Here is a 47724-nt window from a genome sequence, read left to right as displayed (position 1 = left end):
CAAACAACCGAACTTGGTAAAGAACCGTATTGTGATTACTACCATCTTTTTGTTTTAAGCGGAAAGAGCTATGTTAGGTTCCACGTTTATGCTGCAAGTTTAAAGTAAAAAATCAGTTATATTTCAGACGACCTTTTAAAAACTAGTTACTGTCACCAAAGATTTGTAGAATACTCATGAACAAGTTAATGAAGTCGAGAACTAAATTAACGGAAGCTAGCAAGGCGATTGCACCAAGACTTTGTGAAGATGAGTTATTTTGGTAAATTCGTTTGATGTTTTGTGAATCAAAAGCAATGTAGAATAAGAAGATAATGATGATAGCTGCACTAGTCAACATCATCAATGGGGTACTCTTAAAGATCAAGAGGTTGATTGCTTCAACGACAATGATTGAAATTAAACCAATCATTAAAGTGCGGCTCCATTTTGTTAGGTCTCGTTTAGTGATGAAACCATAAAAGGCTGAAACGATGAAGACAGCTGAGGTAACGGTTAAAGCTTGGACAATACTTTTAGCAGAGTAGATGTAAAAGATTGGTACTCCGATAAATGATAGTGTGAACAAAAATCCTAAGTAACTTAAGAACGTTAGGAAATATGATCTGGTTGCGAAACGGCCACAGAGACTGATAAAGGCGATCGGAACACCGATCATTAAAATCATTGAAATGATACGGTGTTGAGCCATACCTTGGAATAGTGCCATTGAAAGTGCTTTGTTATTAGCAATTGCTTGTGCGCAAATCGTCCAGAAGGCAATTCCTAATCCCGTGTAAAGATAGACTAGGGATGTGAATCTTGCCAAACCAGCAGATTTAACTTTATCTATAGTTTGCATAATTATCCTCCTCAATTGATAACTACAATAATTGTATAATAGGATAACATTTTTTGTTAATTTAAGGAACCATGAAGGGGGGTGGAATTATGGGTGAGATACATGATTTACGTTGTGAGAAGTGTGGTTACGGTATTAAGACTTGGTTAGGAATAGGGATGATGTATTCGCCAGAAATGATTTTCGAAGGAACTGATCCATCATTAGTTGAGTTGGTCGATGATGAGCAGATTTCGACATCAGCTTTGGAATTAGTTAAAACTGGTGCTGAAATTAATGACCATTATGGTCATGCTTTATATGCTTGTACCAATGATTTTTATTTATTTAATAAATTCTATTTTAAAATTGATGAAATGGAACCGGAATATCCTTGTCCATACTGTGATAATACTTTGAAACGAATTACTTTTGCTAAAGGTCGGGCAGGTGTAACTAGATTGCAGTTTATCGATGATGAAAAATTTTGGCACTGTCCTAAATGTGGCAATGATTCAATGAATGAAGTATCGTTTAGTAACTGGGATTAGAAGGAGTTAATTGATGGATGATTTTACAGTTTATAATGAAGCAATTGATGAGTTGCCGATTGTTGTGGATATACCTCATAGTGGAACAGAGATTCCTTTAGCAGTTCAAAAAGAACTCATACCAGGGATCTTGTTGCCTAATGTTGATTGGTTTTTACAAGATCTGTATGACTTTGTACCACAACAAGGATTCACTACCTTAGAAAACAATTTACATCGCTATTTAGCCGATCCGAATCGAAATGCCAAGATGACCAAATTGGATGGAGATTACCGTCATGAAGTGGTTTATAGTCGGACAACCTTCGGCAAACCTATTTATCACAATGAATTATCTGAAACCGAGATTCAAGGTCGAATCGACAGCTTTTACAAGCCATATCATGACAAGTTACAGCAGTTGTTAAATCACAAGTTAGAGAAGTTTGAAAAAGTTTACCTGTTGGATCTGCATAGTTTTGCGGAATATCCACATGAGGAGAACGTCCAGGCAGCTGATGTTGTATTGGGAAATAAGACAGATACGACTTCAGATATGAAATTACGGGAGTTTTTGACAGCACGTTTTGAAGAAAAAGGTTATACCGTCTCAAATAATCATCCATTTTCCGGAGGCTATATCACGCAACATTACGGTCAGAATCCAAGAATTGAAGCAATTCAGATCGAGTTAGCATATCACATGTATATTGAGAATCGCTATTTTGGTGAGGAAGAGTTGTCAGGCGTTAATGTAGGAACTTTTACCACAGCTAAGAATAGTCTTCAGAGTATCTTTTTGTCATTATTTGATTATGTGAACTAAGAATCAGCCGGTTATTTAAATATTTGATATAACACTAAAAACACATTACATTATTGTTTAAGAATCTCAAGTAAAGGATTGACAATAATATAATGTGTTTTTTTGAATAAAATAACAATAAAACAGTTATCTAGTCTGGAGCAACAAGGCTGATTGGCTCAGCAGTAAAATTATTCTTAGCAATTTATTGCTTAGAATAAGGTCGAGCTTGGAGACGATGCGAACTTCATCGGCTTCAAGTCGACCTACTGCGTTCCAGCCAAATCAGCCTTGTTGTGGAAGACGGCATACTTGATGACCACTTAGGATTCCAAATAGACCGCTTAACCAGATAAGCTATACAGGCAAACTGCGATGTGGTGTAATACTTGTAACGAAAGGGTTGTTCGATGTGAAGATAAAATTAGACATTTCACCGCAGTATTTACAAAAAGAAGTTATCATCAAAGCTTCCGAGAATGATGGTGAAGTACAAGCAATTTTGAACAGTATTAAAGATGTTGAAAGTAAATTCAACCATCTCAACGGATATATCGGTGAAACAGTCTACTCACTCGAACTAAAGGGAATCCTTTTCTTTGAGACCAATGACCGGAATGTCTATGCTCATACGATCGACAATGCCTTTTTAATTCATTTTCGATTGTATGAGTTGGAAGAGAATTTACCGGATAACTTTTTGCGAGTTTCTAAGTCATCAATTTTAAACGTTGATGAAATTCTGTCACTCTCACGTTCAGTGACTGGAAATTTGGTTCAATTTAAAAATACCTATAAAAAGATCTATGTCTCACGTCGATTCTTGAAAGACTTGAAACTTAGATTGGAACAAAGGAAGTTTTGATTATGAGAAATAGAAATGGAATCTTTTGGGGCCTGTTCCTACTATTAAGTGCCGCAATCCTCGTGGTCAGTCAAATGCACTTGATCACTTATACATTTGGATTCTGGACAATTATTGTGACAATTATGTTAGTGGCTGTTCTGATTAAAAGTTTAGTTTATTTTGCAATACCGGGCACGGTCTTCTCGTTAGCCTTTTTAGCAATTTTATATGCTAAACCTTTAGGAATCACCGCTTTAGTACCATGGACAATTCTAGGTGCTGCTTTGTTGATCTCCATCGGATTGTCGATGATATTTCGTCCCTTGATAGCAAGACACCGTCCTTGGATGAATAAAAAATATTATCGTGGTTATAGCTGGCATCATGGGCGAAATTTTAACGGTAACGGCGATCCTGATGTGAAAACAGTCAATGATTCAGATGTCGACGTTTATGTCAAAATGGGCAGCAGTATCAGATATGTGAAGTCCGAAAATTTTAAAGAAGCCAATATTGATGTTTCCATGGGAGATGCCAAAGTTTATTTTGAAAATGTGACCGTAGAAGGGACCGCTGTGATCAACGTCAATGCCTCGTTAGGTGGAATTGAATTGTATATTCCCAAAACTTGGAATGTGGTCAAAGAGTTGGACAATAATATGGGAGGCGTTAGTGAAGTTGGGTTCTCTGATGTTACTGTTGATAGTCCTGTTGTTACGATACGAGGATTAGTTTCCTTGTCAGGATTGAAAATTAGTTATATTTAAAGAGTGGGACATAGCATGATCAGTTTAATAGACTTAAAATAAATAGACACGATAATCATGTTTTGGTTCTTTCTGATGTTTGGTTAAAAATTCCGTCTTCCATGACAAAGCCGATTTGGCTGGAACGCAGTAGGCCGACTTGAAGCCGATGAAATTCGCATCGTCCCCAAGCTCGACCTCATTCTAAGCAATAAATTGTTAAGAATAATTTTACTGCTGAGCCAATCGGCTTTGTTATTCCAGACTAGATAGCTGGTTGATTGTTATTTATTTGGATGTAGCCCACTTAATAACCGAACTTGAGTAAGAGCCATGTTTTGATTACTGTGTCTATTCGTTTTAAGTGGGAGAAGTTATATTTTGCCTCACGTTTTTGTCGTGCATTTTAAACCTATTCTTGCAAAAGAGTGCTTTATAGAAATAGTAACTAAGAGTATCATTCTATTTCTATAAAATGGCAGAATATTGAAATGGAAACAAAATATATGTTATCTATTTCAATAAAATGGATAAATATTAAAATAGAATCACCTTTTGCTATTTCTATTTCTTTAAAATGTTAAACTAATAGAATAAATAGGTAATATATTTTATCAGTTTTGGAGGAATAAAAGATGGAATTAAAACCACTATCAGTTTTGAAATATATGAGCAATACAAACGATAGTATTGATGTTTCAAAGGAATATGAGAATCGGCTTAATGGTGTGGCAACGTTTAAAACCAATTTATATCCTTATTTGACTGATAAATATGGGGAACAGCATGATAATTATCCAATCTTTTTTATAGAGACACGTGATTTATCTATACTTAGTGCTGATATTTATAAAAAATCTAGAAAAATAGAACAATTAAGTAATTCTTTACCAGGAATAGCTAAAAGTAGTTACGCAAATTCTTTGTTAACTAATGAAATTCAATTCAGTAATGAGATTGAAGGGGTCAAAACTAAAAGAGAAGAAATTGGAACGATTGTTGATGATTTACAGAATAATAATAATACTAATCAGAAAAGACTAGTTTCTACTGTACAAAAATATTTAGATATATTAAATATCAATAGACCTGAAATTAAGATAAATAGTTTTGATGACCTAAGAGTTATATATGATAGATTAACGGCAGGGGAAATAGACCTTGATAAATTGCCCGACGGTGAATACTTTAGGAATAGTCCAGTTCGCATAGGAACTTCATTAGAAACTGTACATACGCCACCTGCAAATGAGAAATTAATTGAGAACAAGTTATCAACATTGATAAGTTTTATGAATAATGAGAAAATACCACCCATAGAAAAGTCGTTAATTACACACTTTATGTTTGAAAATACTCATCCATTTAGTGATGGTAATGGCAGAATGGGTAGATACTTATTATCACAATATTTAGGTAAAAAAATAGATCCATTTACAGCTTTATCAATATCAGGTTCAATTCATGAGAATCAACAAAAATATTATAAAATATTTAAAGAAGCCGACAAATATGAGAATTATGGCGAATTAACATTTTTCATTCATGAAATGATGAGACTGATTTTAGATAGTCAAAATGAAGTATTAAACAGAATGAATCAATTGTTAGAAACTCTTAACGAATATAAAAATAATCTAAAAATAATTTTGAAAATTGAAGATGAACATGATACTGAATTTGAGATATTACTTATATTTGTTGAGTCTAAATTATTTAACATTGATTCATCGTTAGGTATTAAAGATACGGATTTAATAAATATGTTGTATAGGGAAGATACAAAGAAATATAAAAAAGTAAAAGTAAAAGGAATTATTAATAAATATGAAGAAAAAGGTATATTACAAAAAATTAATGGAAAACCTTTACAACATGAAATAATTATTTAAGAAATATAAAAAAAGTAGCATTTAGATGCTACTTTTTTATTTTGTCCTAAAACGACTAAATGTGACGTCTCGATTTTATAAAATAACTGTGACATCCGAAACTGAAAGAAGGTCGAAAATGCAAATAGATGACGATAAATCAAATCATGGTCAAAGTGATATTTTGATTGTACCTATTTTGACAACCGATCCAGGCAGTAAAGATTTGGAACAAATTATTATTAAAAACACTTCATATTTTTTTCTGGAACCAGATGAAATGACGTTTCTCAAACAGGCCACTCTAAAGGGTCAACAAGATTTATCGAAAGGGAAGTTTGTTATTGGTGTTTGGTCACGTTATCAGACTGAAACAGTTATTGCCAGTATTTATCAGATTGGTGATGATATTGAATATCTCGATAGTTTACCAGAATATAAAAATTGTCGTGTAGGGGATTTGGTAACTGGATTGCCAGCAGATTTTCAAGTAGCAGAGGGATTTTTTATTAAGTAGGGGGCATTATATGTTAGAGATAGAAAATTTAGTGAGTACGGAATCAACAATGGAAATAGATGGTGATCAACAGACTGCCAATCTCTTTTTATGTTTGTTGAAACCATGGAATGAATCACACGGGGATAATTCAAAAAATATTTTGGCACAAGAATTTGAAACAATGTTGAATCGAAAACTCAGTCCTAAGAATGAACAAATTTTGATTGCAGCGTTGGGAGAGTACCAACGAAATAGATTTGTTGCCAATAATGTGGAAACAAGTGAACCCACGAAACAAGATTTGGAAAGTTTCATGGATACTTGGGACAAATTTGGTAATGAATTTAATCTGATTGAACCAGTCAAAAATGAATATATAGAAGAATTGCATAATTTGCTGACAGATAAATATTCTGAAATTGAAAAATTGATTCAAGATAATAAATTACTTGAATCATTGGATGATTTATTAAGTCCTGATTTTAAGCAAGTTATTATGAGTGAAAAATTTCGATTAGTCGATAAAATTTCCAAAGCGATTATTGGTAATGAAACTGGGAATTATCAGAATAATTTAACCAATTATTTGAAACAAGTATTAGCTGATAAGTTAGCAAAGCAGATCAATGATGCCTTGAATCCAATTAATAATTTACCTTATTTTATGAATTATTATTGGCCAATGGTTTCTGATGTGAAGTTTGATGATGTGTCAGAAAAAACCAATTATTTGGAAACACTTTATCAAAGACAGGGTAAAGCAAGCCAACGAGCTTTTAATATAAAAAAGCAACTCAATCAAATTGAGTCATATAAGATTTGTAATTTGACAGGTTCACAAGGCATTGATAGCAGTGCTACTAAAAATATGAGTCATATTATTTTAGATAGAATTTATAACGAAACTGATGATGGACAATTAAAGTTTGTCTTCAATAGTTATAAATGTAATTGGGAAGATGGTTTGAAAGCTGATTTTAGACAGAGATTTAATGGTCTTTCTGATTTGGAATTGGATAAAAAATATCGTGAAGAGTGTGAACAATACTTTTACGAATTGATCCGACCAAGTGCTTCATTGTCAGCCAATAATTTACATCGGGTAGGTATTTCTGACGATGATTATCAAGCTATGCAAGCTTCAATTGGGATTAAATAAAAAGGGGATAATAATGAAAAAATATTGGGGAATTTTAGGCGCAACATTGGTCGCATTGACTTTGACTGGTTGTGGTAATCACTCGCAGGCTAAGTCTAGTGATAGTAAGAAAGTTACTACGCATAAGGTGGTTAAGGCTAGTCATAAAAAAAATACTAAATCTACAGGTAAGAAGCAACAAGCTACTACATCAAGCAGTAGTGCCACAAGTACCGAATTTTCTAATCAAAATTTTGTATCCAAATATGAGGATGCCATTTCAGGTATTTTCTTCAAGGGAAATCAATTTATCTGGGTTTATAACGAAATTACTAATGGGGATAGTTCGGAGTTAGTTTCAACTCAAGGTACATATTCATATGATTCTAAATCACAGATAGTGACTTTGAACGTGGCAAATCAATCGAAGACATATACTGGTAAAGCTACTCAGTTGTCACGCTACTATTATGAAAGTGTTGGCGCATCACCAGCTAATTCCAGTTTGCAGCTGAAATATAGTGCTGGAAATGAAGCTTCAATGACTCCACAAAATGGTAGTTTTGGAAGTAAGACACTTCAAAGCGTGCAATCCAATCAAGTTTTGAGTTATGACTACGCTGTAAGTAAGTATAGTGTTCAAAAGGTTGATTCTTCTATGCAAAAAGGACAAAACACGATCAATAGTGCTGAGGACCTTAAGAAATTTATGCTTGATCATGATTTGATAAACCCTTCATCAGATCATGTCAAAATAGAAGCCTATGACGGTGGTGGTCAATTTGACGAATTTCCAGTTTATGATCAAACGGATTACGACGACGCTATGGCTAGTAAAGATGGGATAGAACCTGAAAAGACAGTTAGTGCTAAATATTCAGTGGCCTTAGATACAGGTGCAACAAGTACAGTGTATTTCTTGGGTAATGATAATAATATTTATTATGAAATGCTTGGTACAAGGCCAGAAGTAGAATTGGCTCCGAATGTAGATTCTACTTATCATATGTATTACGGACAATAAATAGAAGAGCTGATTAGTTTGTAATTCTCAAAATCAGTAATTGAATATTTAAATAAAAAGGCAATGATTTCTCATTGCCCTTTTTGCTATATGTTAAAAGCGACAAATAATGACGTCTTCATTTCATATAATGAATTTGTAATTATATGGTAAATGTCGAAGGGGGATGCGTATGTTAAAGGTATCAAGAAATACTGAGTATGAGTTTGCAACAAAGATTAATAGGGATAAAAAAATCTAATTTAGTATTACAGATTTGGCAGTTGATCACGCCATAGTAAAAGAAACCATTTGAGTTCGAGATTATATTATTGCAGATTATTGATGAAATTGAATGGGAATAGAGATATCGCAAGTAAGGTGAGTCTTATTTTTATGAATTAACATATATGGGATGTGAATTAGCTGCTGATAATATTCATCCAGTTGGCAGTTCGGATGGAGCTTATTGGAAGTTGAAGGAATAAATTTAGTAGTGAAATAAATATTATTAAGTGAGGGAAAAGTAATGGATGAAAATAACATTTGGAAAAATGGAAGCTTTAATGGATTAAGTTTTGATGAAACGGTTAAAAAATATATTCAATATCAGCCTAAAGAGAATGCAACAGAAAAAAAAATTGAAGATTTTAAAGCAAATGATGATGGGAAAAATTTTTCATGGGTATTAGATTCTGATAGGGGATATTTAAATATAAATGACAGCAATAGAAGTATTGATTGGGGAATACCCAATCAAGTCATTGGCAATCCGGATACGGCAAATGTGTTTTTATGTTTATTAAATCCTAGAACCAGAAATGATACTTCAGAATGTAGTAATTTGAAAAAATATATTGATTTGGAAAATAAGAATAATGGGGAGTTTTTTAATTCAATTGACGAATATAAAACGCACATTATTAATGATAAAGAGAATATTTTGAATCAAGAGGCTCTAAGATTATCCGGAAGAAAATTGAAACCTAGCGAATACTTCGATGTATTAATTCCAAAAATCAAAGACTATATTGATGAACATATAAGACTGGGAACATATACAATCACTGAAACGAGTTGGGAAACCCTTGGAAAAAAATTTGTACTAACAGATGATTTTAAAATAATTATTAACCGTGAATTTAATGAAATGGTTAATAATAACGATAAAAATGTATTAATCGCAAAAACAGATAATAAAAATGAATTAATAAGTGATAAATTGAAATGTGCAATATCAGATGAAATTAAAAAATGGATTAATACTTATAATAGATTAAGGTCTAAAAAAACGTCTAAAAAAGTGTCCGAAAAATTATTGAATAAAAGATTAGAAGAAAAGTTAAAATCAAAAATTGAAGCTGAATTAGATCCCCTTAATGATGCATATTATTTTAAAGAATATTATTCAAGTTTATTAATGAAAAATACGTCTTTGAATAAGAGAGACTATTTAGATAGTATTTATAGTAATGGGAATAAATTTGAATTGCTTAAAATTTGTGATTTAGAATTGCTTCCATACAGAACAATTGACGAACATGGTATTAAATTTAATGATAACGCTAAATATAGGGATTTAATATCATCGCGGTATGTAGCATCTTTAATTATTAAGCGTATAAAAAAATACGAAATACAATATGATAGGTACGAATCTAAATTGAAAAAGTCTGATTTAGAAAAGTGTAAAGACAAAGAGCCAATAAAACCAATTTTTATTTTTAGATCATATAGCCATTGGGAGGAAACCATTAAGTATTGTTTGAAGCATGAGGGTAATGATATGAAACTAAATGAAGTTTATGAAACTCTTGAGGAAAATTATTTTTATAGATTTCCAAATGCAAAAGGGACCATTACCCCAGGTAATATAAAGAAAGTTAGATTGCCTCAAGATGAATTTACAGAAATAAGAAAGAAACTATAAATCTAATTCGTAAAGATCAATCAAATTGATTTTTGATAGGTCTTTTATTTAATTAAAGTTGAGATGACTATGTTATTTTCATTCTTTTCAACGATTGCCATATAGTGTCACCCCAATTTAATACAATAATTACATAATCAAAATCTGATTAAGATTAAATAGGGGATAAATATGAAAAAACATTGGGGTATTATCATAATAGCCTTAGCAGTTTTCACTTTAGCTGGTTGTGGCAATAATTCACAGAGTAAATCTAGTAATGCCAAGCATGTGACGACACATAAGGTGGACCCAACAAAGCCGAAGGTTAAAACGAGTACAGCTTTCTCTGGTCGTGTTTTTACAGGGGATTGGACTTTGAATATGTCGCCAATTATGTTTAAAGGTGACCAATTTATTTGGAAATATAATGTTCCAATTAAAATGGATTCAACGGATGATGATCCTAATGGGGGAATCTACGAGTTAGCTTCTTTGCAAGGTAATTACAGTTATAATCCCAAGACAAAGGTAATAACTCTACATGTCAACAAGCAGTCAAAAGGATACCTTGGAACAGACGAAGGATTGAATGAAAATAAATATCAATCAATTGCTAATGCTTCATTGCCAAGTCAAATTCATTTGCAATGCCAGGCTAAAGCTAGTAGCGGTCAGAAATATTTGAAGTTATTAGACAGTGGGCTCCATATAGATTCGCCAATGTTTGAAGGAAATTCTAGTGGCTTTACATATGAAAGCATGGTTCGTAAATATGGTGTTAATAATATCGGATCAATGATGCAAAAAGAAACAAGTGCAGAAACACAAGATTCTGATTCACAAAGTTCAGATTCACAAAACACGACTATTAACAGTGCCCAAGATTTCAGTAACTTTCTAAAGAAGTATGACATAACTTCTGATGACGAAATAGTTGCTAATGGGGACAGCAGTAAGGAATATAAGGGCTACTATATGGAAAACTATAGTGAAGCCTATGATAATCCAGGATCTGTTGAACCAGATGAGATGGTTCATGCTAAATATATGGTTACAATTCCTTCGTCAGAAGAAGAAATTTATATTTTTGGAACTAATGGTCGAATTTATTCGGGTAGATCTTCGTCACGTTCAGAAGTTCAAGTTGCCGTACCGTTAAACACTGAGTATAACAAAAGGCTTAATAATAACTAAAAAAACCGTTGATGAATTTTCATCAACGGTTTTTTGTAAGGGAAGGATCATTAAAATTTATAGCAAATGAATACCATTTTCATCACATTTTTCACGTAAATCTTCAGGCCAAACAGCAGCTTGAACTTCACCAACGTGAGCTTTACCAAGCAATAACATACATAGACGTGATTGTCCGATACCACCACCGATTGTGTATGGTAATTCACCAGCTAATAACATCTTATGGAATGGTAATGAAGCACGATCTTCAGCGTGAGCAATCTTTAATTGTTCTCTCATTGATTCTTCAGAAACACGGATACCCATACTTGAGATTTCCAAAGCGTGTTGTAAAGGTTCATACCAGAACAAGATATCACCATTTAGTTTCCAGTCATCGTAATCGGGAGCACGACCATCGTGACGTTTGCCACTCTTCATAGGTCCACCGATTTGCATTAAGAAGACACAGCCGAGTTCTTTACAGATAGCATCTTCACGTTCCTTAGGAGTCTTGTCAGGCCAGCGGTCTTCAAGTTCTTGAGTTGTGACAAAGTGAATTTCGTCAGGTAAATGATGAACAGCCTTAGGGAATTTGTACCAAACCTCGTGTTCCATATGTTTGATAACTTTGAAAATTTGTTTAACAGTAGCTTCGAGAGTTTCAGTTGTACGCTCGTCTTTAGCAATAATCTTTTCCCAATCCCATTGATCAACGTAGATTGAGTGAATGTTATCAAGATCTTCATCTTTTCTGATAGCGTTCATGTTAGTGTAAATACCTTCGTGCATGTCAAAGTCATAACGTTTCAAAGCTAGACGTTTCCATTTTGCAAGTGAGTGCACGATTTCAATTGTTTCACCGGGGATACCCTTCATTGAGAATGAAACAGGAGATTCGACACCGTTAAGGTTATCATTAAGACCAGTACCTTTTTCGACCATCATTGGTGCAGATAGACGGGATAAGTTTAGTTCTTTACCAAATTCATCTTGGAATGTTTCACGAATATATTGGATAGCTTTTTGTGTTTCTTTAACAGATAGTTTTGGGTCGTAGTCCTTAGGTATAATCAAGTCCATAATAATTTCCTCCAAAGTGTAAAATCAAGTTTAATACAAAATAAAAAAGTCTTTCATTCCAACTATTAATTAAATAATTAATAATTGGGACGAAAGACTTTTCGCGGTACCACCCAAGTTGCCTATCTAAAATAGGCCACCTCAATAAGAGCACTGACATGCTCCACCGATGGTAACGTACCGGTTAACGTCTGAACTTACTTTGACCGAAGTCATTTGAGCCAGAAACATAAGAAAGTGTTATTCGGATGATCCATTTACCAATTGGGTTCTCACCATTCCCAAATCACTGTTAGTGTGGAAAATCTTACTATTCTTTCTTTTCGTTTTTATCTTGTGACACTTATATTAGCATTATTTTTCGAAATGTAAATAATTAAATTTGAAAAAAATTAATTATTTAGATAGTTATTAAAATGAATCTAATGTAGAGAACTGATATTTCAAGTATTAAATTGTTTTTATAATTAAATATATTGACTTTTTATACTGAAGTATAAAAATGCTTTATTTCCTGGATTCCTTTAAAATTGTAAAAAAGGTTGGAGGAATAGGGAGATGAATAAAAAGAAGACGCTCATAATCGCAATTTTGATGAACATCATAATGGCTTTTTCAATGTTTAATATGGGGCATGAAATTAAGGCGGAGACAATGGGGCATGAAGATACTATGTCTAAAATCACTCCAGACAACTTAATGGATACAAATACAGTAACGCCATATCAAACGCCGACGGCTGATCCGGTAATTCTTTTATTTATCTGGCTAACTTCGGGATATAATCTTCAACCTGAAAATCAATATACATATGTGAATAATCCCAAAACCCTTTATACAGACTCAGGTAGATCGGTCATAGATGCACTATTAGGATTAGGATTATTGACTAGTCCAAGTTATACCTGGTATCAATCGACAGATGGTCAGACGTGGACGGAGATGACGCAGAAGACGAAAAATTTAACAGTGACTCCCAATAAAATAGGCACAGTTTATTATCAACAGGAGACACAGTGGAAGGGACTACTGGCAAAAACAACAACCATCTATTCGCAAGTAGCTTTTATTACAACTTTTCCGGAACCAATTAAAGCAACTCGCTTAGATGTTACGGCTGACATTAATTATTTGTACAATAATCAATCTAGTGCTGATACGACTTATGTAACGGGTACACCAACACCTTACAATGCGACGGGAAATATTACATGGAAGGTTGACAATACTAATTTGGCAACGGTTGATAGTAAAACTGGTTTAGTGACAGCAAACACTGAAAAAACAGCGGGTACAGTAAGAGTTACAGGAACAATGACAAATGCTGATAATACAAGCGTTAGTGGTTATGTAGATATTCGTATTGGTGGGGGATTGGATAATCAAACGGTTGATGAGGGGCAAGCAGCCACTTTTGAAATTCAAGGTGAATTTGATGAGGATCCAACGAAAGTAGTTTGGCATCGAATCGATGTTGGAGGCAAGGATACAATAGTTGAAAATATCAGTAGTGATCCACTTATTTATAAGACTGCCAAAACAGTTTATGCAACTGATAATGGAGTCAAATATTATGCGGTGATGACAGTAACAAGTGGGGAAAGTACAACGACTATGACAACTAATCAGGCATTACTGACGGTTAAAAAGAATACTGTCCCAGCCTTGATGCTAAGCAATACAATTTTTAATAACAGTCATAATGATCATAATGATGCCAATACGATAATTGGTGGTGTGAGTGAGAATGATAAGGTTAGTTATACAATTAATTTGAATGAACAAAATGTTAATTCGGTACTTGCTAAGGCCGAGCTGAAATTAAAATTACCGATAATGTCGAATGTTGATGCGGTCAAAGTTAATGACCAAGATTACCAAAGTTATCAGATAATTCCGAATGGGGAAGATACCCAGAGTGCTATCTTGGAAATTTACGATCTAGATTTCGTTGCTATGAAGAATATCAAAATAGAAGTTGATACAACCATAGGTGAAACTAGTCCGACACCATTTAATTCAACCGGTACATTAATTGGCCATGACAGTAAGGGAAACATCATTGGAACGTACAGTACGGGCGATACTTTAACGATAAATTTTGGTGATAATAAGATTGATTTGAAAGCTAATGATTGGAATTACGGCAAGATCAATTCTTATGGCGTACAATCTCTGCTGAATAGAGAAAAGATTGCTGGAAATCCCTTAGAAGTCAGTGATAATAGACGTAATAAAAAGGGATTGAAACTTTATTTAGCCCAAAATAATCCGTTTAAATCTGAAGGTAATATTCTAAATTCGAATTTAAGATATTACCATTCTGACGGAAGTTTTGATGTATTAAATAGAACAGGTACTCTCATTTCAGAGACAGCAGATGGACAGACATTGGAACCTGTAAATTGGGCTGATAATGAAGGTCCAAGATTGTTGGTTGAGAATGGCTATCATGTTGCCGGGATATATTCCACTGAATTGGAGTGGTCTTTGGTTGAATCGGTTTAGAATAAATGAAAAGAGTCCTGTGAATAATCTGACGATTATTTACAGAACTCTTTTTTTAATGCATTAATAATGTCACAAAATTGAATAACAATTTACCACCATACAAGATGATGATCACACCACAGACCAGATTGATGATTCGCAAAACTTTAGCGTTGAATTTATCTTTAAATTTAGTCACGATGGCATTTAAAATAATAAACCACAAAGCTGAGGCAATTCCCACTCCAGCGATAAAAATTGGATAACTGTAAGTTGGCAATGTAACTTGGAAGGCCCCCAACATCATTGATCCGTCGATGATAGCTTGCGGATTGAACCAAATTACGATAAAAGCTGATGAAATAGTTTCTAAAAGATTTTTTTCCGATGCTTCAGCGTTAATATCAGTCGTTTGTGACCTTAATAAATTAATTCCCATATAAATTACGATCAAACTTCCCACCAAAAGAATGATCAATTGCAACCACTCGAATTTTTTCATGATGGCGCCGATACCGAAGAAGCAAGCAAAGGCTAAAGTAACATCGAAGAAAATGATGATCAAGGCGGTTAGAAATGATTTGCGACGCGTTTGTGTTAAAGCTGCATTGATGACAAATAAATTAGCTAGACCAATTGGCGCATCATAGGCTATCCCCATAGTTAATCCTTGTAAGAAAAAGTTCATAATTTAACCCCCTTTACCAGCCAAAATAATATAGAAAAATTTGACTACCATAACGATTATAGGGATATTATTAGGTAATGTAACCAACCAAATATAACTTTTCGACCCAACCAAAAGGAGATAATTATGAAACGAAGTCGTCCGATTCAAATTGACTGGCAACCTGATAAAAAAAGTCAGCTTCCGGTCTACCGTCAGATTGTGCAATACGTCTGTGATAAAGTGGCTAATGGTGAGTGGGCAATTGGTTCCAGATTACCTTCACAACGGGCGCTGGCTGAATCATTTGCTGTTAATCGCAGTACCATTTCGACTGCCATTGATGAACTAACATCGTATGGAATAATATCGGGAGAGCATGGGGCAGGGACTCAAATCGTCAGTAATACTTGGTCATTGATGCTGCCAACTTCTTTGAGTTGGAAAAAGTATATTTCGTCAGGATATTTACAAGAAAATAATAAACGAATGCAACAGATCAACCGTTTGGAGTTTGCCCCTGACATAATACGCTTAGGAACCGGTGAATTGGATCCACGGTTATTTCCACAGCAAATGTGGGCTAAAACTTTACAAAAACTAAGTACTGAAATTACTTCTCTGGGATATGCTGAACCATTGGGAATACCTGAGTTACGCCAAGCAATTGCCAGACATATGAAAAAATTGGGTGTTGATGTTTCGACTAAGAATATCCTAATAACGTCAGGGGCTTTACAAGCTTTACAATTGATAGCCTCATGTATGTTGGAAGAAGGCAGTACTGTCTTTACAGAAGCTCCAACTTATTTAAAATCTTTACAAATGTTTCAATCAGCCGGTTTGAACTTGAATGGTATTCCCATGGATCACGATGGTTTAAAGTATTGGGAAATCGAGAAGCAACTAAAAAAGAGTGATTCTGCAATTCTTTATACGATTCCGACCAACCAAAATCCGACCGGCATCACAATGTCTAATCTTCGTCGTCAGGAACTAATGGATTTTTGCATAAAAAATAGGCTACCGATCATTGAAGACGGAGCCTATCAGGAACTATGTTTTGATGATGAAGCAGCTATACCACTGAAGGCTATCGACGATAATGGCATGGTAATGTACTTAGGAAGTGCTTCGAAGAGTTTAGCGCCCGGTTTGCGGATCGGTTGGGTAATTGCTTCAGAACCAGTGATCCAACGCTTAGGCGATGCCAAAATGCAAATGGACTATGGTGCTAGTTCGTTGTCACAGTTAGTGTTTGCTGAATTTCTGAATAGTGGGATGTATGAAAAATATCTGACTGAATTAAAAGTTGAACTGAAGAAACGCCGAGATAATGCTTTGGTGACTTTGGATAAATACTTTAAAGATATTGCTACTTGGAATGTACCTGTTGGCGGATTTTATATTTGGTTGACCTTTAATGATGAAGTTGAGATCGATGGATTGTTTGAGAAGGCTATTGATCAGGGAATACTTTTGAATCCAGGGGATGTTTATGATTTTAAACATAATCGATCACTTAGATTGTCGTTTGCCTATGTTGATTGTGGGGAATTTACTAGTGCCATGATGATGCTAAATGAAATTTTGAAAAGTTAGGATTAATTGTAAGTATTTTAAAATTAAAAAACCAACTATCATTTAAGGATATTTTAGGTTGATTCGTCAGGTATAATTAAAGGTGATAAATTAATTTCAATTAGAGGATCTATGAATATATGACAAAAAAATTGTCCAAAAAGAATGTTGATCGTTTAACAAGATCATTAAAAGTAGTAAAAGTAGAAAAAGATGTGGAAAATGCATGGCGAGAATTATTTAGTAGTTATTACAGTGATGCAGAGAGTAAAAAAAATGGATCACCAATTATGTCACCTTATGATACAGATGGATATATTGAGGTTAGTAATGAGATGCTTAATCCGTTGAGAATATTACTAGAGTTCAAATTTAAAACAAATTTGAATAAATTGTCAGACCGAGTCAGGATAACGGCTCAATGTATTCACTATTTAAGAAAGTTCAGTAAAGAGAAAGAGGCAGTTATTCCAAATATAATTGTAGGTGCTGATGAAGATCAAGCATTTGTCTTATATGTACCTAATTTTTTAAAGTATTTGGATAGAGACTACAATTGGGAATCTTCACCTAGTTCCGCATGGAAAGATGATCCAAAACTAGTTAATGATCTTACAAAGGATAAAAATATGTCAGTTTGGGTGTATACAATAGATGCTGATAATAGTAGCCAAAGATTTGATAATGTGAAGAGCTTATTTGAAGAAATAAAGTATTTAGTTGAACAACCAGAAGATAGAAGCTATAAAGTACAAGTTACAGATGTTAATATGGATGAACTTTTTTCGAATTTTGAAAAGGCAAGCTTTGTTGATCCTAAAAGTGTAAAGACCAGAACGGCGGTCAATATTTTTATGCAAACAATGATAGGTAATAATCAGGATTACTACTTGGTTCCCAATAATCCTAATCAATTACATATTCCTGGAGATAAAAAAATATCAGTGAATGGTAGTGCAATCCAAGCATACTTTAAACATTTTGATAGAAACATAAAACCTTCAGAGAAGGATAAAATGTTTGCAATAGCTGATAGGCTTATAGAGGATCATTCTAGACGTAACAAGGGGGACTTTTGGACCCCCACTATTTGGGCTAATGAAGCAAATAAAATGATAGAAGATGTGGTTGGAGCTGATTATAAAGAAAAATCAATTGTATGGGATAGTGCTTCTGGGACCAAAAATCTAACAAGAGATTTTAAATATTCTAAGTTATATTCCTCAACATTTTTTGATGAGGAAATAAATATGAGTACAAAATATAATCCTAACTCAGTGTCATTTCAATATGATTTTTTAAATGATGATTTTTATATAAATAATAAAGAGCACGGCGAATATAAAACGCCTGTAAATACACCAAATTCTGATGATTGGAAAATGCCAGATGAACTTTTTAATGACTTGATTAACTCTGGTAATAAACCCATAATATTTTATACAAATCCACCATATGCCACTGCTAACGATTTACATGCTAATGGAAAGCATAAATCTGGAATTGCTAAAAACTTTGTAAACGATTATATGAAAATAAAGAAAAATGGGAAATCAGAATATGGGAATGCTTCTCAACAACTTTATGCTCAATTCATGGTCAGAATGTTAAAAATTATAGAAGATTTTAATCTTAAAAATGTGTATATTGCATTATTTACTAATGCTAGGTTTATGAGTGGCGGCGACTATTTTAGAAAATTTAATGGAAAATTCTTTTCAAAATTCAAATTCCAAAAAGGATGTTTATTAAATGCCGGAGAGTTTGCTGATACATCTGATCAGTGGCCGATAATGTTTAGCATATATAAATTAAGGTCAAATTATTTAGATGAGAGTATTGCTGAAAATCAGAAACATGAATTTGAAGTTAAGGAGACAAAATGGGAAAATGACAATCTTTCTATCAGGAAATATACAAAAAAAATAATGGAAACAGTATATAAGGAAGATGCGTTAAATTATTGGGCTAAAGAGACATTGAAAAAACATCCAGAGTTTAGCGATACATATCCACAACTTGGAAAGGCCATGGAAGAGTCATCAGGTAAAAGTCCACGAGGTAAATTATACGAAGGGTCATTAGGATTTATGGTTAATAATTCTAATAATATTGGCAAAGGAACCTATCAAGGGGGTGTCTATATATTTACAAGTTCGGCATATGAAAGTAATGGATTCAATGTGATGCCTGAAAATTTTGATCGTGCAGTAGTTAATTTTGCTGCGAGAAGAACAATAGCACCAAATTGGATTACAGCGCAAGATAATTATAAAAAGCCTAATGTCAGTGACCCTATATATTCAGAGTTTGTGAATGATTCATTAATCATGTCATTATTTGATAATCAAAGTTATCAGGCAGCGTATCGTAATTGGAATGATTTTAATAATATAAAGGGATATAAAAATAGGTGGGCAAACCAATGGTTCTGGTTGGATAAGGAATGGATCAAAAATAAAGCAGATGAGAAAAACTCACCAGTAGTTTTTGATGATATCCGGGATGATAGTGATAGATTTGTTGCTAAGGAAATAAAGAAAAGAAAGTTTTCTGAAGAGGCTAGTGATGTAATAATGTTAAGCCAAATGCTGTATGAGGAACAACTGTCCAGCCGACAGTCTTCAATAATTGATCTTCCCCAATTATCATTAGAAGCATGGGATATTGGATGGTATCAAATGAAACAGATAAATAATATTTTTCCAAGTAAAACAATGGATTGGTTAAAGGAAAAAATAAGTAAACTGAAATTAAAATGTGAAAAAAATGTTTATGAATTAAATATGTTAATAAAATAGAATAGTAGATGGTAATATGTGTGCATTCAATCAACAACTATCTAACCCCAATACCAATTACTTCATAATAGATTCCAGTTCCAGCCTCACTCACAACGACGTAGACTTCAAATTCTACAGCTACCAAAACAAAAGCAACAAACAACTCCACGCTGGAGACCTAATAATCTATCGCAGGTCCGGCAGTTCGTGAAAATCCAGAAGCTGGCAGTGACTTGGTACAAATCAAGCATCCTTATCTCTTTTCACATCACCTAATGAAACAAAACCTGAGAACTTTTGATTGGAAATTCAGAACTTTCAAGGGTAAGTGGTCTAACCTTTTTTAATATGAACGGGATTACCCAGATACCCAAGGAGGATTTCGTAGGTCTTTTGGAACGTCAAAGAGATTAAGTTCCTGAAGAACCAAGGTTGTCAAAATTTACAATCTTGACCTCTGTTCCTTTAATTTTAGAAAAACGTTTTAACAAAAGATACTTGATTCTCTTTTAGGACAGACCACTCCCTTGGAAGAAATGATTTTTTTTAATTAAGTTCAATATCATATTAATCCGTTTAAGAACCTTCCAAAACAGTCGATTATAAACATTGAATCGACTCAATTGAATAATCTTAGAACGCGAATGCCGTACTATTTTTGCCGTTATTCTAAATAATTGTAATCTTAGCGTGTTGATTTGCTTGCAACTTTCAGTTGCTGGCAAAGCCAAACACTGCATAATCTGAACTATATTAAATGCTAAAGCACTCAAGGTAGCTCTAATAGAGTTCACTCTAAAACCGTGACACAGTTGGTTGTGATGCTAGTTTTTTTTGTTAAAGAGTAATTTTAACGCTGGATCATTCTGTAAAAAATTAGCGGACGAATCATTTTTATATCCGGCAATCAGCTGAAATAGTATTTGTAGAAGTATATCTGAATTAGAATGTTCTTTAAATTTACGTGGGTCATCAAAATGAATTTGATGATCTATTAATTTTGAAAAATCTAATTTATCAAGATATTCGGATACTAACGCTAATCCACCATTTGCAGTAAAATTACCACCATTATTAATAATTTGTACGTTGGGGTTGCTGTGTAATTTAATTTTATGTAATATTGTCATTAGAAACTCTCTCCCGATATTATGTTTTTAGAGGTAATTTCACAATATCATAGGTGGGTTTTTTTGCACCCACTGGGTGTAAAAGAAAAGCCTTAGACTCCCAATCGTAGAAGCGATTGTAAAGTCTAAGGCTATTTTTATGAATTATTCAGGGTCTAGTTAATAAATTAAGTATGGATTCATCCATTTTGGATAGAGTTTTCGATGAATTTATAAAAGCATTACCCAGTCGCCTTGTCAGGCTTCTGAATAATGCTTCATAATATGAAAAATCTATATTTTATTATTCTACCTCAACGGGCTCAACGGTTGGGGACTATTTCTGTCCTTTCAACTTTTAGTTATTTATTATTAATCATTTTTCTTAAGATACTGGGCATTACTTGTAGTTGTGCAAACAATTGTTCTTCTGTATGCAAAATGCCGTATTTTGTAGACCTAGCATTACCACTTTTTATTATTATTCCCTTTTCGATTAGAGAAGATAATGTTCTGCTTACTATGGATCTGGAAAGCTTAGTTTCGTCTTCAATTTGTTTATGACTGAGTTCTCGAGAACCGTTCGAGACAATGCATTTTAATATCTCACGTTCTCGTTCACTAATTTCCTCACCAGAGAATGAATCAGCATAATCTACTTTCCAAATTTTTAGTTTGGTTTGTTTATTATCTGTATTAATGATAGGTACTCTATAATCATTGTTGATAGCAGATTCATAGATCTTTTCACCACCGTGACCTGCACGTTCACCTTTTCCCATTTGAATAAACAGTTTTGATATTATGGGATTTCTAGTTTTGGAATTATTAGTTGTAAAAAAGTCTTTAGGAGATATTTTCATTTTTCCCGGATTCGTGAATTCATAGTAGTTAATGAATACATTGGCAACAATTGGAGAACTACCATAATAATCAGCATGCATCAACATATTTAATATTGCCTCTCGTAAAGCTATAACCATATTTCCAGATGTATCAACCCGACTAAGATCCTGATTTAATTTGAAGGGCTCAGGAATTGTATTACTGATAGTATTTATGACTTTATTGTAAAAAGAGAATATGTTCAAATTTCCTTCAATTGAGGAGATTCTATCTGTCCATCTTTGATAAGGGTTAGATTTATCAAAATAATCTAATTGGAAGTTAGGGAAGGTATGTAATATAGCATTGTTTTCTCCAAAAAATAACAATCCACCAACAGTTATTCCATACTGTCCGTTACCATAGTAGTCTTTTGATATTACCCCTATTTTTTTAGAAAAGCCTCTGTTGAATAATCTTTATATGATTCATAACCAGATCTTTTTGATATTATTTCTTGATATTCTTTAATGTTTTCTAAATTTAGATCCTCCATAGAGTAATTTGGGAGGACCTTTGTATCAAGATCATCTCTAGAGTCACGGAGTAATATTTGCAAGTCTTCTTTTTTAGCTTTGATATCAACCGCACCTTTTCTAACATAGGCAGAACCTTTAGAATAAATGGGCTTTTTATTAAATGTAGCCTCATGAACGGTTATCTCTATTAATGAAATGTCATCTTCTAAATTGATACATTTAACGTCATCATTTTTTATAGTACTATAATTGATTGTGTTTCCTATAGTTGACCAAAAATCATCAAGTACCTGTTGAGTATTATTAATGCCTAGCGGGATGAAAGATTTTATGCCATTTTTTGTAACTTCATCGACACCTAAAATCAAAAGTCCTCCATCGGTATTTTCGAAAGCTGATATTGTTTCCCAAAGGTCTTTTGAAAGTTTTGATTGATTACTTTTGTACTCTAGATGTTCATTTTCATTAGGCAATGATGTGTAGTCCATACAGTCCTCTCCCTTTTTAAATTAGATGGATATGTGCAGATAATGTGCAGATAATTTTTTTGAAAAGCATTGATATATCAACGCTGATTCGATTTTTAAAATCCAATATGTGCAGATAATGTGTAGATTCTTACGGAGTGTTTTCAATTCATTATTATACAATAATAAGTATAAATTGTATTAACGGGTAATTGGAAAACAATGCATCAAAATGTAGAAGTAGAGTCTCTGATTATATGTATAAGTACCAATACAAGTTAATTACTCTAAAAATAAACTGTAAATAAGATCAAAAAATACTCACCGAAACCATCTAATTATTTGATGATTCCGATGAGTATTTTATTTGTCTTAATCTTCAGTCAAAACCCGATACAATCCCAAGTCCACTTCATGCTCCAATCTCAAAGTGAAATCAACTAATTTAGTTGGTTTACCATCGATATTCTTTTCAACAACATCTTTAGCACTAAGAACCTTGGCTGATCCAAGACAATAAAAATCACTACCTTCAAGTTTATTATTAGTAGATTTCCTGATAAATACTTGGATCATTCCAAATCCATTATTTTCAATAATCTTACGTTCCGTATTGCTAGAAGTAGTGCGACCACCTTTAGAGAATAAGGGAATCGTTGAACGGTCCAAGAAGGTATTTTCATATACCATCTTATTTTGGAAATTTTCAGTTTTCGTTAAAGATATAAATACCGGAAGAAAACGGTCGTCTTGTCGGAGACTGTACCCACCAACACTTAGATAATTGGGCTCTTTTTCCCAATCCAGCATTTTAATAACATCGTAACGGTAATACTTTTTGCCAATCGTGAATCGATCATGATATGCGGTAGGGCTTTTGTGTAATTCCCATAGATTTGCGGCAATTGCATCGATGAAATATTCTTTGAATACAGATGACTGCAATGCTGATAGGAATTTGGTAGTAAATTTCCAAATACCATTAGTACGCTGAATTAGAGGTATATCACCATATTTTTCACGCTTTTTTTTCACAAAATAACTTAAATCTAAAACCGAGGCAACGTTATCCAATGAATCTTTATCGTAAAAAATATCACGAGATTTAAGTTCAGATATAACTTCATCATCAGTGATTGAAGATTGATCCAATAATTTCTTGAGTATTAAAGCCTCAATCGGACGTTTTGATACGGCAACTTCTTTAGAAACAAAGACTAGAAATAAATATTGTTCATTGCTAAGTGATCTCGAGAAGTTTTCCTCAAATTTTGCTTGCATGTCATATAATGTTTCAAACTTTTGAATAATATCAGAGACATCAATATCACCCATTTTTGCAAAATCTAATAACATTGGTGAGTGAAGTCCAATCTTGTCTTTAAGATTCTGATAGGCTGATTTGAAACGTTTCATATCGTTTAACCGTGCTTTTGAAACAGCAGTTAAAATGCGTTTACGGGCAATCTCTTCGAAATGAATCGTTGAGACGCCAGAGATAGTTGGACTGATGATTTGATTTCGAATATTTTCTTTATTACTGCTGTGAGAGCGGTCAAACGCCATTGGTATCATATAGTTCTCATCGTAGTTTCCAATAAAATCAAGAATCGTGACGAATTCTTTATTAGGAGATTTGCGTAGACCACGACCGAGTTGTTGCAGAAAAATGATACTGGATTTAGTAGGACGCATCATAATTATTTGATTGATTATGGGAATGTCTACACCTTCATTGAAAATATCGACGGTAATAATATATTGTAAATCCCCGTTATTTAGCTGATCGACTGCATCTTCACGTGTTTCAACTGAATCCGTAGCGGAAACAAAGACTGCTTTAATACCACGGCTTTTGAGTTTGTTTGCTAATTCTCTGCCTTCTTCAATCCGGCTGACAAAAATCAAACCGTGAACATCATCATTACGAGGACCATAGTATTCAGTCTTTTCAATAATATGATCAACGCGTTCGTCTGACACTAGATATTTCAAACTGGTTTTGTCGTCTATCGATTCACCATCTTTTTCGTAATCAGTAACTCCAATGTAATGGAAGGGTGCAAGAAAGTCGTGATCAAGCGCATCAAGTAAGGGGATTTCATACGCAAGATTGTAATCAAAATAAGAATAGACATTTATCCCATCAGTTCGTTCAGGCGTTGCAGTCATTCCTAACATGAATTGAGGTTGGTAAAAATCCATTAGTCGTTGGTACATCGATTTCTTTTCACCGGGTAAGTTTTGACTGACACGATGTGCTTCATCAATAATGATGTAGTCGAAGGCATCTGAACTTAATTGCTTACAAATTGAGTCTTTAGATATCATATTGACTGTGGCAAAGAGATAACGAGCTGACAATTGTTGATGGTTACCACTGAGGATTCCGTAATCACTATCTGGACCACCTAAAACTTTTTGAAAACTTTGCATTGCCTTGCGTAGAATCTGCTCGCGATGGACAACAAATAACATTCGTTTGGGGTTAAATTGTTGCACGTCAAAAGCTGCTAAATAGGTTTTACCAGTTCCAGTTGCAGCAACTATCAAACCCTTTTTAGCATGGTTTACGTTTCTTAAATGTTTTAACGATTCTAAAGCTTCTTGTTGCATCTGATTGGGAGTAATTTTACTGGATTTATTTTGATTTCTTTTTACTCGTGGTCTTGAATAAGGAGGCAACCAATCTTTTCGATAATCATCTATCCACGATACAGTCAAAGGGATTGCTTGTTTCCAAAGAGTACTTAGTTCTGTTTTGACATTGTTAATAATATCTCCACGTTCAGTTGAAGTAATTCTAAGGTTCCATTCAAAATTTTTTTTCAAGGCGTTTTGAGTCAGATTGGCGCTACCGACTAATAAACTTTCAAAGTTACCATGATCGAAATAATAAGCTTTTGTGTGAAAGCCATCTTGATCTAAAACTCGTACATCAAGATTAGGGATATGTAATAAATCATCAAAAACTTTGGGATTATTAAAGCCAAGATATGTTGAGGTGATGAGGCGACCATGGATACCACGGGCTGCGATATCAGTTAAAATGGATTTCAAATCAAGCAAACCACCCAGCGTAACGAAGGCAACCGCAATTGTGAAAGTATTAGAGGTGCGTAGTCCTTCCTCCAAGGTATCTAGAACACTGCCATTATGATTGGTTACCAGTGCAGGTTGGTAATTGGCCAATGCTTGTGTTGAATTGTCTATAAATCCAAAATTTAATCCCTTGTTGATTTCATCCTCAATATTCATATGTAGACCCTATTTTTATCAATGAATCAGTAATAACTATTAAAATTTGATTCATTGAGCACTTTCATTAATAATTAATCCCAGTATATCAGATGTAAAAACACGGCCAATATTGAAATAATTGTATAATGGTGAATAATATCAGCAAACGAGGTTCAATTATGTATCAATATAATCAACAACTATCTAACCCCAATACCAATTACTTCATAATAGATTCCAGTTCCAGTCTCACCCACAACGATGTAGATTTTAAATTCTACAGCTACCAAAACAAAAGCAACAAGCAACTCCACGCTGGTGACTTAATAATCTATCGCAGATCCGGCAGTGCCTCGGAATGGGGTAATGAATTTTATCTCTATGGAGCAGCTGAATTTGGTGAGGTAGTTCGTGAAGATCCAGAAACTGGTAGCAATTTGGTTCAAATCAAGCACCCTTATCTTTTCTCACATCACTTAATGAAGCAAAACCTAAGAACCTTTGATTGGAAATTCAGAACCTTCAAGGGTAAGTGGTCGAATTTCTTTAACATGAACGGTATCACCCAGATATCTAAGGAAGATTTCGCGGGCCTTTTGGAACGTCAAAAGGATCAAGTACCAGAGGAACCGGAGTTGTCTCCAGAAGAAGAAGCCATTGCTGTTAAATGTTATCAAGCTGAAAAAATGGAATCCTATTATATCAACGATGAAGCTAAAGGTGTCAAAACTTACAATGCTGTCCAGAAGTTCTTCAATGATAAAGTAAAATTTAATTATCATTATAAATCGGCACTGACTGGCGAGACAAATGAAGCTGATTTGGTGGCAGTTAGGATTGTCCCTTGGGTAGACAATTTGGATATTCGTTTGGATCCACATAATGGAATTTGTCTGACAAAAATCTTCGCTGATGCTTTCACACAAGGTTATTTCACCTTCTCAGATCAAGGTCATATTATTCTTTCTGACGTAGCATCAACGGATCCGGAGACTAATAAAACATTAAATAAATATAAAAACAGAAAAATATATATGAATAAAGAATTTTCTCCTAATAGAAAATATTTACAATACCACCGTGAGCATGTCTTTTTACATTAATGGCTATTGACGAATCAACACGGCCTTAGTATTATATGTACAACAACTTTTAATTAAGTCCAGTGAGACTTGGAAAGTACACAATTAGTCGGGGAAACCCTCTGAAACGTAAACTTTCTTTGTTAGCTGGCAAAGAAAGTTTTTTTATTGCCATACGTTTAATTTACTTAGATTTTTCTAATATAAGTATCAGTTAAATTAAAAATGTTTTAATTTAACTATTGACGAATCAAGTCGTACTTTGTATTATGGGAACAATAACTTTTAAAGAGACCCTGTGAGGTCTGAAAGGCGAAAGAAAAACAGAGAGGATTCTCTGCACTTCGCGTACTGGTGAAAAGTTTTATTATTTTGAATTTTTAATTGGGTCCAGAGAGATCCCGAAGGTTCAGTCTAAATCAATCGTCTAAGACAAAACTTGAGGGATGCTGGTGAGCATCCCTTTTTATGTACTAAATTTTATCAATTCGGAGGACAAATATGAAAAGATACCTAGTTTTTGAAGATGGAACATACTTTGAAGGTACGGCTTTTGGTAGTGACACAGAAACAATCGGCGAACTTGTTTTTACAACAGGGATGAGCGGATATCAAGAAGCGATTACTGATCAATCATACAATGGTCAAATTATTACATTTACTACACCAATGATCGGTAATTACGGTGTCGCTAAGAAATTTAATGAATCACAAAAGCCTACTATAAAGGGCGTACTCGCCCGAGAAATAACCGATGTCGTTGGTAACTACCAAAGTGAAATGACACTCGATGAATTCCTAAAAAAAGAAAATGTCCCCGGTATCCGACGAATTGATACACGCGCAATCACCTTAAAAATTAGAAAAGCTGGCTCATTGAAGGCAGCAATTGTCGACGATTTAGACTCAGGTTTAATTGACCAGATCAGTACTTGGAAGTTATATGATGAACAGTTACAAAAGAGTGTTAACCCTACATCACAAACGTTTGAAGGTAGCGGCAAACATGTCGTTTTACTAGATTTCGGCTATAAAGAAAGTATCGTGTCAGAATTAACCAAGAGATGTCTGAAAGTCACCGTTGTGCCTGGAAATACACCACTTGCAGAAATTGAGAATTTGAAACCAGATGGCATTATGTTGAGTAATGGACCTGGAGATCCCATTCGACATGCAGATATTTTGCCAACCATTGTGGAATTGGAAAAACGTTATCCACTCTTTGGAATTTGCATGGGACACCAATTACTTTGTCTCGCTAATGGAGCTAAAACTTTCAAGATGAAATTTGGTCACCGTGGATTTAATCACCCAGTTAAGGATTTAGCAACTGGTAGGATTTACTTTACGTCACAAAATCATGGTTATGCCGTGGATGAAGCATCAGTTGAAGCGACTGATTTGAAAGTTACGCAAATTGAATTGACTGATCAAACAGTTGAAGGAGTTGAGCATGAAAAATATAATGCTTTCTCCGTTCAATTCCATCCGGACGCTAAGCCAGGTCCACACGATGCCGATTTCTTGTTTAACAAATTCTGGGACATGATCAATAAATAGCTGGAGGGGAATACATTGCCAAAAAGAACAGACCTTAAAAAAATTATGATTATCGGTTCTGGCCCAATTATTATTGGTCAAGCAGCCGAATTCGATTATTCAGGAACACAAGCTTGTTTAGCGTTAAAGGAAGAAGGCTATGAGACTGTTTTGATCAACTCCAATCCAGCCACTATCATGACCGACAAGCATATTGCCGATAAAGTTTATATTGAACCGATTACTTTGGAATTCGTGGAAAAAGTTTTGGTCAAGGAACATCCTGATGCCATTATCCCCACACTTGGTGGTCAAACTGGATTGAATATGGCAGTTCAGCTGCAACAAGCTGGTATTTTGGATCAATTAGATATTGAAATTATCGGAACTAAATTAGATACCATCAATGAAGCGGAAGATCGTGAAGAGTTTAAGGAATTAATGAACAAACTTCACGAGCCAGTCCCAGCTTCACAATCAACTCACAATTATAAAGATGCCAAGAAGTTCGTTGATAAAATAGGTTTCCCAGTCATCATTCGTCCAGCCTTTACCATGGGTGGAACTGGTGGTGGAGTGGCTCACGATGAAGCTGAACTAGAAGAAATTGTTAACCGTGGCTTGAAGGCCTCACCATCGACTGAAGTTTTGATCGAACAAAGTATCGCTGGCTTTAAGGAAATTGAATTCGAAGTTATGCGTGATAGTGCCGACAATGCCTTAGCCGTTTGTCACATGGAAAATGTTGATCCTGTCGGAATTCATACCGGTGATTCAATCGTTGTTTCACCAATTCAGACTTTGACTGATAATGAAGTTCAGAAATTACGTGATGTTTCCTTAAAAATTATCCGAGCTTTAAAAATTGAAGGTGGCTGTAACGTTCAACTAGCCATCGATACTAAAACAAGCAATTATTACATCATTGAAGTTAATCCGCGGGTCAGTCGTTCATCAGCTTTGGCCTCCAAAGCAACTGGTTATCCGATTGCTAAAATTGCAGCCAAAATTGCTGTTGGTTTGACACTAGATGAGATCGTTAATCCTATCACTGGAAAAACTTTTGCTCAATTTGAACCAGCTTTGGATTATGTTGTCTGCAAGATTCCTCGTTGGCCCTTTGATAAATTCTCCAAAGCCGACAGAACTATCGGAACGCAGATGAAAGCAACCGGTGAAGTTATGGCCTTGGGTCGTAACATTGAAGAAGCTTTCCAAAAAGCCGTTCGTTCACTCGAAATTGATCAAGAAGATTTGATTATGGATTCTTTGGCTGACAAACCATTGTCAGAAATAGAAGAGTACGTCAAAACACCAACTGATGACCGTTTATTCTATCTAGCTGAATTATTGAGACGTGATGTTTCTTATGAAACTATCAATCAATTAACGGCTATCAATCCTTATTTCTTAGCCAAGTTAAAGAATATTGTCAGCTATGAAAAAGTTTTGACTAACGGAACGTTGGATAAAGAAATTGTCTACGATGCCAAGCGTTTGGGTTATTCAGATAAGACAATTGCTCGTTTGAATGATTTGGATGAAGATATTATTCGCCACTTTAGAAAACAAAGTGATATTTTACCAACCTACAAGATGGTCGATACTTGTGCCGGTGAGTTTGAAGCGGAAGCTCCATATTTCTACAGTACTTATGAAACTGAAAATGAATCGCAAAAAATGTCTGAAAAATCTGTCTTGATCCTCGGTTCTGGTCCAATCAGAATTGGCCAAGGTATCGAGTTTGATTACTCCACGGTCCATTGCGTCAGAGCGGTTCAACAAATGGGCTACAAAGCCATTGTTATCAATAATAATCCCGAAACAGTTTCAACTGATTATTCGGTAGCTGATAAACTCTACTTTGAACCATTAACTTTGGAAGACGTCTTGAATGTCTGTGATTTGGAGCAACCAATCGGTGCTATCGTCCAATTCGGTGGTCAAACATCAGTTAATTTAGCTGAACCATTGAAGGAAAATGGTATCAAGATTCTTGGTACTCAAGTTGAAGATATTAACCGCGCTGAAGATCGTGATCTCTTTGATCAAATCATCAAGAAATTGGAGATTCCACAACCTGCTGGTGGTACCGCTACTTCTCAAGCGGGTGCTTTGAAAGTCGCCCACAAGATTGGCTACCCAGTTTTGATCCGTCCAAGTTATGTGCTTGGTGGTCGGGCTATGGAAATTGTCAGATCCGATGAAGAACTCGACAAGTATATGCACGAAGCTGTTCATGTTTCTAATGACCATCCAGTTTTAATCGATACTTATTTGACTGGTCGTGAATGTGAAATTGATGCCTTGAGTGATGGAAAAGATGTCTTGTTACCAGGTATCATCGAACATATCGAACGTTCAGGAGTCCACTCAGGTGATTCGATGGCAGTTTATCCACCTCAAAATATTCCTGATGAAGTTCAAGCTCAAATCGTAACTTATGCGAAATTGTTGGCAAAAGAATTGAATTGTATTGGAATCATGAATATTCAATTTGTTATCCATGAGAATCAAGCTTATGTCATTGAAGTTAACCCACGTGCCAGTCGGACAGTACCTTTCTTGAGTAAAGTCACTGGAATTCAAATGGCCCGGATTGCTACCAAGTTAATTCTTGGTGCTGACTTTAATAGCTTAGGATTAGAACCAGGTTTGGAACCAGAATCACGTTTGATTCACGTTAAGGCACCAACATTTTCCTTCAATAAATTAAACAATGTTGATAGTGCTTTAGGACCTGAGATGAAATCAACTGGTGAAGTTATGGGCTCAGGACTTGATTATACTGAAGCCTTGTACAAAGCTTTTGAAGCTACCAACCAACATATCAAAGATGCCGGAAATGTTTTGATCACCGTCAATGATAATGATAAGAAAGAAGCTAGTGGCTTAGCTCATCGTTTCAGTGAAGTTGGTTTCCAAATTTTAGCTACCCAAGGAACAGCCAATTACTTTGCAAAATGTGGTATTCCTGCTAAAGTTGTTCCCGAAGTTGGTCAAGCTGATGAAGATATTGTCTACTACTTGAGTCACAACAAGATTCAGTTGTTGATCAATACTTTAGGTGAGAGTAGAAGCCAACATTCAGATGGATATATTATTCGTCAAAATGCGGTCCTCAATTCAGTACCACTGTACACATCACTTGATACTGCCAATGCTATATTGAAAGTATTAGAGAAACGTTTTATCAGTGTTAATCCTTTATAGAACAGAAAAAGCATCCCATTTAGGGATGCTTTTTTATTTGGAAATATTTAATGATTAATAGAACAGATTATAAAAACTTTGATTCGGCAGTTGTTACGCCTGGAATTTCAAATTCACCATCGCGGACTCTTTTGTCAGTTTTATCAAATTCTTTTTTTAATTGAGATTTTATTTCTACTATTTTATCAAAGTCCCCGTCACTATAACTAGGAGCTTGTCGACCCTTGATTTTTCCGTCACCTACCATTTGAACCTTGAAAACGGGATTAGGGTTCTCAATCTCATAGCCGTAGGAGATTTTGAATTCGATGGTGTCAGAATGATTAGCACCATCGGTTTGTAGATAAGTTGCGATTACAGGTTGGAATACTCTATTTCTTGACATGATTAATCCTCCTAAATTATGTATGTGCTTATAAGTCCTTTATAGAAAACACTTCGGTACTCAATTAGAATACCACGTAGTAAACACGCTGTCAATAAAGAAACGGCGTATAAGGTACTTATAGGTACAGAGCAACGAACGATAACTACATAAGATAGTAAAACAGCATTCCCAAAAAGGGTGCTTTTTTATTTGGAGATTAATTCGATGGTACTCTTACCATTACCGGTTTTCTTAACGAGCAATTGTTGACCAATACTTTGTTTCATTGATTCAATGTGGCTGATAACACCAACCATTCTATTTTTACCGATTTCTTCTAGGGCTTCCATAGCACTCTTTAAAGTTTCATCATCAAGTGATCCGAAACCTTCATCAACAAAGAGGGCATCGATTTGCACACCATTGGCAGATGATTGAACAACTTCGCTAAGTGATAGAGCAATTGAAAGAGCAGCAATGAAGGTTTCACCACCAGATAAAGTATTAGATGAACGGACGGAATCAGTTTCACGGTCGTAAATATTGATATCCAATCCTCGATCACGTTGTTTGTTTGAGCTTTCCTTGGAAAGGACAAATTGATAACGGTTATGTGATAGACGGTTTAAGAAGGTCATATTAGCGTAAACTAAAATTCTTTGTAGATAATTTTGAACCACATAAGTTTCTAGTTTTAATTTACTATCGTTGCCATCTTTACCATTAACAATATTGTAAAGACTAGTAATAGCGGCTAATTCTTTGGCAAAAGCACCTTGTTGTTGCATGATGTTTTTGACCTTTTCAAACGATGCTTGGGCATTAGAAAAGTCTTTTTCAGCAGTAGCTGATATTTGGATAGCCGCAGTACGTTTAGCCTCATTATTATTGTTGATTTGTTTTAAGGCCGGTAAATCTGGTTGTTTAATATCAATTAATTCAATTTGAACTTTTTCGATAGCAGCTTTGAGTAATTCTTTTTCCTTATTGTAACTAGCAATAGTATTTTGCAAACCAGTTAATTTATTTTGGCTAAGCTCCAAGATCCAATTATCTAAGACATCATAGTCATTTGTTTTAGCATCATCAGCAGTTAAAGCTTTGGTTAATGTTTCAGATAATGTTTTAACAGCCTCAGTTTGATTCTTCAAAGTAGCTTGAATATCTGTTAGACGGATTTGTGTATTACTAAATTTCTTTTCAGCATCGTTCAGAATATTTTGAGCAGTCTTGAGTGATTTTTGGAAATCAGTATAAGCCTTAGATAATTCATTTTGTTGTTCGATCAATTCTTGACTGGAAATATCAGGATTGTCTAATGATTTTAATTTAGTTTGATAGTCATTAGTTCGCGTTTGGTATTGAGTTGATAATTTATCAAATTGTGAAGTGGCTTGATTTAAAATTTCTTGAGCTTTGGCTTGTTGTTGCTCTAAATTTTTGATTTCTTTAGCTAATTTTTGTGCGTTTTTGATCTGTTGGTCTAAGTCGTCAATTTTAACTTGATAGTTATTCTTGATAATATTCAAATCAAAGGCTAATGGTAATTTAATGGATACTTGATCATATAATTCAGTATATTTTGAAGAAAGTTCCCTTAAAGCAGCAACAGCTGTTTGTTGTTTCTCGGAAAATTCAGCTGAAAGAGTATCAAGATTTTCTTGGAGAGTTTTGACAGCATTGTCAGCTGCAGCATAGGTCTTTTGAGAATTATCAACTTCATCCATTGATTTACGAAGTTCAGTTTCATCAGCAGTAGCCTCATTGTGAGCAAAGGGATGATCTAGTGATCCACAAACTGGACAAGCTTTATTTTCAGTTAATTCTTGGCGTAATTGAGCAATCATTAATTCTTGGCGAGTTTGGATTTTGGCCTGATAATCAGTCTTTGCATCGGTCAGTTTAGTTTGTTTAATTTTCAAGTCGGCCGTCAAACTGTCGAGTCGTTTTTGTAATTGTTGGACATCGGCAACTGTAGTATTACGGTTATTTTCCAAAGGTTGGAGTGTATCAATTAAGTTGTCTTTTTCTTTTACCAAACTGTCTTTTTGAGCTGTGAGATTATCAGTCGAAATTGCATCACTACTCTTGGTGGTGATCTGTTGTTTTAGGGTTTCGAGATTGGTAGTTTGTTTTTTAACAGCTGCTTCAGCCTTAGTTAATTGTGGTTTTAAACCCTGTAATTCAATTTGGATTTTTTCGACATCTTGAGCTTTAGTAATCAAGACGGTTAATTTCTGGGCCTGTTTATTTTTATCTTCAAAAGTATCAATTTGAGAAGTTAAGGTATTTAAATTAGTTTGATCTTGTTTTAATTTTGCTTCAGAATTTTTGAGTTCAGCTGAAATTTTTTGTTCATTCTTAGTAGTTTCAGCTTGTTCAGCTTTTGTACGATCCAAATCACGGACAGTTTCTCGTAATGGTTGGGCCCAAGTTAATTCAGCAACATGGGTTTGTTTATCTTTAATATCAGTAGCTTTTTCAACAATATTAGTTTGATAGTTTTGTTTTGATTCAGCTAAATTATCAAATTGTTTTTGTAATTCTTGAGCAGCGTGGTAATTCTTATCAGACTTTTTCCAGGCTCCATCAGCAATCTTTTGAGCTTCATCAGCGGCGGTTAATTTATCTTGGCGTTGTTTAAGATAATCAGTAATAACGGTTACTAATTGATCATTTGGTGTAGCAGCCATTTTCACTTGTTCATCGTCAGTCCAAATGGTTGATTCAGTTTGAGATTTTAGATTGCTGTTAAAGTTAGTTGATTTGGCGTTGGCTTCATCATAATGAACTTTCAGCTGGGTAGTAAAGTCAGTAAATAATTGTGTACCAAAAATCTTTTTAAGGATTTTTTCTTTATCAGTAGTATTTGATTTTAAAAATTCGGAAAAATCATTTTGAGGTAATAGAATGATCTTTTTAAACTGGTCAGCATTGAGGTTTAATATCTCGGTAATGGCATGACCAACGTCGACGGGTTTGGTTGCGATACTTTCAATTTCAATTCCACCAACATCTTCAACAACAGATAGATCGGCAGTGGGAATCTTTTTAGTAGTTCCAGTGCCACTTTTTTTGGCTAAGAATTGTTCCGGTGTTCGTTCGATCTTATAAATTTTGCCACTCTGTTCGAAGTAAAAAATAACATTAGTAGCATCTTTAGGTTCAGCAAATTGACTCCGCATTTCTTTGGCATCACGATCACTAGTTGTGCTGCTGAAGAGAGCAAAAGTCATGGCATCAAAAATAGTTGATTTCCCAGCACCAGTGTCACCACCAATTAGGAAAATGGGTGATTCATCAAGTTTACGAAAATCAATGATTGAATGTTCATGTGGTCCAAAGTTATTCATTTCTAAGTAGATTGGTTTCATTTTTTCTCCCTTTCAACTTCATTAAAGATATTTTCAACCAGTGACATTTGTGGAGCGGATAGATCTTTACCGGTGATAGATTTGAAAAATTGTCCAACGGTATCTTCAGGACTGATTTCACTGATATTGGTTGTCACATTGGTAAATTCAGAATTATTAGAGTCAACTTGGTAATCAAGTTCAATAATCGTGCCATAACGTTTTTGGAGTTCAGCCCGAATGTTAGTCTGGGCGTGTTCACTCCGGTCAAAGTTTTTAATAGTAATTGCGAACCAGTCCTTATTAACTGGTTGTTGCTTGTAAAATTCAGCGTCACAAAGAGTATCCCAATCTTCTTCTAAAACAATCAAATCTGTTTTAGGGGTGAGGGGACGATAATCTTCTTTAATGGTGGAATCACTGATAGTTACGATATCAACACCTTTACCTTTATTTTTAAGACGGGCTTCTTTGATGTTGAATTTGACGGGACTACCAGAATATCTGACCGTATCACTTGGAGAAGCGAAACGAGTATGGATATGGCCTAACATGACGTAATCAAAATCTTTGAATTGACTGGCAGTTAAGGTTGCTAAACCACCAACCTTTGAAGTTGTTTCACTAGTGAGATGGTCATCGTCTTGACCATCAGCAGTAACGGCAAAATGAGTGATCAAGAGGTGTTTTTTCTTAGGGTCGAATAGTTTGACCATGTCAGAGACAACTAATTCCATCGCAGCACCAATAGTGGTGATCTTTTTGGCCTCGTCCTCAGACATACCTTGATTATGATAGTAAACACGGGCATCCAAAGGGTCGAAAAATGGCAACATAAAGATTTGCACGTCGTCAGTTTCAACTGGTGTAAAAGCTTCTTTGAGTAAAGTATTTAAGTGGAAATTAGTGAATTCCATCCAATCACGACCATAATTTAGACGTTTGGCACTGTCGTGATTACCAGAAATCGCATAAATGGGTATCTGGTTTTTTAAATTTATTTGGCGGAACATTTCATTTAGGGCAGTAACAGCTTCAGGGTTAGGAACAGCTCGATCGTAAATATCTCCGGCAATAACGATTCCATCGACTTTTTCGTCTTTAGCTATCTGTAAAATCTGATCAAAGGCATGTTCTTGCTCATCTAAAAGTGAGTATCCGTTAAGGGTTCGACCGATATGCCAATCGGCAGTATGTAATAGTTTCATTTCAAATCCCTCCATTTGAGTTAATTGTATCAAAACATATCCTGTATCTAAGAATTATTTAAAGTATATCATTCATTTAGAACATATGTTCGTAAAAACACAATAAAAAAAGCTGACAATAATTTGCCAGCCTTTTAGAATATTTCTGATTAGTCATTCAAGTTGTAACGTAGCTTCATGTGTTCAGAACCCATTGTTACCATGTCGCCAAGCAACTTAGTTTGTAATTCGAAAGCTGTGTTAGCCAATTTTTCATTAGCATCTTCCAAATATTTTTTAACTTTCTTTTGGCTCTTAATATCGGCATCAGTATCATTTTGAATTTGACGGTAAGCACTCATCGCATCAAGTTCATAATCATTTCTCATATCGACATACAAGTCATAGTCAGTATCACCTAACAAAGCAGTTGTACAACTTAACCAGTACATGTTATTAAGATCAAATTTACCAGTGGCATTCTTGTATTGAGCAGGTGTGTCTTTAACGTTTGTGTAGAAAGGAACAACTGTATTGAAAGTATTGGCACCATAAGCTAACCAATGAATACCAGCGATTTCTGCCGGAACATTGTTTCTAATTTGTAAAATATGAACGTCGTGGTTTCTGTTGATACCAATAGGACGGAAGAGTTTCTTTTCAGCTTCAGTACCAGAACCGTAAACGTCATACTTAGTATTTTCAAAGTGAGAACTCAAAACAAATTTTACATCTTCAATTGAGATCTTACGGTTAGCATGGCAGATGAATGGTAGATCTTGGTTCATTGGATCATCTGGTGTGTCATCAGGACTGAAGAATTTTTGACCTGACCAAGCACGAGGGTTGTTGTAAACAGTATCTTTAATAGAAGAACTACCAAAGATATGTCTCAAATTATATTTCTTAAAGTCAGGGTTCAAGCTATTTTTATCGATCATTTCTTTCAAGTCATCTGAGCAAAGTGTATCGTCAGAGTCGAAGTCAAATTTGTCGATATTCATACGGTTAGGTGCCACAACATAGGCATCATCAGGAATACGAACAGCGGCCCAGTGGTGTCCACCAATTGTTTCTAACCACCAAACTTCATCATTATCGGCAAATGAAATACCATTTGGTTCGTAAGTACCATATTGTTCAAGCAATTCACCTAAACGTTTAACACCATCACGGGCACTAGTAATGTAAGGAAGTACTACGGTAACAAGGTCTTCTTCACCAAGTCCACCTTCAACAAAGGGGTCAAGTCCAAGAACACGTGAGTTAGTAGTGATAGTTTCAGTAGCTGACATTGCAACATTGTCACTGTTGATTCCGGCTGCAGGCCAGATACCATTTGTTAAAATTGAGTTAGGAATTGAAGTATAACGTAATGGCTTGTCAGGTAGGTCAACCTTAACTTTGCTAATAACTGATGTATATTCTGTAGGTTGGTCATCAGGATTGATAACGACAAAGCGTTGAGGATCAAGTGCTTCGTGACCATCATCATTTCTTGAAATAATTGTTGAACCGTCAATTGAAGCCTTTTTTCCGACTAAAATTGATGTACATGAACCTTTAATTCGTTTTTCCATTGTATAAGGAGCTCCTTTTGTGATTTCTGATAGCTTAATTATAACTTCTTTAATTTCATTAGCCAAATTGTATAGTTCAATATTTAATGATCAAACATTGAATAGGTTCCATAATATTCAGTAATGATAGTTTTTTGAAACTTTTTAACATCATCAGATGCTACAACATTTGGATTAACAAGCAACGAATGAGTTTGATAAATAAAGTATTCTCTTAAATATTTCTCGCCCTTTTCAAGAGTGATTTGATTGTCCTGAACACTGTCTAAGATGCCATGAATATTGATTCTATTTTGAAAGATCAGAAAACCTGCTGAGATATTATCAATAATCAATTTATTGGTTTGGGCATTTTGGTAGTAGGTTTTGAGATTTTTGAAGTAGTTGTCATAACCATGATGAAAATCTTGATATAGTTGAGGATACTTTTGCTTTAATTCATTTTCGAATAATTCAGAGGTTGATCCAATTAATAGTAGGGAATTTAAAATAGTTGTTAGTAAGTTCTCATCCTCAGCAGTTTTGGGGATGGGATTTTTTTGGATAAAATCTAGATGTCGTTTAACTACGGCAGCGACGATTTCGTCTTTGTTTTTAAAATATAAATATAGCTTGGCACGACTGATATCAGCCATTTTGGCAAGTTCAACCATTGAAAAAGTGCTGAAACCTTGAATCAAAATAATACGGTTAAACTTGATAATTAGTTCTTCTTTAGGTGTCATGAGATAGTTCCTCCAAAAATAATTATAGCATTTGTTTGACATTTTAGACAGTTGATAGTATTATTTGTCTAAATTAAACAAACAAGAGGACATAATTATGAAAAAAGTCGTTGTAACAGGTGGAACAGGTTTCGTTGCTGGTTGGGTCATCGTTGATTTTCTACAAGCTGGTTATCAAGTAAGTACTAGCTTACGTTCCATGAAAAAAGCTGACTGGTTGAAGAAAGAAATTGCTGGAGCTGTCTCTGAGGATGAAATTGAGAATTTGAGTTTCTTTGAGGCTGATTTAACTAGTGATAAGAATTGGGTTGAGAATATCAAGGGTGCTGATGGCGTGATCCACGTGGCTTCACCAATGGGCAATGGCACACAATCAGTTGAAGAATTGGTTAGTGTTGCTAAAAATGGTACTTTAACTGTCCTGAAAGCTGCTAAAGATGCTGGAGTGAAACGTGTTGTTATGACTAGTTCACAGGCTGCTTCGACTCCTGAAAGTGGCAGTACCGAAACCTTGGATGAATCATTCTGGACTGATGTTGATAATCCAGATCTTGATCCATATCGGATTTCAAAAGTTGAATCCGAAAAGGCTGCTTGGGAATTTGCCAACGAAAATGATTTGGAATTAACAACTATTTTGCCAGGTGCTATCTTTGGACCAATTTTGTCAGAGAAGGCTGTCAGTTCTAACCGCATTATGTTGCAACTACTAAAGGGCCTACCAGTAATTCCTAATGTTGACTTAGAAGTATCAGATGTTCGCGATTTGGCTAGATTACACCGTTTGGCTTTCGAAAATCCCAGTGCAATCGGTAAAAGATATTTAGCTGCTTCACAAAAGATTCCTATGGCTGGAGTTACCAAGGTTTATCAAATTAACTTCCCATATAAGAAACTCAAAATTAGAATTTTACCTAACTGGGGGACAAAATTCTTAGCCAGATTTGTTCCTAGTTTGAGAGCCTTGGTACCAATCCTAGATAGAAAGTACAGTCACACGACTGCCGCTGCTGAAAATGATTTGGGTTGGACTCAACACACACCAGAACAAACTGTTTTGGATGCTGCCAAAACTTTGATCAGATTTAATTTGGATAAATAATAAATTATTTCAAAAAAGTGATTGACCTAGACCACACTCTAAGTATTAACGTTAAGTCATTAAGAGAGAGGACGTTAACATTTTATGAAACAATTAAATATTGGTAATACAAATTGGAGGGCTTCTTCAGTAGCCTTAGGAATTATGCGCATGGAAGCTTTATCGACCAAAGATGCTGCTAAAACATTGGAGGCTGCTGTTGATACTGGCATTAACTTTATCGACTCAGCCGATATTTACGGTATGGGAAATTCTGAAAAAGTTTTCGGCAAGGCAATGAAGGAAGCAAATATTTCTCGTGATGATGTTTATATTCAATCAAAGGGTGGCATCGTCTTTGACCCTGAACGTAGTCATGGTAGTTTTGTCTTTGGCAAACGTTATGACTTCTCGAAACAACACTTAATCGATGCAGTTGATGGAATCTTGGAAAGAATGCAAATTGATTATCTTGATTCATTCTTATTACATCGTCCTGATCCATTGATGGAACCAGAAGAGGTTGCCAAAGCGTTTGATGAGTTGCAAGCTGCTGGAAAAGTTAGACATTTTGGTGTTTCAAACTTTAATCCTCAACAATTTCAATTAGTTCAAGAGGCAGTTGACCAAAAATTATTGATTAATCAATTACAATTTAGTATTGCTCACACAGGCATGATCGATTTTGGAATGCATACTAATATGACTGATGACCGTTCAGTTAACCACGATGGTGGAGCTTTGGAATTCTCAAGACGTATGGGAACAACTATTCAAGCTTGGTCACCATTCCAATATGGTATGTTTGAAGGAACTTTTATTGGTAGTGATAAATTCCCAGAATTAAATAAGAAGTTACAAGAATTAGCTGACAAATATGGTGTAAGTAAGAATGCCATTGCCACAGCTTGGATCTTGAGACACCCAGCTAAGATCCAAGTTATGATTGGAACAATGAATCCTGAACATATCGTTGATAGTGCTAAAGGTGCTGAGGTCGAACTTACTAAACAAGAATGGTATGACGTCTACTTTGCAGCAGGCAATGATTTACCATAAAATCTGAATATAAAAAGTGTATTAACCGATGCGATATTTTCAGTTCTTACTCAAGTTTGGTTAAAGTATGAGTATATTTAACTTCCCGTCTTCCATAAAAATCGGAAATGGGCTGGAACGCCAAGGGCATCGTTTCGAACCAACTCAAGCTCGGAGTTGTTTTGAAATCGAACCTTCCACTAAGCCAGCAAAGAACGCTGACCAAGTGGAATTTCTTGGCTGAGCCCATTTCCGATTTTTATTCCAGACTAATTAACATTTTGATTATTTGATTATACAAAAATGGGCTACCTAGTTTATTCTAGATAGTCCATTTTTGTAGATAGCCAAACATAAGAAAGAGCCGATTTTTCAGTCAATCTGGGCTTTTGTTGATCCTTAGAAAGATAAAACTTAATAGTAGGAATTCTTTAGACTCAGTAACATAAATAAGATAGAAACTAACCAACTAGCTCGGAGCAAGGAAGAAAAAACGGCTGGAACATAGCGAATGCCCGCTATGTTCCAGCCGTTTTTTCTTCCTTGTGGAGAGCGGCATCATAATAATAACTCCACTAACTTACGCTTTAACCAAATTTGAGTAATAAGCTGTTCTCAGTCAATAGGGATTCCTTTTTATGTTATTTAGGCAAACTAATTTTGGCTTCCTTAATAGCTGAAAGGTATTTTTCTAGGAGAACATTTTTTACGTTAAACTGGGCACCTGGCTTAGTGTAAGTGGCAACTTGAATTGTTAAGGTACCATCATTTTGATTAGCAAATCCAACGATAAAGGGTGCTTTTGTGATTTTTAATTTATCTAAATCAAGGTTCTGATTAATTTCATTGATAATTCTCGTAATTTCAGCAAAGGGAGAGTCGTTAAAAATAGGTATTTCCATTAAAGCCTGCATATTATTACGTGACATATTGCTGACGACGGTGATATTACGATTAGGAATGTAATTTAATGTTCCGTCGAGACTTTGAATTTGGGTAGTTCGAATCCCAACGTAGGTAACTTGGCCTTCAATAGCGTTGATTTTAATGGTGTCGCCGACACTGATCTGCTGTTCCAAAAGAATGAAGAAACCGTTGACCATATCGGAAACGAAACCTTGGGCGCCGAGACCAATGGCCAAACTGAAGATTCCGGCTCCGGCAATTAGTGTTCCCACGGGGATGCCGATAGCTGACAGAATTGCGTAGATCCAAAAGAACATCAGAATATATTTGAAAATATTCAAAACTAACGTGTAAATGGTATCTAATTTTTTAGGTGAAATTGAAGTTTTGGTATTTCTGAGACCAGTTTTGAAAATATGACGAATGATTTTTTTACCGATCCAATTGATCAATAATAAGACCACAGTTAGTAAGATTAACTGGAAGGCTACAGAGGCCACGTGTTGTAAGACGGACTCCCAATTTACCTTGAGAAAGAGATTTTTGATTAAAGCATTGAAGTTAAGAGATGATTTCAAAATTTAGTATTCCTTTCGAAAATTTGAGCTTAAATAATCGTATCACAAGAACTAAATCTTTTCCTTGGCATAATTTAAAGAAAGTTGTACTATGTATGTTATTAGTAACATATGTTTATGATGACATATTTAGTGGAGGGGATATTTTGAATTATTGGATTTTAGCATTAACGTTTATCAGTGTTAACTTGGATTTCTTCTTCATGTTGATCTTCCTATTGAAGAAATATAAATTATCAAAGGTAATGATTGGTTATCTATTAGGGAATATTATTTTGTTAACCGCTAGTTTTGTGATTGGTAAAGCTTTAGCGGCATTCTTACCAGAGTGGTTATTGGGGATCTTGGGGATTCTGCCAATTTATATGGCATTTCACGATGATGACGATGATGATGGCGAGAAAGCAACGCATAAGTCAGAAATATGGACTGTTTTAATAACTTATTTGTCAGTCTGTGCCGGTTGTAACTTATCGATTTTCTTACCAGTTTTGGTCGGAGAAACGGTGACTAATTTCTTAATTACCTTAGTATTTATCGGTGCTTTAACAATTTTGGCTGTCCTAGTTATTAAACTAGTCGCTGATATTCCAGCCGTTTCAAACATGATGGAAAAACACGGTGAAAAGCTAATGAAAATCTGCTATGTCTTAATTGGTTTGTATGTCTTTTGGGATAGTGGTTTGATCAGTCACTTAATTGCACTTTTTTAATAAAATTGTCGTTTTATACTATAATAATATGAATAGACATTACGGAAAGGCGAGTAGACAATGAGTGAACAAGAAAAGATAGAGCTAATTGATTCCAAACATTTGATTGAGTCCGAACGAATCTTTAAATTATTAAGTAATCCCAATCGATTACAGATGTTGAAGATTTTGGAAAATAATACTTTGAATGTTAATGAAATTGGTCAGGCTTTGAATATCGAGCAATCGGTTGTCTCACATCAATTGTCCATTTTGAAAAAGCATCAATTGGTCAGTTCCCAAAAAGAAGGTAAATTTAATTACTATCGCTTAGACGATCCACATATCTTGGATGTTATTAATGAAATGATTGAGCATGCTGATCACGTTATCCGTGGGAAAAAGCATGGCGAATAAAAAAGGGCTGAGAAAATCTTAAACGATTTCTCAGCCTTTTATGTTACATATAACTCTTGGGTACAAAATCCTCAACTGCTACGTAAAGTTTATCGGATAGGTCTTTATATAGTTCGTGTTCACCAGTCATTAAGGTGAAATTCGTATTGTCGCAGGATTCGATTAGTTTAATGGCAGCGGCAATTTTTAAATCATCATGTGAGTAATCAATGTCGCTACTACCAGTGATAGTTATGTCTAATGTAGGAGCTTCTTTTCCTAAAGTGTAGTCTTGGATGTTTTCTGTAATCAAAGTTAAATCTCCTCAATGTTTGGTGGAAATTAAAACTAACACATAATCACGCCGTTTTACAGATGGTTGTACGGATTGTAAATTGTCGTTTAAAAATCCTGTTATATCAACGATGTTTGTAATTCTAGCTTTAGTTTTTGGAGAAATATCGGTATAACTAAGATAAAGAGGAGATGAATTCATGGACTTTGGGATGCAGATCAAAAAACTCCGTCATGGGCACCAATTAACTCAAGAACAGTTGGCACAGAAACTAAATGTTTCACGACAAACAATTTCTAGCTGGGAAAACAATCGGAATTTGCCAGATTTAGAAATGGTGGTTTCAATCAGTCAGATTTTTGAAATATCATTGGATCAGCTTATTTTGGGTGATCCGACAATGACAAGTAAATTAGTGAAGGATGGTAGCGATATGAGAAAGGCGAAGATTTCTTTATACACGACAATTATTATGATTTTGGCTGGTATCGGTTGTTTCTTACTTAAGATGATGATTGGCTCAACGATTGATAATAATGGCGTACTACATGAACCATTTTTCTTGCTTCCAATTGGCTATCTCTTCTTATTACTCGGCTTGATCAGTGGATTTATCTACCTATTTAGAAAATTACGTCATTAAAGTTTAGAAAATTACGTCATTAAAGATTGGCTTATCAATTAAATATGTTAAAGTAGATTTACTTATATAGAAGGGAATTACAAAATGACATACCCACAATTAGATTTAGAAAATGCTACAGGCAGTGTGGCTACTATTACAACTAACCACGGTGTTATCAAGATTCAACTTTTTGATGAACTAGTACCTAAGACAGTTAAGAACTTCATCGAATTAGCCCAAAAAGGTTACTATAATGGAATCATCTTCCATCGTGTTATCCCTGATTTCATGATTCAAGGCGGCGATCCTACTGGAACTGGTATGGGTGGCGAAAGTATCTATGGTGATAGCTTTGAAGATGAATTTAGTGATCAACTATTTAACCTAGATGGTGCTTTATCAATGGCCAATGCTGGTCCTAACACTAACGGCAGCCAATTCTTTATCGTTTCTAATCAAAATATGCCTAAACGAATGATTAAAGATATGGCCGGTGCCGGTTATCCACAAGAAATCGTCGCTGAATATAAGAACGGTGGTACACCTTGGTTAGATAACAGACACACCGTCTTTGGTCAAGTTAGCGAAGGTATGGATGTTGTTCGTGAAATTGCCCGTGCTAAGCGTGATGGTAATGACAAACCTAAGGATGATATCATTATGGAAACTGTTGAAATTTCAGACTAAACTGATTCAACGATTTCTTGATAAGTGTCTTTAAAATAAGAATTTTTGAGAAAAACTAGATTAATGGGATGTTCCACGTGGAATCCTTGCAGGTCTAGTTTTTTTAGTTGTCCAGATTTTAGTTCGGAAGTGATTAAAGACTCATACATAAAACTGATACCTTCATTTTGTTTGAGGAATTCAACAATAGCCGAGGGACTGGCAATTTCAATCACGTTTTGGAAGTCACTAATTCGGTAATTTTGAGTTGCTAACCAATTTTCAAAGATATTACGGCTTCCAGAACCGTTCTCTCGTAGTAAAAGAGGTTGGTTAAAAAGATTCTCAACTGCTGAGGTATCGATGATGTTGTGGGATACACCAATGAAGTTTTCCTTTTGAACAAAGAAGGAGTCAAATTCATCTTTGTTGAAGTTTCCTTCTATTAGACCAAAGTCGACCTTGCCATCACGAATATTTTGGAGGATATGTTGAGTATTGTTGATTTTCGTAGTGACAATGTTAGTTCGGCTGGAAAGGTGTTGAATAAACTTAGGTAGGATAGTTGAGCTGAGTGATAAAGTGCAGCCCATTTTGAGATGCTCGGTACCAGACTTGAGTGCAGTGATAACCTTGTGACTCTCTAATTCAGTTTGTTTTGCAAATTTAGCCAAATTTAATCCAGCTGTGGTCAAGGTTATGTGTCCATGTTCTCTAATGACCAGTTGTAATTGCAATTCTTCTTCCAATGAATTGATCTGTTGGGAAACAGCTGGTTGAGTAATGAATAATTCTTGAGCCGTTTGGGTAAATGATTGAGTTTTTGATAAAACAATCAGAGTTTTGTAACGTCTATCAAGCATAATTGGCCTCGCTATAAATTTTACTTATGTATAACTAATAAATACTAATTTTTACTTATGATGATTCTATATTATCATTTTAAACATGGAGGATTAATCTATGTATGCAAAATTTTTTGAACGAAGTTTTTATTATGCCTTTTTGATGACATTAGTATGTTCGATTGTGGGTAGCTTTCTTGGGGGACAACCATATTTAACAATTATTGGTGCTTTAGTTATTTCACTGATACTAGGGATGATGTTTCAACTGTATCGGCCAGCAATTAAGAAGGCTGAGACCGGAATCGGCTTTATTTCTAACAAGTTTCTCCGTTTAGGAATCATTTTATTAGGATTTAAACTGAATTTGATCGACTTAGCTAATGCGGGAGTTAAAACAATTTTGTTTGCGATGGTTATTGTGACAGGAACGATTCTGTTAACCTATAATATTGCCCGTAAACTTGGAGTTAGTAAACGTTTAGCTATTTTGACTGCCAGTGGCACAGGTATTTGTGGAGCCGCGGCGGTTATGGGGATATCGCCTCAAATCAAAGTATCAAAAGATCAAGAAACGGCCAAGCATAATGATGAAGTTTTAGCTGTGGCAATTGTCGCTATCTTAGGAACAGTCTTTACGTTGATTGAAATAGCTATCAAACCTTTATTACATATGTCTGCAACTCAATTTGGAGTTATGGCTGGAGGATCATTACATGAAATTGCTCATGCGATTGCAACTGGGGGAGCTGGCGGACCGGTTAGTTTAAGTGCTGCTATCATCACCAAGCTATCCCGAGTATTGTTGTTGGCACCAGCAGCCTTAGTAATTGGCATCTGGTATCAACATCAGGAAAAAGTTGAAGGTAGTGGTAAAGAGAAGTTACCGATACCTTGGTTTATGGCCGGCTTCTTATTAGCCAGTATTATTGGAACTTTTGTACCTATGTCAGCTCAGGTGTTAGGGATGTTAGTTAAATTAGCATACTTGGTGTTGGGTATGGCAATGGCAGCCTTAGGAATGAGTGTTAACTTCAAAGCATTCTTGAGTAGTGGGAAGAATGCAGTATTAGCCGCACTGTCTTCATCAGTGGCTTTATTGATTTTCGCAATTATTGTTAGTAAGAGTTTCTTTTAGGTTGAATAGATAGGTAAAACAGCAAGTAATGGATCATTAATCCACTATTTAGCTGTTTTTATTTTGCCAATACGAAGCGTCTTAGGTCTGGCATTAGTAAAAAAACGTGCTATAGTGTAAAGCAATGAACCTGAACAGTGATGTGTTTCAAATTTTATTATTTGCTATTTAATAGGAAGAAACTAATAAATAAGTCAGTTATGTAGAATTAATTGAAAAAAATAATAAAAAGGACTTGCATCGGTTTATTATTAACGGTAATATATATCTTGTTGTTGCGACAGAGC

Annotated in this window: 39 protein-coding genes and 1 other annotated feature; of the genes, 23 read left to right on the top strand and 16 right to left on the bottom strand. The window is 34.9% G+C overall.

Annotated elements, in window-relative coordinates; translation table 11 throughout:
• Window positions 1-142 precede the first annotated feature (142 nt).
• Complete coding sequence (locus IV57_RS09055; RefSeq protein ID WP_057881204.1) at window positions 143-841, bottom strand: Bax inhibitor-1/YccA family protein; 699 nt, start codon at window positions 839-841, stop codon at window positions 143-145.
• Window positions 842-930: 89 nt separating this feature from the next.
• Here IV57_RS09055 and IV57_RS09050 point away from each other — a divergent pair, with 89 nt between their 5' ends.
• The 10 genes from IV57_RS09050 to IV57_RS09005 all read left to right on the top strand — a co-directional run bounded on the left by IV57_RS09050 (window position 931) and on the right by IV57_RS09005 (window position 11365).
• On the top strand, window positions 931-1371 hold the full coding sequence (locus IV57_RS09050) for a hypothetical protein (protein ID WP_057881203.1): 441 nt from the start codon (window positions 931-933) through the stop codon (window positions 1369-1371).
• A gap of 13 nt (window positions 1372-1384) precedes the next feature.
• Window positions 1385-2176: an N-formylglutamate amidohydrolase gene (locus tag IV57_RS09045; RefSeq protein ID WP_057881202.1), complete on the top strand. Its 792-nt coding sequence runs from the start codon at window positions 1385-1387 to the stop codon at window positions 2174-2176.
• 391 nt (window positions 2177-2567) lie between these two features.
• Window positions 2568-3020, top strand: a complete 453-nt coding sequence (locus IV57_RS09040; RefSeq protein WP_057881201.1) for a LytTR family DNA-binding domain-containing protein — start codon at window positions 2568-2570, stop codon at window positions 3018-3020.
• Between the two features lie 2 nt (window positions 3021-3022).
• Window positions 3023-3769: a LiaF transmembrane domain-containing protein gene (locus tag IV57_RS09035; protein WP_057881200.1), complete on the top strand. Its 747-nt coding sequence runs from the start codon at window positions 3023-3025 to the stop codon at window positions 3767-3769.
• A 614-nt stretch (window positions 3770-4383) separates the two neighbouring features.
• The gene (locus IV57_RS09030) at window positions 4384-5640 is read left to right on the top strand and encodes a Fic family protein (protein ID WP_057881199.1); all 1257 of its coding nucleotides are present in this window, start codon (window positions 4384-4386) and stop codon (window positions 5638-5640) included.
• Window positions 5641-5758: 118 nt separating this feature from the next.
• Window positions 5759-6136, top strand: a complete 378-nt coding sequence (locus IV57_RS09025; protein WP_057881198.1) for a hypothetical protein — start codon at window positions 5759-5761, stop codon at window positions 6134-6136.
• A gap of 10 nt (window positions 6137-6146) precedes the next feature.
• Complete coding sequence (locus IV57_RS09020) at window positions 6147-7277, top strand: hypothetical protein (protein WP_057881197.1); 1131 nt, start codon at window positions 6147-6149, stop codon at window positions 7275-7277.
• Window positions 7278-7290: 13 nt separating this feature from the next.
• Complete coding sequence (locus IV57_RS09015; RefSeq protein WP_057881196.1) at window positions 7291-8280, top strand: hypothetical protein; 990 nt, start codon at window positions 7291-7293, stop codon at window positions 8278-8280.
• A gap of 508 nt (window positions 8281-8788) precedes the next feature.
• Window positions 8789-10189, top strand: a complete 1401-nt coding sequence (locus IV57_RS09010) for a hypothetical protein (RefSeq protein ID WP_057881195.1) — start codon at window positions 8789-8791, stop codon at window positions 10187-10189.
• Between the two features lie 171 nt (window positions 10190-10360).
• Entirely contained in the window at window positions 10361-11365 is a 1005-nt protein-coding gene (locus IV57_RS09005) for a hypothetical protein (protein ID WP_057881194.1), read from the top strand.
• A gap of 57 nt (window positions 11366-11422) precedes the next feature.
• Here IV57_RS09005 and asnA read toward each other — a convergent pair whose 3' ends face one another.
• Window positions 11423-12430, bottom strand: a complete 1008-nt coding sequence (gene asnA, locus IV57_RS09000) for an aspartate--ammonia ligase (protein ID WP_057881193.1) — start codon at window positions 12428-12430, stop codon at window positions 11423-11425.
• 82 nt (window positions 12431-12512) lie between these two features.
• Window positions 12513-12763, bottom strand: a binding site (T-box leader).
• Window positions 12764-12988: 225 nt separating this feature from the next.
• On the opposite strand from asnA, the gene IV57_RS08995 reads away from it, so the two are divergent.
• Window positions 12989-14938, top strand: coding sequence for an Ig-like domain-containing protein (locus IV57_RS08995; protein ID WP_057881192.1), 1950 nt, complete (start codon window positions 12989-12991; stop codon window positions 14936-14938).
• 55 nt (window positions 14939-14993) lie between these two features.
• Here the strand turns inward: IV57_RS08995 and IV57_RS08990 are convergent, their stop codons facing one another.
• On the bottom strand, window positions 14994-15608 hold the full coding sequence (locus tag IV57_RS08990; protein ID WP_057881191.1) for a LysE/ArgO family amino acid transporter: 615 nt from the start codon (window positions 15606-15608) through the stop codon (window positions 14994-14996).
• Window positions 15609-15734: 126 nt separating this feature from the next.
• Between IV57_RS08990 and IV57_RS08985 the strand changes: the two genes are divergently transcribed.
• Window positions 15735-17189 carry an aminotransferase-like domain-containing protein gene (locus tag IV57_RS08985; protein WP_057881190.1) on the top strand — a complete coding sequence of 485 codons (1455 nt, stop codon included), beginning with the start codon at window positions 15735-15737 and terminating at the stop codon, window positions 17187-17189.
• A 119-nt stretch (window positions 17190-17308) separates the two neighbouring features.
• Window positions 17309-19969: a hypothetical protein gene (locus IV57_RS08980; protein ID WP_057881189.1), complete on the top strand. Its 2661-nt coding sequence runs from the start codon at window positions 17309-17311 to the stop codon at window positions 19967-19969.
• Window positions 19970-20460: 491 nt separating this feature from the next.
• Here IV57_RS08980 and IV57_RS13500 read toward each other — a convergent pair whose 3' ends face one another.
• The 5 genes from IV57_RS13500 to IV57_RS08960 all read right to left on the bottom strand — a co-directional run bounded on the left by IV57_RS13500 (window position 20461) and on the right by IV57_RS08960 (window position 26149).
• Window positions 20461-20763 (bottom strand): transposase, encoded by a 303-nt coding sequence (locus tag IV57_RS13500; RefSeq protein WP_083488945.1) that lies wholly within the window; start codon window positions 20761-20763, stop codon window positions 20461-20463.
• 12 nt (window positions 20764-20775) lie between these two features.
• On the bottom strand, window positions 20776-21081 hold the full coding sequence (locus IV57_RS08975; RefSeq protein ID WP_057881188.1) for a transposase: 306 nt from the start codon (window positions 21079-21081) through the stop codon (window positions 20776-20778).
• A gap of 341 nt (window positions 21082-21422) precedes the next feature.
• On the bottom strand, window positions 21423-22274 hold the full coding sequence (locus IV57_RS08970; protein WP_057881187.1) for an ATP-binding protein: 852 nt from the start codon (window positions 22272-22274) through the stop codon (window positions 21423-21425).
• A gap of 56 nt (window positions 22275-22330) precedes the next feature.
• Window positions 22331-22912 carry an AlbA family DNA-binding domain-containing protein gene (locus tag IV57_RS08965; RefSeq protein ID WP_057881186.1) on the bottom strand — a complete coding sequence of 194 codons (582 nt, stop codon included), beginning with the start codon at window positions 22910-22912 and terminating at the stop codon, window positions 22331-22333.
• A gap of 351 nt (window positions 22913-23263) precedes the next feature.
• Window positions 23264-26149 carry a DEAD/DEAH box helicase gene (locus IV57_RS08960; protein ID WP_057881185.1) on the bottom strand — a complete coding sequence of 962 codons (2886 nt, stop codon included), beginning with the start codon at window positions 26147-26149 and terminating at the stop codon, window positions 23264-23266.
• Window positions 26150-26310: 161 nt separating this feature from the next.
• Here IV57_RS08960 and IV57_RS08955 point away from each other — a divergent pair, with 161 nt between their 5' ends.
• The 3 genes from IV57_RS08955 (at window position 26311) to carB (ending at window position 31965) form a co-directional block, all read left to right on the top strand.
• A complete protein-coding gene (locus IV57_RS08955) occupies window positions 26311-27234 on the top strand; it encodes an HNH endonuclease (RefSeq protein WP_057881184.1) in 924 nt (307 codons plus the stop codon).
• A gap of 480 nt (window positions 27235-27714) precedes the next feature.
• A complete protein-coding gene (locus IV57_RS08950; protein WP_057881183.1) occupies window positions 27715-28773 on the top strand; it encodes a carbamoyl phosphate synthase small subunit in 1059 nt (352 codons plus the stop codon).
• Window positions 28774-28788: 15 nt separating this feature from the next.
• A complete protein-coding gene (gene carB, locus IV57_RS08945; RefSeq protein ID WP_057881182.1) occupies window positions 28789-31965 on the top strand; it encodes a carbamoyl-phosphate synthase large subunit in 3177 nt (1058 codons plus the stop codon).
• A 67-nt stretch (window positions 31966-32032) separates the two neighbouring features.
• Here the strand turns inward: carB and IV57_RS08940 are convergent, their stop codons facing one another.
• From IV57_RS08940 to IV57_RS08920, 5 genes are all read right to left on the bottom strand, one after another.
• Complete coding sequence (locus IV57_RS08940; RefSeq protein WP_057881181.1) at window positions 32033-32350, bottom strand: hypothetical protein; 318 nt, start codon at window positions 32348-32350, stop codon at window positions 32033-32035.
• 188 nt (window positions 32351-32538) lie between these two features.
• A complete protein-coding gene (locus IV57_RS08935; RefSeq protein WP_057881180.1) occupies window positions 32539-35706 on the bottom strand; it encodes an SbcC/MukB-like Walker B domain-containing protein in 3168 nt (1055 codons plus the stop codon).
• Window positions 35703-36893 (bottom strand): metallophosphoesterase family protein, encoded by a 1191-nt coding sequence (locus tag IV57_RS08930; protein WP_057881179.1) that lies wholly within the window; start codon window positions 36891-36893, stop codon window positions 35703-35705. Before IV57_RS08930 ends, IV57_RS08935 begins: the two co-directional genes overlap by 4 nt.
• Window positions 36894-37042: 149 nt before the next feature.
• Window positions 37043-38452, bottom strand: a complete 1410-nt coding sequence (locus IV57_RS08925; RefSeq protein ID WP_057881178.1) for a C69 family dipeptidase — start codon at window positions 38450-38452, stop codon at window positions 37043-37045.
• A gap of 83 nt (window positions 38453-38535) precedes the next feature.
• The gene (locus IV57_RS08920) at window positions 38536-39177 is read right to left on the bottom strand and encodes a TetR/AcrR family transcriptional regulator (RefSeq protein ID WP_057881177.1); all 642 of its coding nucleotides are present in this window, start codon (window positions 39175-39177) and stop codon (window positions 38536-38538) included.
• A 97-nt stretch (window positions 39178-39274) separates the two neighbouring features.
• Here IV57_RS08920 and IV57_RS08915 point away from each other — a divergent pair, with 97 nt between their 5' ends.
• Window positions 39275-40279 (top strand): NAD-dependent epimerase/dehydratase family protein, encoded by a 1005-nt coding sequence (locus tag IV57_RS08915; RefSeq protein WP_057881176.1) that lies wholly within the window; start codon window positions 39275-39277, stop codon window positions 40277-40279.
• An 84-nt stretch (window positions 40280-40363) separates the two neighbouring features.
• The gene (locus IV57_RS08910) at window positions 40364-41317 is read left to right on the top strand and encodes an aldo/keto reductase (RefSeq protein WP_057881175.1); all 954 of its coding nucleotides are present in this window, start codon (window positions 40364-40366) and stop codon (window positions 41315-41317) included.
• A gap of 620 nt (window positions 41318-41937) precedes the next feature.
• Here IV57_RS08910 and IV57_RS08905 read toward each other — a convergent pair.
• Window positions 41938-42780 carry a mechanosensitive ion channel family protein gene (locus IV57_RS08905; protein ID WP_057881174.1) on the bottom strand — a complete coding sequence of 281 codons (843 nt, stop codon included), beginning with the start codon at window positions 42778-42780 and terminating at the stop codon, window positions 41938-41940.
• 146 nt (window positions 42781-42926) lie between these two features.
• Between IV57_RS08905 and IV57_RS08900 the strand changes: the two genes are divergently transcribed.
• A complete protein-coding gene (locus IV57_RS08900) occupies window positions 42927-43493 on the top strand; it encodes a cadmium resistance transporter (protein ID WP_057881205.1) in 567 nt (188 codons plus the stop codon).
• 60 nt (window positions 43494-43553) lie between these two features.
• Window positions 43554-43889, top strand: a complete 336-nt coding sequence (locus IV57_RS08895; protein WP_057881173.1) for an ArsR/SmtB family transcription factor — start codon at window positions 43554-43556, stop codon at window positions 43887-43889.
• Window positions 43890-43932: 43 nt separating this feature from the next.
• Here the strand turns inward: IV57_RS08895 and IV57_RS08890 are convergent, their stop codons facing one another.
• Window positions 43933-44181 (bottom strand): hypothetical protein, encoded by a 249-nt coding sequence (locus tag IV57_RS08890; RefSeq protein ID WP_057881172.1) that lies wholly within the window; start codon window positions 44179-44181, stop codon window positions 43933-43935.
• Between the two features lie 181 nt (window positions 44182-44362).
• Here IV57_RS08890 and IV57_RS08885 point away from each other — a divergent pair, with 181 nt between their 5' ends.
• Both IV57_RS08885 and IV57_RS08880 read left to right on the top strand, forming a co-directional pair.
• Window positions 44363-44806, top strand: a complete 444-nt coding sequence (locus IV57_RS08885) for a DUF3955 domain-containing protein (protein ID WP_057881171.1) — start codon at window positions 44363-44365, stop codon at window positions 44804-44806.
• An 84-nt stretch (window positions 44807-44890) separates the two neighbouring features.
• Window positions 44891-45475, top strand: coding sequence for a peptidylprolyl isomerase (locus tag IV57_RS08880; protein ID WP_057881170.1), 585 nt, complete (start codon window positions 44891-44893; stop codon window positions 45473-45475).
• Here the strand turns inward: IV57_RS08880 and IV57_RS08875 are convergent.
• Window positions 45472-46317, bottom strand: a complete 846-nt coding sequence (locus IV57_RS08875) for a LysR family transcriptional regulator (protein ID WP_057881169.1) — start codon at window positions 46315-46317, stop codon at window positions 45472-45474. The genes IV57_RS08880 and IV57_RS08875 overlap by 4 nt on opposite strands.
• Window positions 46318-46417: 100 nt before the next feature.
• On the opposite strand from IV57_RS08875, the gene IV57_RS08870 reads away from it, so the two are divergent.
• Complete coding sequence (locus IV57_RS08870; RefSeq protein ID WP_057881168.1) at window positions 46418-47437, top strand: YeiH family protein; 1020 nt, start codon at window positions 46418-46420, stop codon at window positions 47435-47437.
• The last annotated feature ends 287 nt before the right edge of the window (window positions 47438-47724 follow it).

The organism is Companilactobacillus kimchiensis, assembly GCF_001438805.1.
In the GTDB taxonomy this organism is placed as follows: domain Bacteria; phylum Bacillota; class Bacilli; order Lactobacillales; family Lactobacillaceae; genus Companilactobacillus; species Companilactobacillus kimchiensis.
The sequence above is the reverse complement of the archived record's forward strand: the minus strand, read 5'-3'. Positions and strand labels throughout refer to the sequence as shown.

Excerpts from the sequence above, each read along its gene's own strand:
- IV57_RS09055 (WP_057881204.1), bottom strand. The coding sequence starts at position 841 with ATGCAAACTATAGATAAAGTTAAATCTGCTGGTTTGGCAAGATTCACA.
- IV57_RS09050 (WP_057881203.1), top strand. The coding sequence starts at position 931 with ATGGGTGAGATACATGATTTACGTTGTGAGAAGTGTGGTTACGGTATT.
- IV57_RS09045 (WP_057881202.1), top strand. The coding sequence starts at position 1,385 with ATGGATGATTTTACAGTTTATAATGAAGCAATTGATGAGTTGCCGATT.
- IV57_RS09035 (WP_057881200.1), top strand. The coding sequence starts at position 3,023 with ATGAGAAATAGAAATGGAATCTTTTGGGGCCTGTTCCTACTATTAAGT.
- IV57_RS09030 (WP_057881199.1), top strand. The coding sequence starts at position 4,384 with ATGGAATTAAAACCACTATCAGTTTTGAAATATATGAGCAATACAAAC.
- IV57_RS09025 (WP_057881198.1), top strand. The coding sequence starts at position 5,759 with ATGCAAATAGATGACGATAAATCAAATCATGGTCAAAGTGATATTTTG.
- IV57_RS09020 (WP_057881197.1), top strand. The coding sequence starts at position 6,147 with ATGTTAGAGATAGAAAATTTAGTGAGTACGGAATCAACAATGGAAATA.
- IV57_RS09015 (WP_057881196.1), top strand. The coding sequence starts at position 7,291 with ATGAAAAAATATTGGGGAATTTTAGGCGCAACATTGGTCGCATTGACT.
- IV57_RS09010 (WP_057881195.1), top strand. The coding sequence starts at position 8,789 with ATGGATGAAAATAACATTTGGAAAAATGGAAGCTTTAATGGATTAAGT.
- IV57_RS09005 (WP_057881194.1), top strand. The coding sequence starts at position 10,361 with ATGAAAAAACATTGGGGTATTATCATAATAGCCTTAGCAGTTTTCACT.
- asnA (WP_057881193.1), bottom strand. The coding sequence starts at position 12,430 with ATGGACTTGATTATACCTAAGGACTACGACCCAAAACTATCTGTTAAA.
- IV57_RS08995 (WP_057881192.1), top strand. The coding sequence starts at position 12,989 with ATGAATAAAAAGAAGACGCTCATAATCGCAATTTTGATGAACATCATA.
- IV57_RS08990 (WP_057881191.1), bottom strand. The coding sequence starts at position 15,608 with ATGAACTTTTTCTTACAAGGATTAACTATGGGGATAGCCTATGATGCG.
- IV57_RS08985 (WP_057881190.1), top strand. The coding sequence starts at position 15,735 with ATGAAACGAAGTCGTCCGATTCAAATTGACTGGCAACCTGATAAAAAA.
- IV57_RS08980 (WP_057881189.1), top strand. The coding sequence starts at position 17,309 with ATGACAAAAAAATTGTCCAAAAAGAATGTTGATCGTTTAACAAGATCA.
- IV57_RS08975 (WP_057881188.1), bottom strand. The coding sequence starts at position 21,081 with ATGACAATATTACATAAAATTAAATTACACAGCAACCCCAACGTACAA.
- IV57_RS08965 (WP_057881186.1), bottom strand. The coding sequence starts at position 22,912 with ATGGACTACACATCATTGCCTAATGAAAATGAACATCTAGAGTACAAA.
- IV57_RS08960 (WP_057881185.1), bottom strand. The coding sequence starts at position 26,149 with ATGAATATTGAGGATGAAATCAACAAGGGATTAAATTTTGGATTTATA.
- IV57_RS08955 (WP_057881184.1), top strand. The coding sequence starts at position 26,311 with ATGTATCAATATAATCAACAACTATCTAACCCCAATACCAATTACTTC.
- IV57_RS08950 (WP_057881183.1), top strand. The coding sequence starts at position 27,715 with ATGAAAAGATACCTAGTTTTTGAAGATGGAACATACTTTGAAGGTACG.
- IV57_RS08940 (WP_057881181.1), bottom strand. The coding sequence starts at position 32,350 with ATGTCAAGAAATAGAGTATTCCAACCTGTAATCGCAACTTATCTACAA.
- IV57_RS08935 (WP_057881180.1), bottom strand. The coding sequence starts at position 35,706 with ATGAAACCAATCTACTTAGAAATGAATAACTTTGGACCACATGAACAT.
- IV57_RS08930 (WP_057881179.1), bottom strand. The coding sequence starts at position 36,893 with ATGAAACTATTACATACTGCCGATTGGCATATCGGTCGAACCCTTAAC.
- IV57_RS08925 (WP_057881178.1), bottom strand. The coding sequence starts at position 38,452 with ATGGAAAAACGAATTAAAGGTTCATGTACATCAATTTTAGTCGGAAAA.
- IV57_RS08920 (WP_057881177.1), bottom strand. The coding sequence starts at position 39,177 with ATGACACCTAAAGAAGAACTAATTATCAAGTTTAACCGTATTATTTTG.
- IV57_RS08915 (WP_057881176.1), top strand. The coding sequence starts at position 39,275 with ATGAAAAAAGTCGTTGTAACAGGTGGAACAGGTTTCGTTGCTGGTTGG.
- IV57_RS08910 (WP_057881175.1), top strand. The coding sequence starts at position 40,364 with ATGAAACAATTAAATATTGGTAATACAAATTGGAGGGCTTCTTCAGTA.
- IV57_RS08895 (WP_057881173.1), top strand. The coding sequence starts at position 43,554 with ATGAGTGAACAAGAAAAGATAGAGCTAATTGATTCCAAACATTTGATT.
- IV57_RS08885 (WP_057881171.1), top strand. The coding sequence starts at position 44,363 with ATGGACTTTGGGATGCAGATCAAAAAACTCCGTCATGGGCACCAATTA.
- IV57_RS08880 (WP_057881170.1), top strand. The coding sequence starts at position 44,891 with ATGACATACCCACAATTAGATTTAGAAAATGCTACAGGCAGTGTGGCT.
- IV57_RS08875 (WP_057881169.1), bottom strand. The coding sequence starts at position 46,317 with ATGCTTGATAGACGTTACAAAACTCTGATTGTTTTATCAAAAACTCAA.
- IV57_RS08870 (WP_057881168.1), top strand. The coding sequence starts at position 46,418 with ATGTATGCAAAATTTTTTGAACGAAGTTTTTATTATGCCTTTTTGATG.